Below are 54,467 nucleotides of genomic sequence, written 5' to 3' on the forward strand. Positions count from 1 at the left end.
TATTAGCTCCGGTTTCCCGGAGTTATCCCCAACTATAGGGCAGGTTGCCCACGTGTTACTCACCCGTCCGCCGCTAACCTTTAGGAGCAAGCTCCTTAAGGTCCGCTCGACTTGCATGTATTAGGCACGCCGCCAGCGTTCGTCCTGAGCCAGGATCAAACTCTCCATAAAAGAGAACTTGATAAAGCTCAAATTCTTTGCTGGCATCAATTATGATGTCCAAATTTTGTTTCTCAACTTAATGAGAAACTTTATTTCATTAACGTTTTGTTGTTCAGTTTTCAAAGTTCATTTCGTCGCCCTCTCAGAAGCAACTTTTATATAATATCATTTGTTTATCACTTCGTCAACAACTTTTTAAAATATTTCACTGTTTCGAGCGACAACTTTTAAATCATAACACCCCGACAACATTCTGTCAACAATGTTTTAGTTGATAATTTCAATCGCGTTTTAGCGACGTCTATTAATTTACCACTTTTACTTTATTAAAGCAAGTACTTTTTAGTAAGAGGTTACTTTTTTCATACAAAACATATTAAACACAAGCTATACCTTCTCAATAAATAGCTAAATATAAAAAGAATCGACTATGCAAAATGGCACGTCGACTCCTTTTATTATTCATTCAAGCTTAATCACGATGGCGCATTGTTGGGAACAGTAAGATGTCACGGATTGATTGTGCATTAGTTAATAGCATTACTAAGCGGTCAATACCGATTCCTAGACCACCCGTTGGAGGCATACCGTATTCTAATGCTTCAATGAAGTCGTTATCCATGTCGTGCGCTTCGTCATTGCCTGCCTCTTTTTCAGCAAGTTGCGCTTCGAAACGTTCTCTTTGATCGATTGGATCATTTAATTCTGTAAATGCGTTTGCGTGTTCGCGACGAACGATAAATAATTCAAAGCGATCTGTGAAACGCTCATCTTCTGGATTTTTCTTCGCAAGTGGTGAGATTTCCACTGGGTGACCAAACACAAATGTTGGTTGAACTAGTGTTTCTTCTACCTTTTGCTCGAAGAATTCATTAATGATATGTCCTACTTCATGAGCATCTTTAATTTCAACGCCATGCTCTTTTGCTAATTCTCTTGCTTGCTCTTTTGTCATTGGTTGCCAGAAGTCTACACCTGTTGCTTCTTTAACGGCATCTACCATGTGTACTCGTTTCCAGCCTGGTGCTAGATTAATTTGATCTTCACCATATTGAACTGTTGTTGTGCCAAGTACTTCTTGTGCAACATGAGAAATTAAGTTTTCTGTTAGCTCCATAATGTCACGGTAATCTGCATATGCTTCATATAATTCGATCATCGTAAACTCTGGATTGTGGCGTGTTGAAATTCCTTCATTACGGAATACACGACCAATTTCATATACTTTTTCAAGACCACCGACGATTAATCGTTTTAAATGTAATTCAATCGCGATACGCATATATAATTGCATATCTAATGCGTTGTGATGTGTAATAAACGGACGCGCCGCTGCACCTCCAGCGATTGTGTGTAGCATTGGTGTTTCCACTTCTAAATAGCCATTATTATCTAGATAGTTACGAATGGCACGAATGATTTTAGAACGTGTAATGAATGTCGCTTTACTTTCTGCGTTTGTCATTAGGTCTAAGTAGCGTTGACGGTAACGTTGTTCAACATCTTGTAAACCATGGAACTTTTCAGGCATCGGGCGAAGAGATTTTGTTAGGAACGTGAATTCTTCTGCTTTAACAGACAATTCCCCAACGTTCGTTAAAAATACATTCCCACGAATCCCTACGATGTCTCCTAGATCTGCACGATTAAATAATTCGTATGCTTCATCACCTACATGATCTTTACGAACGTAAACTTGAATTTGGCCACCTAAATCTTGAATGTGCGCAAATCCAGCTTTCCCCTTTCCGCGCTTTGTCATGATACGGCCAGCAATTACAACTTCTTTTGGAGATTCTTCTAATTGTTCTTTTGTGAATTCGCCATATTGTTCACGAACTTCTGTAGATAAGTGCGTGCGTTCGAAGCGGCTACCGAATGGATCAAGACCACTTTCACGAATATCTGTCATCTTTTGGCGTCTCACCAAAAGTTGGTCGTTTAATTCTTCAATGTTTGACACGTGTTTCACTCCTTAATTTATATGTTCCGCTATTTGTGCAGTTCATTTGTCCATAATGTACCTATTGTACACAATTTCTGCCTTCTCTTCATCTCTTTCAATTGAAATTCAATGGTTTTGAAAAAGTTTTATAATTCAGAAATTAGTTTTCACTCCACAATTATTGCCATGTTTGTACTAAAAATATGCTTTCTATCCCATATTGAAGGGTAGGAAGGGGAAGATATATGTATCGTAAAGTAGAGGATTTTATTAACGATTGGAATCACAACTGTGCTGGAACACTATCAATCTTTGAAGCTATTACAGAGGAGAAAAAGTATCAAGCCATTGTAGTGGGACACAGTACTTTAGAGTGGCTAAGTTGGCATTTAACAACTGCTCCAGCTTATTTCTGTGAATTAATCGGGCTATCACTTAACCTTGAACTCGATAAAGCAAGTACCCCTCCATCTATTAAAGAGATCATTGATAACTATCGAATGATGAAAGAAACCGTAACGACGACTGTAAAAGAACAATTTACAGATGATACTCTATCAAACAACATTGATATGCATGGTCAATCAACTGCAGTAGGAGCCGTATTACGGTTAATGGTGGATCATCAAACGCATCACCACGCGCAAATGCAAGTATTACTTCGCCAAGCAGGATTAGCTATTCCTGGTGTCATGGGGTCAACGAAAGAAGCGAGCAGATAGAAACATTACATGAATTTAAAAGGCATCCTCTATCAAAGAAGATAGAAAGATGCCTCTAATTTTTATATCGCTTCAACTTGTGAATGTTCACGATCCTCTAATTGTTCTGTTACATTATTTAGAAGTGCACGTAATTCACTCGCCGTTTCAGCTTGATTAATCGCGTTACGAACTATGCCATTTCCGCGGATGCCTTTTAAGTACCAAGAAGCATGTTTACGCATTTCACGAACGGCCACGCTTTCCCCTTTTAATTGCATTAAACGTTCAAAGTGGAGTAAGCAAACGTCCATTTTTTCACGCACTGAAGGTTCTCGTTTTAATTCGCCTGTTTCTAAATACTGCACTGTACGATAAATCATCCACGGGTTGCCTAAAGCTGCACGTCCAATCATGACCGCATCTACACCTGTTTCTTCGATCATCCGTTTTGCGTCTTGTGGCGTTTCAACATCCCCGTTCCCAATGAATGGGATGCTAATGTTTTTCTTTACTTCTTTTAAAACACCCCAATTTGCTTTTCCTTCGTACATTTGAACGCGTGTACGTCCGTGCATAGCAATAGCAGCTGCTCCTGCACGTTCAGCCGCCTGCGCATTCTCCACTGCAAAAATGTGTTCCTCATCCCAACCAATACGCATTTTTACACTCACCGGTTTATCAACGGCATCCACTACTGCCGAAACCATCTCGTAAATTTTGTTTGGGTCGAGTAACCATTTTGCGCCTGCTTCACATTTAATAATTTTGTTTACAGGGCAACCCATATTAATGTCGATAATATCTGCATTTGTATTTTTGTCTACATATTTTGCTGCTTCGACTAATGTTTCTTTATCTCCACCAAAGATTTGTAGTGAAAGTGGATTTTCGCGCTCGTCGATATATAACAAATCTAATGTTTTTTGATTACGTTGGATTAATCCTTTATCACTAATCATTTCCGCATAGACTAAACCTGCTCCGAATTCCTTTACAGTTAATCGGAAAGCCGAGTTACATACACCTGCCATTGGTGCTAATACAACGCGATTGTCCAAGACGATATCACCTATTTGAAACGGTTGTTCAAAAGTCACTTCATTTCCTCCTTCACACTTGCTCTATTCTATCTAAACCCGTGGGCAAAATTAAAATTCTAAAAACCCTTCAACACTTTTTATATCTTTCCACTTTTTAATACCTTCCCGTTCAAGATCCATTTCTATAAGCTTTTGTTGCGCTTTTAATAAATGGTCTTGTAAAGGTGAGTTAGCAATTTCTAAAAGTGGCACTAAAACGAATGCTCTGTCAAACATTCGAGGGTGAGGAACAATTAAGTTCTCCGTTTCAATATTCTCGTGATTATAGAGCAAAATGTCAAGGTCTATAATTCGTGGACCCCAGCGAAATTCACGAACACGCCCTAATTCATTTTCAATCGATTGACATAGTTCAAGGGTTTTTAAAGGCGACTTTGATGTTTTGATATATAAAGCAATATTTAAAAATGAAGGTTGATTAACAAATCCAACAGGAGCAGTTTCATAGATTGAGGATACTGCCTCCACAACAACATCTTCTTTTGTCTGTAGCATTGTTACAGCTTGTTTTAAATTTTGTTCTCGTTCCCCAATATTTGTACCTAATGATAAATAAACATTATTCATAAAAACGCCCTCTTACTATTTCAACTGCAACTTCTTTATAGTGCCCTGGAATTGGCGGATCGGGTTTAATTACTTCTACGCGGCACCCGAAGACTTGTCCTTCATATAGAGTTGAAATTCGAGTTGCGATTGTTTCTGCAACGGCCTCGATTAGTTTAAAAGGCTTACCTTCTATAATCTCTTTGCAAATATCATAGACCCCTACATAACTAACTGTATCATTTAGGTCATCTGTATTACCTGCTTTTTGAATATCTACAGCTAAAGAAACCGATGCTCGAAATCGTTGCCCAAGCACTGTTTCTTCTTTTAAAACCCCATGATATCCAAAAAACTGCATGTCTCTTAAATGTATATAATCCATTGTTTACTCCTTACCTAATGTCGTGATGGTAGTTCTTCATTTACGATAAATTTCCCCATTAAGGCGTCCATCATTTTCACCGTACGCGCTACTTCTTTTACATCATGTACACGCATAATATGACAGCCTTTCATAGCCCCAAAAGCACATGTGGCTGCTGTTCCTTCCACTCGTTCGTCTAAAGGGACATTTAAAATCGTACCAATCATCCGTTTACGAGATGTAGCAAGTAGTACGGGGTAGCCTATATCCACAAGCTCATCTAAGCGTTGCATTGTTTCGATACTTTGTTGAAGATTTTTTACAAACCCTATTCCTGGATCTAAGATGATATGTTCATCGGGTACGCCCGCATTTTTTACAATGGCGATACTTTCTTGTAAATCCGCCATATAATCCTCGAAGTAGTTTGTGTAAGGCTTCTCCACCCGATTATGCATCAAAATAATTGGCACGTTAAAATCAGCTGCTACTCTCGCTATTTCAGGATCTGCTTTTGCCCCCCATATATCATTAATCATATGGGCCCCTGCTTCAATTGCAGCTTTTGCCACAGCAGATTTATACGTATCAATGGAGATAATCACTTGTACTTCCTCTAAAATCGCTTTAATCACAGGCACAACCCGACTAATTTCTTCCTCGTCGGAAATACGTGTATAACCTGGTCGTGTAGATTCTCCACCAATATCAATGATTTTCGCACCATTTGCCACCATTTCCTTTGCATGACGAACAGCACCTTCAAGGGAATCATACTTTCCACCATCCGAAAAGGAATCGGGCGTTACATTTAAAATCCCCATAATAAATGTCTCTTTTGTATAGTCTAGTTCTATATTATTCATGACTAAAGGTGTCGGATATTTCGTTAGCATAGCTTAGCCTCTTTTCATTGTTTGAATAATCTCCTCTATGTATGCGTGATGAAGACGTTGATACACCGGCCCACTTTCCCCTAGAAATTTTGTTCTTCCTATCTTAGAAATTGGAACAAGTTCTTCAATGGAGTTGGTAACAAAACATTCATACGCGTTTTCTACATCACTTTTAATAAATATATCTTCCACTACCGGAATGCCAAATTGTTGTGCTGCATGAATAACCCATTGCCTTGTAATACCTGGTACAATTCCTGCTACAAGGGACGGTGTATAAAGTATACCATCTCGAACCCAAAATATATTTGATTTCACTCCTTCAGCAACGAGTCCTTTCGATGTAAGGAAAAATCCTTCTGTTGTATCGAGGTTGTCTATTTCAAAGCGAGCAAGTATATTGTTACCGAAGTGGTGGGATTTAAAGCGTGTATGTTGCTCTGGGGTATTTCGTCTCGTTTTTAGCCAAATTGCTTTCTTTTCCGTTCCCCGTTTTCTTAAAGGTAGTGCCTCTTGAAAAAGAATTACATTTGGATTTTTGTATTGTAATGGAAATGAATCCATAGCCGTTCCAGCTGAAACATTTAAACGGAACACACTATCCTTATTAGATCCTCGCTTTAATAATTCAAAAATGGCATTTTCAATACTTTTTATTGTATACGGCATCGAAATTCGATAATGGTTTAATGAACTACAGAGTCGGTTAAAATGTTCTTCCAATAAAATCGCTCGACCTTGATACGTTCGAAATACTTCAAAAAACCCTAAACCATATAAAAACCCATGATCAAAAGGTGAAATGTGGACATCTCTTTCATCAATAACTTTTCCATTAACCCAACAATACATCAACGAAACCCCTCTCTAAAAGAAAATGGATTTTACATGAAGATAGCATAATTATTCGGGCCCAAACAAATGATATTAAAAAATTTCACATAAAAAATCGACACTACCTTCTAAAAGGTAATGCCGATGATGCTTAAAGATTAGTCTTCAAAGTTGTATAGCGCTGTTGATAAATAACGTTCACCGTTTGATGGAACAACTGCTAAAACGTTTGATCCTTTACCAAGACGTTTTGCTGTTTCGATTGCTGCGTGAATTGCTGCACCAGAAGAAATACCTACTAAAATCCCTTCTTCTTGACCAGTTTTACGCGCAACTTCAAATGCCGTTTCGTTTTCAACTTGGAATACTGAGTTGTAGATTTCAGTGTTTAATACACCTGGTACGAAACCTGCACCAATACCTTGGATTTTGTGTGAACCAGGGTTACCACCAGAAAGTACTGGAGAATCTTTTGGTTCTACTGCGATAATTTCGATTTCAGGATATTTTTGACGTAATACTTCACCAGCACCTGTAATTGTACCACCAGTACCAATACCCGCTACAAATGCATCTAATTTAACACCTTCAAATGCTTCAACGATTTCCGGACCTGTTGTTAGACGGTGTACCTCTGCGTTTGCTTGGTTTTCAAATTGTTGTGGTAAGAAGTAGCCATTTTCTTCAGCTAAACTTTTCGCTTTGGCAATAGCACCTTTCATACCCTCTGGACCAGGTGTTAATACTAATTCTGCACCATATGCACGAAGTAATTTACGACGTTCGATACTCATTGTTTCTGGCATTACTAAGATTGCACGGTAGCCTTTCGCAGCAGCGATCATCGCTAAGCCAATACCTGTGTTACCAGAAGTTGGTTCGATGATTGTGCCACCTGCTTGTAGTTTACCTTCTTTTTCTGCAGCTTCGATCATTGCAAGGGCGATACGGTCTTTTACAGAACTACCTGGGTTGAAGAATTCTAACTTCACCCATACTGTGCCTTCGTTTTCTGAAGTTGCATGATTTAATTTTACGATCGGTGTACGGCCTACTAATTCTGTAATTGAATTTGCTAATTTACTCATAATTTCATCCCTCTCCCTTAATTCCCTACTATATTGATAGGTTTTACCTATTTAGTATATTACCAACAATTGCCCGTTGCGTCAATGCGTAGATCTAAATATTAAGAATTTTTAATATTAATGGCTGTTTTGGGATTCACCGTAAAACCAAGTGGCATCAAATTCTTTCCAAAAGGCTTCTGGTGAAATAGAAGCAGGTAATTGTTCCATCGCTAATACCCTTTCAATATGATCCTTTACGTCTTCATATGTAAAGGATTTGCCTTCATTTACTTCCTCTACTTTAAGTATGCCATAACGCCCATCACTCATTACAAAGGGATTACTAATCTCATTTGCTTTTAAGCCTTTCACCGCTTTTTGAATACTTTGGTCAATATTCGCTTGATCTGTTGTAATATACCCTATCGATCCTCCAAGGCTTGCCGATGAGGCATCAAGGGATCGTTCCCTTGCCAGTACGGAGAAATCCGAACCATCGTTTAACTCCTTTTGAACACTTTCTGCTGCTTCTTTCGATTCCGTAATAATTATGCTTGTACGATATGTAGTCGGAATATTAAAGAGTGATTGATTATCCTCGTAATACTGAGCAACTTCTTCAATATCTATTAATATATCTTTTGTTAAAACTTTTTCTAAAATCAATTGGGCAGTCACTTTTTCGCGAAGTTGTTCGTCTGTTAACTGTTGAATTGTCGTATCGGTTGTATCTTGCGCCGATCGGATTAAGGCAATTTCAAGATCAACTTCTTTATCCGATACTTCAATATTATTTTTCTTTGCAGCCTTTTTCATAACCGCTTCATTCACTAATGTTTGCAATGTTTCTTTTCCGTAACGGCTTTCCATCGCTGCCATCCATTGTTGCTTTGTGATTTCCTCTGTATCAACGGTAGCGACAATTTCGCCGCCACCATTGTCTTTATCCCCATCTGGCCAAAGCCAAAGAATAAACCAGAGAATATTACCGGTAAAAAGAATTGCTATTAAAGTTAATACAGGTTTTGTTTTTAATCTTCTTTGAGACAGTGGCGTTTTGTTCGTTGATTGATTTTGATAATTACTGTGCTTGGATTTCATCGATGAAACCTTTTAACTCTTGTTTATCGAAATTGTATTTTTCTAAGCAGAAATGACACTCCGCTTCTGCACCGCCGTCTTCATCGATCATTTCTTGAATTTCTTGCGCTCCTAGACTTACAATTGCTGCACCAAAACGCTCTTTAGAACATTGACACTTAAATTCAATTGGCATTGAGTTTAAGATTTGGACATTCCCTGCCCCAAGTACTGCTTCCAAAATTTCTTCTGGCGTTAAACCTTTTTCAATCATTTTTGATACAGGTTCGATTGTTTTTAAATGTTGCTCAATTTCAGAAATTGTTTCTTCATCACAGCCAGGCATAAGTTGCAGAATAAATCCACCTGAAGCTAACACCGTATTATCTGGATTTACTAATACACCTAAACCAACCGAAGAAGGTACTTGCTCGGAAACAGCAAAGTAATATGTAAAGTCTTCAGCAATTTCCCCGGAAACGATTGGCGTTTGACCAGAGAACATATCACGTAATCCCAAATCCTTAACGATCGTAATAGCGCCTTCTGTTCCAACTGCACGTCGAACATCTAGTTTCCCAGCATTATTTAATTCAAAATGCACTTGAGGATTCGTTACAAAGCCACGCACTTCCCCTTTTGCATTAGAGTCGACAATAATGGGACCAATTGGACCGTTTCCTTCAATTTTTATAGTTAGTTTATCTTCACCTTTTAGCATTGAACCCATAATAACGCCCGCTGTAATAGAACGCCCTAAAGCGGCAGTTGTTGTTGGCCACGTATTATGACGGCGTTGTGCCTCTCCAACCGTTTCAGTAGTTCGCGCTGCAAAAGCACGTACATTCCCATTAAATCCTAAACCTCTTACTAAATAATCACTCATGTTGTATATTTCCTCATTTCATATTGATTTTTATTAGAAAAGCGGAAGGCGTTCGCCAGCTGTAAAAAGCGTAAGACGTTCATTCAACCGACACCTGAAGCTAGCCCACTATTCATTCTTTCTTATTCAATTTATAGATGACATATAGTCCTTTTAATGTAAGAAGTGGATCCACTATATCAATCATCGTTGTTTCACTGGAAATTAAATTTGCTAAATCTCCTGTTGCAATAACGAAAGGATCTTCCTTCATTAATTCTTTCATTCTGCTGACAATCCCTTCAACTTGCCCAACAAATCCATATACTACACCCGATTGCATAGCAGAAATGGTGTTTTTCCCTATAATATTTGTTGGTCGATTGATTTCGATGCGAGGTAATTTTGATGCTTTGGCAAAAAGTGCTTCTGTGGAAATTGCAATCCCAGGCGCAATTGCCCCACCCATGTAATCGCCTTTTTCATTTATATAACAATAGGTAGTCGCAGTACCGAAATCTACAATAACGAGTGGCTTTCCTTTATATTCAGCAAGGGCCGCGACTGCATTCACAATACGATCTGCCCCAACTTCTCTAGGATTTTCATACTTGATGTTTAATCCAGTTTTTACACCTGGCCCAACAATCATCGGTTTTACTTGAAAGTATTTTCGGCACATTTCATCTAATGCATACATAATTGGTGGTACAACGGAGGAGATAATTATTCCCTTCACTTGGTCAAAGGCAATGTCTACGTGTGAAAAGAATCCTTTTAATTGCATTGCATATTCATCTTCTGTTTTATTTGGATTTGTCTCTATTCGAAAGTGATATGCTAATTTGTCATTATTATATATCCCTATAGCAATTTTTGAGTTTGCAACATTAAGTACAAGAATCATTCCTACACATCCATTTCTTAGTAAAGCAGAACCTGATCGAACAGTAAAAACCTATACTATATCTTAAAAAATAATACCATACTAATGGATTTAGAATACAGTAGCAGCTCTTACAATAGCGTGGTCTAAATGGTTGGAATGTTCATTATACTTGTCGCTTATTCCAATCTAGCTAGACACACTTTTTAACAAACATTTCAGAAATAGTTCATTTAAAATCGTTTTTCCCTAAGCTGCTTTTGATCTAAAAATAAAAAACACTGAATGAGTTGTAGTTAGCATACTCATTCAGCGCATTTTCAATCATTATTTATCGCGATCTTCTTGAATCCCGTTACGAGGTTGTGAAGAATCGCTTTCTTTTGGTAAGTCACGAGTCGTCGGATCTTGTGCATTTCCAACGATTTGTTGTTCTAACGTTGTTGAGCCCGAAGTTTCAACCGCTACACTTTGTGATTCCTTTGAATCTTGAGCTGGTTTTGTTTCGATAATCACTTGTTCGTTATCTTCAACTTTTGAATAATCCACACGTTCTGGAAGTTTACCATGATCTCTTAAGTGCTCAATTTGCTGAGCATCTAAAGTTTCGACTTGTAGTAACGTTTCAGCAATTAAAGTTAATAAATTGCGTTTTTCCGTTAAAATTTTCTTAGTACGTTCATATTGATCTACAATAATGGATTGCATCTCTTTATCAATTTCATAAGCAATTGAATCTGAGTAGTTTTGCTCTGAGTTAAAGTCACGGCCTAAGAATACGTTACCGCCTTGGCTTGAACCAAATTGCATTGGTCCTAACTTATCACTCATACCATATTCTGTAACCATCGAACGTGCAATTCCTGTAGCACGTTGGAAGTCATTGTGAGCTCCTGTGGATACTTCTCCAAATATAATATCCTCTGCAACTCGACCACCAAGTAACCCAGCAATCTTATCAAGTAATTCAGGTTTTGTCATAAAGTAACGATCTTCTTTTGGAAGCATTACCGCATAACCACCTGCTTGACCGCGTGGCACGATTGTTACTTTGTGTACCTTTTCAGCTTGGTCTAAAGTTAAACCAACAACTACGTGACCCGCCTCATGGAACGCTACAATTTTCCGCTCTTTTTCTGATATCACACGACTTGTTTTAGCAGGACCCGCAATTACACGGTCTGTTGCTTCATCAATATCCGTCATATCAATTTTTCGTTTATTACGACGTGTTGCAACAAGTGCAGCTTCGTTTAATAAGTTTTCTAAATCAGCACCAGAAAAACCTGGTGTACGGGATGCGATTGCTTTTAAGTCTACATCATCACGTAATGGTTTGTTACGAGCGTGTACCTTTAAGATCGCTTCACGTCCTTTAACATCTGGACGACCAACTGTGATTTGACGGTCAAAACGTCCTGGACGAAGTAATGCTGGGTCAAGAATATCTGGTCGGTTTGTTGCAGCGATAATGATAATACCTTCATTCACACCAAAACCGTCCATTTCAACTAGTAATTGGTTTAATGTTTGTTCACGCTCATCGTGACCGCCACCAAGACCAGCACCACGTTGACGACCAACTGCATCAATTTCATCAATAAAGATAATACATGGAGCATTTTTCTTCGCATTTTCGAATAAGTCACGCACACGACTCGCACCGACACCGACGAACATTTCTACGAAGTCAGATCCCGAAATCGAGAAGAATGGTACGCCTGCCTCACCGGCTACTGCACGTGCAAGTAAAGTTTTACCTGTCCCCGGAGGACCTACAAGTAAGATCCCCTTTGGAATACGAGCACCCATATCTGAAAATTTACGATGATCTTTTAGGAAATCTACTACTTCAACGAGCTCTTGTTTCTCTTCGTCTGCACCAGCAACATCATTAAAGCGAACTTTTTTCTTTTCTTGATCGTATAACTTCGCTTTACTTTTACCGAAGTTCATCACTTTATTACCTCCACCTTGAGATTGACTCAATAGGAAGAAGAATAAAATGATAATAATGATAAATGGAATGATCCCCGTGAAGAATTGAACCCAACCACTCGTTTCAGGTGCCCTTAAAATTCTAATTTCAGGGTTAGTTTTAGCGGCATCTGTCAATTTAGCCATTAATGCTTGATTGTTGTCTAGAAGGTTTACAGTAAAAGTTTTACCTTCTTCATAGCCCTTCAATGCACCTTCTACTACTAGTACATTTGCATCAGGTTGAATAGTTGCATATTCAATTTCACCTGTATCTAATGCATTTAAAAACTGATTATAGGTTAACTCTTCTGAAGGTGTATTACCCCCATTAAAAGTACCGAAAATACCGATAATCACGAGAAAAATTAATAAATAAAATATGGTGTATCGAAATATTCGATTCATCCCCAGCCTCCTCACAACGTAACAGAAAAACTATAAGTAAAATCTTAACATATCCTGATTTTAAGATACAACGAAAAGCACCGGTAAAATTTGTAGATTCCCCATTTTGTTAAAATGCCTACAAATATTCAAAATTAGAAGGAATAAACTTCTCTTTTTAGGATGCCGATGTACGGTAAGTTACGATATTTTTCTGCGTAATCTAATCCGTAACCGACTACAAAGCCATCTGGCACTTCAAACCCAACGATATCCGCTTTTAAGTCTACTTTTCGACCAGATGGTTTATCTAAAAGCGTTACGATTTTAATCGATTTTGCCTTACGATATTTAAATAAATCTACTAAATAGCTCAATGTTAAGCCGCTGTCGATAATATCTTCAATGATGATAACATCGCGACCTTCAACACTAGTATTTAAATCTTTTAAAATCTTGACTTCACCTGAAGAAACAGTCGCGTTCCCATAGCTAGAAACGTCCATAAAGTCAATTTCAATATATGATTCAAAACGTTTCATTAAATCAGTCATAAATGGCATCGCACCTTTTAAGACCCCTACTGCAAGCGGAAATTGATTTTTATATTCTTCTGTTAATTTTGCACCTAGCTCTGCAATTCTTTCCTGGATTTGTTCTTCTGAGATCATAATTTTTTCAATATCATTTTGAATCATAAGTTGTTCCTCCTTGGTTGTTACCAACACAATTCTTTCTTTATATATTTCTTTTTACCTTAATAAAATTTGTTCATCTCTTCAAATGTTTAATCGTTTTTTAGTTCATTTTTAAGAAAAAATTTTAACCTTACTAGCATTCCTTATCAATAATCATGACCAAGTCGTCAGTTAGCCTTTTAATTTTAGAAAAATCTTTATTAACTCTTATACCAATTAGAGCTAGGATTTCTTCTTTTGCATCAACTAATACAGGCCACGTGTCACGTTCATGAATTGGAATTTTTTCATCGATGAAAATCCGTGATAATCTTTTTTGGGCATCCATCCCTTTTAATGAAATTCGATCACCATCTTTACGGGCTCTAATACGAAGTGGTGGCGTAAAATTTTGTGAATTAAAATAAAACAGATTTGAAGAGGATTGATTTTCAAGAGCTAAATTATTTGAGGCTTCTCCTATGTATAATCGAGCGCCTTGCAGCTTGGTCCATTTATTTATAGGAACTTCAGCTTCTAACAATGCTTCTGAATTGGTTTCGTACTTTTCGAACACCACTTCATGATACTGTTGCTTTGCAATAAAACCATTTGGTAAATGAATTACCGCACTTCCTTCATCATTTTTACACAAATTGAGGAGAGAGGAAGTTAGAGTCCAACTATGGACATTATTAGAATTATTGTAAATATAGTTTAATAGTATTAAAATGATTCTTCTTTGTAAAGCGGCTGCTTCATTTTGGAACAAAGGAATTTTTAGTACGAAAGAGTTATTATTATTTTTCGATACTATATGAGGAAAACGTTCTTCTGCAATAGTATTTAATACGTCATCATCCTGTTGCAGATTTTTGGCAAATACTACTGCATGAGCTGAAACATTATTATTTTCTTTTTTTAAATGGGGAACAATATGGTGTCTAAAACGATTACGTGTATAATCGTCTTTTTGATTACTGGCATCTTCTCGATAAGAACCACCCATTTCAACTAAGTATTCCTTAATCTCTTCTTTTGTTACCATCAAAAATGGGCGAATTAATGTACCATTTGCAAAATTCCGCTTCGCATACATCCCCTTCATTCCATTTATCGAACCCGACTTCGTTAACGCCATGATTATCGATTCTAATTGATCATCGGCATGGTGAGCGGTTACTAATTTGTTAATCTGATTTTTCTCCATGATTTCACTAAAAAAAGCATAGCGTTCTCTTCTACAAATTGCTTGGGAGTTTCCGCCTTCTTTTTGGATCAAATTAGGTATAGGAATGGACGTGCTAAAAACGGGGACATTATTTTTCTCACAGAAGCTCTCTACGAAATGACGGTCCTCTTCAGATATTCTCCCTCTAAGCATATGGTCGACATGGGTCACAAATAATTGAATTTTAAAATTATATTGAAATTTTATAAAAAAGTGTAATAATGCCATCGAGTCCATACCACCAGAACAAGCTATAAGAAGACGGTCTCCTGGTTCCACTAGTTTTTCATCTAAAATAAATTGTTGTACGTTTGCTTCAAATGAAACCATCTTCTCACCTCTAATCAATACGAACATTTAAGATACTTCTTGTTTTAATGGACTAAAAACTGCCCATTTTGGTACAACATGAGCTACGTTAAGTAAAATCACTGTGCAATCGTCTTCAACCGCATAAATACTACTAAATTGCTCCATGACATCATATAAAATGACTTCAATTGGCATTTCATCTTGTATTCTTGATTTTAACAAACTAACAAAGTATCGCTCTTGCTCTTCCCAGTCATATTCCCCAGAAAATACTCCATCTGATACCATTACTACGTAGTCATCAGCTAATAGATTAACTTTTTCTGTCTCAATTGAAAATACTGGCATAAAACCGACTGGAGCAGCAGTACCATCAACTTTGATCATCCGTTCACCGCGCAGAATATACGTAGACATACTTCCCGCTTTCCATGACCATAGTGCACCTTTTTGTAAATCCACTAAGGCAAAATCTATTGTAGCATACATATCCACTTCTCTATTCAGCGACATCACATAATGCAACGTATGCATTGCTGTTTCTGGATTCATATTGTATGTTAAACATTCTCTCATTAAACGTATTAATCGTCTACTTTCCCTTTGAGCTTCTCGGCTTTGTCCCATACCATCTGATAACATAACCGCTACAAGACCAGGATGAATATGAAAGACTGCATGCGAATCTCCGGAAACCCACCCCGTATTTTTCGCCCTACTATAAATATCATACTCTACCTCATATCGAACGGCTGAACGGAAACGCACTTGTACATGGGAGAAAGGTGTTTTTTGCTCTGAAATTTTCTCCACTTGAAACGGTTCAGCAAAAACATCATATAAAATGGGTAAAATAATTCTTTCACATAACAAGTATTGATCATCATACGTCTTATTTTTATTTGCTAACGAACAAATTATCACTCGTTCACCCATTGTGTTATTAATCACATCAATTTGAAAACATTGCACAGAAGCTCGTTTAAATTCCTGTTCTAGTTCCTCCTCAATTGTTTTAAATGATAATGTTTCATTCTTCATATCTTCCATCAATCGATTTAGATGGTTACTTAAATCTCTTAATTGAAGCGCAATCATTTTCTTTCCATGATAGAATTGACCGTTCATTTTATCGTTATACAGTTGATAATCTAATTCTTCTAACAACTTTGTTGATTTTATACATTTTAATTTTATATTTTTCTCAACTCGTACCTGATCCGACTCTCTCATAGATGATTTTGCAATATACCAATCTTCAATATGATCTTCCATCCCATTGTTTCTTTCTCCCCAACAATGGTCATAACGGAAACAACTCATACATGTCGCAGTAGGTTCAATTTGCTTAACCTCATTAACCGATTCCGTTGAAGTAAAACGATCGAATACTAACTCTTTCATAAACAACACAAAGTTTTGGAAGGTTTCAAGTTTTTCATTTGTATGATTGGTTAACCATTGTTGCCTTTGCAATAATACTTCATCTCTCTTTGGATGGATAACATCATGCAAAAATTGAATCATGTTTTGAGGTAAAGCGAAAAATACAATACCAGCAACTAGAACAGATACAAAGTAAACTGTATCAATTGGTAAGGTAGCATCATAAAAGAAAAAGAAAATACTAGGGACAAAGCTGCCTAGAACAACACCCGTCCTTCCTAATCTACTAAATAGCCCTGCAACTACACCCGTCATTGCATAAACAGAAATCATACCAGTGAAGGACAGTTTAGCAATACCCACAAGCGCTCCAACGATTGTGGCCACCATTGCCGCTATCGGAACGCCACCTGTAATTGCTGCTATACAAATTGCTAAATGAAGCATAAATGGGAATAATGCAAAATATGATACAGCAACAGACTGAACTCCTGTTAACATCATTGCTAAAATAACAAGTCCAGCCCCCACCCTCTCATAACTCCACCCCGATGCCCAAAATCGGTGTGGTTGAACAAAGAATAGCTGGACAAAGATTGTCATAAAGAAAGCTAACAATACTTCATAGTAAATATAAAGTTGGACAATTAAGGGTGGAATCCCCAAATGAGCAATTCCCTGCCACATAAATTGACCTAAAAAGATAGCCATTCCTACAGCAATTGCAGTGGGAAATTTCCAAAAGCGGAACCTGGTGATCAGTTCATATAAAACAATTTGCAATACTAGTATTAAAGCTTGTCCTATACTTAAGGTTAGCGCGCCGACCAATCCACCGACCAAAACAGACCATTTTTTATTTTCGTATCGCTTTTTCACAATCGCCCAAAGAGGGAGTAAAAACGGAACAGCCGCTTCGAACATTACAGCCCTCGATAGAAACAAAGCTAGCAGTAGAAAGAACAAATGGATAAAGAAGCTCATTTTTTTGATAGATAACCGCGCTGTAACCCCTTGCAGAGGCGTTTTTTCATCTATCATTTCGATATTTGCCATTTACATCATCCCCTTTACTAATTGCGTTTAGCGCTAATTATATAAAAGGTTTTCTGTAAAATTTGTCTAGTAGTGCCATGATAGACAAAAAATCGTTCGACGTAATAATTGATAAGGTTACATTAGGACAATTGCTGTCGGGTTATCTCAAAAAGCACCCAGAACAATACTTCCTTTAGTTCTTATTAATAGATAAACTATATAAGTATTGAAACTTGTTTAGGACTCGGAGGATTTTTATGGTAAACAATTTATCAGGACTTGCATTACTGTGTTCAACTGGCTCGATTTTAGTCGTTTTAGGGATCATATTAAAAATTCCACCGATATTTCAAATAATTTTATTAATTATCGGATTAGCACTTTGTATTATCGGCATTTTCAGCTTAGCCAAAATGCTATTGGGTGAAAAAAGTAAATAAACATAAAATGTAGTAGAATTTTGATGTTTCAATTGATTTAAAAAGTAAAAATTCTACATATTTTTAAGCCTAATTGTAAGGTCACAAATATATTTACTTATGCTAGCCACTGTTCAAAATCTAATAATTTGTTAAAGAAAAAAAGGCTGTTTGTGTTTTTCAATACACAAACAGCCTTTTATCTATATCACACTTTTTCTACGATTAAAACAGACAGCAAACTACCCTCTTCTAGCTCCACGGCCACCGCGTTTTGATTCAGTTGCACGTTTTAAAGTTGCAAGACGTTCGTCACTATCTTTTAAGAATCGTGCCATCTTTTGCTCAAAGTTTTCTTTTGCTGGACCATTGCGATCATTAGAACGGTTATTATCGCGACGTGGACGATGAGGACGTTCAGGTCTTTCAGGTCTTTCTACTTGAGGCTTTGCTTTTCGGATTGATAAACCAATTTTACCATCCGCTTCAACATTCATCACTTTTACCTCAACAACATCTCCAACTTTTAGATGTTCGTTGATATCTTTCACATAGTTATCAGCGACTTCACTAATGTGAACTAGACCCGTTTTGCCATCTGGCAGCTCAACGAATGCTCCAAAATTTGTGATTCCTGTTACTTTACCTTGTACTTTGCTGCCTACTTCAATTGACATAAAAAAAATGCTCCTCCTTAAATTTTAAGCGGCTATTAGCCAATTATATTTATAAAAATATTAGTGAACGCACAATGCACGTTATTCTTTTATTATAGCCAACAAAAAAAGAGTGTCAACAAGACAACTCTTTTTCTATCGGATACCTGATTACTTACAGCGTAATTTTATTATGAATAATTCAGTATATTCATGTTTCTTTAGTTGTTGTCTTCTTCATCTTTAGGAATTGTAAAAATGATTTCTCCATCATCAGATAAAAAATATTCTTTACGTGCCAATTTTGCAATATATTCATCATCTTCAAGTTTTGAAATTTGTAAATTGAGCAGCTCTTGTTGTTCTTTTACAGCTTCTAGTTCACCAAGTATTTGTTCTTTTTGACGTTCTTTTTCTGCTAGTCGTTTATTCTGAGCCATGTTTGCACTTATTAAAAAGGCTAGCACAACTACAGCTACTATAGTAAATGCAACCATTCTTCGACGAAAACGAATTTTCTGCTGCTTCAAATACTTCGCCTTTTTATCTGATGATCGGACATAGTCATTTTCTAGCGTTCGAACATTATTTGATTGTTGGTCATTTTGTTTTCGACGCTTTGCCATATCCGTCACCTCCGATTAAACTGCATCTTCTATTATACTTACAATTCAACGTTTTTTAAAGATAGTCCTTCTAAGTTTGGAATATATTTTAATTAGATACTTCTTTTTAATTATAATATAAATCTTGTAAAAAGGGATAAGTATTATCGTAATAATACGAAGAATCAACCTAATTACACTCGTTATTAGGAAAATAATGAATTTAATAATAGCAACAATAGGCCTAATAATTAAAATAATAAATACTCGTCCAACGAAACGGAAAACTGGTTGAAAGATAGATTCATACAAAAAAATACCAAGTATTTGCGCTAACGGGTCAACTAAACGCCATTCTCCACCCTTTACTAAAAATAAAATATAAAAAGTTAGGGCACCAAGTAGTACCCACACAACGAGCTCTATTCCATAGCCCATTTTTCTTAAAAACGATCCTGGGCTTAAGGTGCTTAGTAGATAGCGCGTACCATCTACCGTTGCACCTATAAGTAAGCCGCTAACCGTCATAATTAGTATGCTAACAACCTGTTCATTAATGGTCATCCAAATAATTTATGGAGGAAGCCTTTTTGTAACCCATTGTCTTCATCGTCGTACTGAAGAGCCTTAACATTTCCTTCTAAAGTTAGTAACCCTTTATCGACATCTAAATGGACGATACGTAACTCCTCTCCGCGAATAAGCAGATGACCTTGAGCAGTTCTTACATAAAATTCTTCTTGGTCAAAACGCTCGATTTCCTTAACAGAAGTCATGTCCATTCTTTTTCGATTTCGCACTGTCACAAGATGATCCCCAGATGTAATTGTGTAACGATTACTTTCCTGATGTAGTGTCATATCGTTCCTCCTTAAATTGTTATTGTGTTTGTTCTGTTCACTTTATGCTCGAAATAAAAGAAGCATGACAATAAATTTTGTCATGCCGTAAGTATTTACTATTTTTCCTTCTCACATTGAACTTTACATGTAAGAGAACTATCTATTCTTCATCATCAATAAATTGAGGTTCGATTTTATCAAGTTTTTCTTCTTTAAGAATTGTAAACATCTTCAACGCATCCTCTTTACGAACAGTTTCTTTTAACTCTTCCACACGCGCTGTTACTACTTTTTGTCCAAAACGGATGGCCAATTCATCGCCTACTTTTACGACACTTCCTGCTTTTGCTACTTTGCCGTTAATGGTAATTCTCCCTTGAACGGCAACTTCTTTTGCTAATGTTCGTCTTTTAATTAATCTTGATACTTTTAAAAATTTATCTAATCGCATAGACTAATTCTCCTTTTTCTCTAAAGCTTTTGCTTCATTCCAAAATGAATCTAGCTGTTCTAACGTAAATTCATTAAAGGATTTCCCACTCATTTTCACCTGTTCTTCTACAAACTTAAATCTACGAGCAAATTTCTCATTCGCATGAATCATTGCTTCCTCAGGTGATATTTTATAAAAGCGCGCGATATTTACCAGTGTAAATAATACATCGCCAAACTCATCTAAACGTGCCTTAGCTGTACCCTTCGTCACTTCGTCTCTAAACTCCTGCCATTCTTCGGCAAACTTATCCCATGCTCCATCAGCATTTGGCCAATCAAACCCTACAGAGGCCGCCTTTTTTTGATAGTTATAAGAAGTTTGTAGAGAAGAACTTGCGCGATACTCACCTTTTAACATCGAACCCGATTGTTCCCCTTTTTCTGCTCGTTTAATTTCTTCCCAATTGGCCACGACTTCTTCGGCATCTTCTACATTTACATCCCCAAACACATGAGGATGACGGCGTATCATTTTTTCACTAATCGAAGCGAGTACTTCTTCTAAATTAAAATAGCCTGCATCTTCACCAATTTGAGCATGTAAGAACACTTGCAATAAAACATCGCCTAATTCATCTACCATTGCAAAGTCATCTTCTTCATCAATTGCTGCTAAAAATTCGTGCGCCTCTTCAATTAAATATTTCTTTAAGCTTTCATGGGTTTGTTTTTGATCCCAAGGGCAACCGTTTGGACCTCGTAATGTCGCAATAATCTTCCTAAATGTAGTCCAATCACGAAGCGCATCCAAATCATTTTCAACAGGTGGCACATAGATTGTTGTTAAATTATTAATTTCAACAGCTTGATCCAATTCATATAAAGGAACCGTTGTAAGCTTTTCAGTTGAGGAACCTGCAGCCGTTACAATTGTTACAGGATAATCATCACGGTATTTTTCCATTAAGGTTAACTTCACTTCTGATGCACTAAAGGAATCATACACTTGAGCAATTAAAACATGACCGCGCATATTTACATCATGAATTGAAAAATTCGTCCCGTCTAACAATTGAAAACCATCAATTGGATCAATTTTTAGCGCACCAAAAATTGGGTCTAAAAAGCTTTGACCACCTTCAATTTTTACATCTATTTTCCCTTCCAACATAGCCGCAATCAGTAATTGAACAGTTTGCTCTGCCACTAAAGGATGGCCCGGTACCGCATACATAATAGGCTCCATTTGTGCCATTTCTATTAGCTTTTGACTAATTTCCTCATATACCGGTTGAAAGGTTTCATGCTTTTCGTATACTGCATCAAAACTTTCGAACACAACACCCTCTTGTTGTAATTCTTTCACAACAGGATGATCCATAGTACGAACATATATTTTACTTGCCGATTTTAACTTTTTATAAACACCCATTTGCAATTGGTCTAAATCACCAGCACCTAGACCGATAACCGTTAATTGATGCATTTCCTTCACCTACTTCTTTTTATTTAAAAACAGCTGATAAATGGCCATTTTTCGTCCAAAGGGCAACATAAACCATTCTTTTTCTGCTAAAATTTTTGTTTTTGCGACAATCGTTAAAAAGATAAAAGCCCCTATGAAAATCAAACTTCCACCAACAACAACTGCCTCTAGTCTACCTGTAATAAAGTGATTTAATGTTTGTAATAGTTTATCCATAATGAATACCGATACAGTCATACCTATACTTGCAAAGATTAACTTTATGTAAAATGCCTGTTTTGCTAATTGAATACCCATTAATCTTTTCAAATAAATGATTAGTAAACTTGCACTTAAAAATAGTCCGATATCACTTGTAACCGCTGCTCCTAAGACGCCAAATTGCGGAATGAATAAATGATTGCCAATATATTTTACTAGGATTGCCACTATTAAAATCACAGCAGGAATTTTCAACTTATCCATCCCTTGTAGCATCGCTGTGAAAGTTAAAATGATGGAAAGGGGAACAATTTGCAAAACATACACGATTAACACATTGGATAATACGCTTGTTTCAAATAACATTTCGTTCACATAAGGCATGACAATCACTAACCCTAGCGATGCTGCCACCGCAAGTAAAACCGAAGCACGGAATGTCAATTGAATAAAAGGAACAGGACCTCTGCCACTCTTTTGCTTAGAATGATAAGCAATTAATGGGACAATGGCTAGTGATAAGGATGAAGCAATTGTCACTCCTAACTGAACAAGTGGTTGTCCACGATCATAGATTCCTTTTGTCTCCATTGCATTCATTTTTTCCATCCCATTTTCTACTAATAGAGAAAATACCGTAAAGGAGTCAATTAGTTGAAAGCAAAGCAAAAGTAAACTACTCATACTTACACTTAAGCTTAAAACAGTTACTTCTTTAAGAATCGGCCATTTCGGTTGTTGTATAATTTTTTGAGGTTTTACTAGCAGACTTGATTTCTTTGAAAAGTATAGTAATAATACTACTCCCGCTACTTCCCCTATAATTGTTCCGAAGACAGCCATATTTCCTGCAGCATATAGGGATTTGGATGTTTGCATGATCATAAATGCACCCACTAAAATAATACAAACACGAACAAATTGCTCAAAAACTTGCGCATAAGCAACTGGGGCCATATCACCTTTCGATTGAAACGCACCTTTTAATAATGCGAGCATTGGCATAAATAACGTTACAAATGCCCCTGTTTTTAATAACGGGGCTAATTGAATATCACCCATCATGTGAGCTAGTTGAGTAGCTCCAAAAAATAAAAGACTAAAAAATACGATGGATAAGGTTGTTAAGTACAGAAAGATTGTACGAGTAATCATGCTTTTTTGTTCAATAGACATGGCATTTGATTCGGCATCAGCTAACATTTTAGAAATAGCCACGGCAAAACCACCCGATGTCCAAACAACAAATATTGAAATAAACGGATACACTTGTTGATATATGTAAAAACCTTGATCACCAACTAAGTTTTGAAAAGGGACACGGTAAATGGCACTCAATATCTTCACGAGCAATGCGGCAATTGTTAATAACAAAGCCCCCTTCATATACCCCTTCATCCCGAACTTATTTGCCATTATAATTCCTCTTTCTTCCTAAAACTAAAAATAGTATATCAGAGAAAAGCGTAAGGCGCTCGCCCAGCTCTTGATGGTACTGGAGGTAAAGTCAATTTCTTAGGAAGCGCAGCCTACCACTGTAAGCTGCGTACTAAGTCCAGAAAATGTTAGAAGCAAACTTAAAATATGAGCGGACCTTACACTAAGCACAATTTAAAAAGGATATAAAAAACTCCCCATATAAAAACGCCTCCTGTTACAGAGACGTATTTTATGTTATTTAGTTTTCCATTTGTTTTGCTAAGAAATTTGCGGCCGTTTCAGCTGCTTTTTGCTCAACTTCCGTAATGGCATGCACTTTTGAAATGAGGTATACTGCCCCAATTGCATCACCATTTGTAATAATCGGCGCTACACAGTAAGATTTTACTTGCTCAAACTGTCCTGGAATCAGCTCAATTGTTGTTTCTGTTTTTTCACTGATTACAGAACGTTGCTTCATAAAGTCCTCAGCAAATACTGAAAGACGACGATTTGTATATTCCTTTTTTGATAACCCAGCTACCGCAATCATTTCATCTCGATCGCTAATTAGTGCTGGTGTACCAACTGTTTCGTAAAGGGAATCCACATATTCTTTAGCAAACTCGCTTAAGTCATTTATAGGAGAATATTTTTTTAAGATAACTTCTCCTTCTCTATCAGTGTAAATTTCTAATGGATCACCTTCACGAATTCGCATTGTTCTGCGAATTTCTTTAGGAATAACTACTCGGCCTAAATCATCAATACGACGGACAATTCCTGTTGCTTTCATCTAGTTGCCTCTCTTTCGAAATCAATTTTTGATTCACATTGATAGTATGGATAATATTTGGCCAATGTATGCAAAAAGTGTATGAAGAGGATGAAATTCTAAGTATTTTACTACATAAAAACCGTTATTGATTGAATAATTTACTTTCTGTCAGGTATAAATGCTATGCCGAGACCATGATTATTGCTCTTTTTTAGCCTTTGCCACGATTTCTACCATTTGTTCTAACACATCGAAGGAATCATATTTTCCACATTTCTTCTCATCAATAGTAAGCGTTAACTTTGCACCATCCATTTCAAATCCTACTGCTCGGTCAAACTTCATCGAATCTGCGACAATGACACTTCCATCGACTTTTGCCGTTCCTTCTTCTGATAAATAAATTGAAATAATTTTTTGCTTTTCTTTAATCGCCGTTATTCCCGCTTCCAACGCCCATACTTTTATACGAGCAATGCGTAATAACTTTTCTGTTTCATCTGGTAAATCACCAAAACGGTCATGAAGTTCATCGATAATCTCGTTATAGTCATCAATACGGTCCATCGATTTAATTCGTTTATACATTTGGATTTTTTGATATCCATCTGGAATATATTTGTCCGGTATATAGGCGTCCGTGTGTAGGATAATTTCAACATCTGGAATATCTTCCTTTTTCACACCCGTTTGTCGTTCAACTATAGCTTCCTCTAACATTTGCGAGTATAAATCATACCCCACAGAATCAATAAATCCATGTTGTTGTGCCCCTAATAAGTTCCCGGCACCTCGAATGGATAAATCTCGCATCGCTATTTTAAATCCTGATCCTAGTTCTGTGAATTCTTTTATGGCTTGAAGTCTTTGCTCGGCTACATCTGTTAGCACCTTATCACGTTGATACATAAAATATGCATACGCAATACGGTTAGATCGCCCTACTCGTCCGCGCAATTGATACAACTGGGATAAGCCCATCCGATCTGCATCATGAACAATCAGTGTATTCACATTCGGAATATCTACGCCCGTTTCGATAATAGTCGTTGTAACAAGTACATCATATTCTCCATCAAGGAAATTTAAAATAACCGATTCTAATTGTGTTTCGGTCATTTTCCCATGCGCATAACCAACTCGCGCTTCAGGCACAAGCATTTGGATTTCTTCTACTTTTCTTGTCATATCTTCTACTCGATTATATAAGTAAAACGTTTGTCCGCCCCTTGCCATTTCCCTTTCAATCGCTTCACGAATCAGTGCTCCGTTATACTCCATCACATACGTTTGAACAGGGAAACGATTTTGTGGCGGTGTTTCAATAACAGACAAATCTCTTACCCCAACCATTGACATATGTAATGTTCTTGGAATTGGAGTTGCTGTTAAAGTTAACACGTCGACATTCGTTTTTAATTGTTTAATTTTTTCTTTATGAGTAACACCAAATCGCTGCTCTTCATCAACAATTAATAAACCTAAATCATGGAAGACAAGATCCTTCGATAAAATACGATGGGTTCCAATGACCATATCAACGGTTCCTTCTTTTAGGCCCTTAATTGTCTCCGTTTGTTGTTTTTTCGTTCTAAAACGACTAAGTAGCCCTACATTAATAGCGTACTCCTGGAATCGCTCTTGAATGGATTCATAATGTTGTTGGGCTAAAATCGTTGTTGGTACAAGAAATGCTACTTGTTTACCATCCATAATCGCTTTAAACGCAGCACGAATCGCTACCTCTGTTTTTCCGTAACCCACGTCTCCACATACTAGTCGATCCATTGGGCGTTCTCGTTCCATATCTCTCTTCACTTCAATAATCGAACGTAATTGGTCCTCTGTTTCTTCATATGGGAAAGAAGCTTCAAAATTCCGTTGTTCATCTGTGTCCGGTGCAAAAGCATATCCTTTTTCAGCCTCTCGTTTTGCATAAAGCTTGATTAAATCGTCCGCAATATCATTAACAGCTGATGAAACTTTTGCTTTTGTCTTTTTCCACTCAGCGCCACCAAGTTTATGAAGCTTTGGCTCTTTCCCTTCAGAGGCAACGTATTTTTGGATTAAGTCAATTTGATCGACGGGAACGTACAATTTATCATCGGCACGATAGCGAATATGAAGATAGTCTTTATGTGTCCCATTTACTTCTAACGTTTCAATACCAATATATTTCCCAATCCCATGGTGAACATGTACAACATAGTCACCCGGTTTAATCTCGGTATAACTTTTTATCCGTTCAGCATTTGACATTTTTTGCTGACGACGTGGTTTTCTTTTGGCTTGCTGCTTAAATAATTCATCATCTGTCACAATAGCAATTCGCTGTAAAGGAAGCTCAAACCCAGTTTGCAAAGAACCATCAACTAAATAAATACCAGCTTCTTTTGGCGTACCTAGTAAACTATGGATATCATATTCTTCAAGTAAACTTTGCATTTTCTTTATGCGCTCTTTACCTTCTGCAACAAAGAGAACCGTAAAACTCTCTTGACTCCAACGTTCAACCTCATTTTTTAGCAGTTCTATTTGTCCGTGGAACTGTTGCATTGGCTTACAAGAAAAGTTCGTTGTCTTTTTAAATGTCACCCCAGCAAAGGTCCTTGCAAAAAGGGCAAAGTAAAGCTTTTGCTGCTCAATCATCGAAACGACTTCTTTAAATGCAAAGGATGGATTCACATCATGAACGATTTTTCCTTCTTCAATTAATGACATAAACCAATCTTCTTCTTCTTTCTCCCAAGCGTCCATTACTTCTTGTATACGGCCTAATTCGTCAAAAAGAACTATTCCATCTTTTGCAAAGTAATCACCTAAAAAGGAAATTTCATCATATAACAGCGAACCGTATTTTGTTACATGATTCGGAATGTTTCCTTGCTTTAACATTTCGATATCGTATTCAATATTTTGATAAAGCGCTTCTTGTACTTCCTGTTTCTTCACTTTTTTCAAGCTTCGACCAAGCGCAATTTCGAGTCTTTCTGCTAATTCAAATCTTTGTTCGGTTGTTAAAAGCAATTCAGTTGCAGGCAAAATTTGAATGGATTCTAACCTGTCAATTGAGCGTTGGTCATCTGCTGAAAATGTGCGAATGGAATCAATTTCCACATCAAAAAGCTCAATACGAATAGGTGACTCTGCATAAGGTGGGTAAACATCTAATATTCCCCCACGTAATGCAAACTCACCTGGCGTTGTTACCATTTGTCCTCTTGTATACCCCATTTTGACTAACTGCAGTAACCATTCCTCAATGTCAATTTCCTTGCCAATGGATGCTTCTAAAAATGCGCTTTTCCATTGTGCTACAGGTGTCATCATTTTCCGCATTCCTGCAATTGGAATTACATAGATCCCTAAGTCATTCTTCACTAAATGGTCGAGTGTTGCGATACGGTTGGCTCTTAATTCGGGTGAAGCAATTGTTAAATCCGCAGCAATAAACTCATCTGCTGGATAATAGTATACATAGTCTTCCCCAACTAAAGAGGATAAATCATCCACTAGTTTTTGCGCCTGTAAAAGGTTAGGCGATAAAATATAAATCGACCTTTTTAATTGTTTAAAAATGCTATGAATTAATACAGGTCTAGCACTTCCCGTTAACCCTGTAATAAGTTGCGAATCATAAGCTTGTTCGCCAATTTGCTGAATAAACGAATTTATATGTCTATCTTGAGAGAATAATTGATGTAAAACGTCCATTCCTAAACCCCCTTCTATTAAAAAGAGTAATATTATGTATATACATATGATGATTATTAAGAAATTCAAATGATGTATAAATTTACATAAATTGAATAGCGGCTAGCTTTTCTTTAAAAAGTGGAAGAAGCCTTGGTTTCACTTTTGAACCAAAGCATCTTCCTATAACCCGTTATTTTATTCGATCTCCACTTATTGAAGCCAATTTTTCAATGCATAATAATCAGGGAATTGTCTTAAAGAGTCCTCACAGTGTTCACAAATACAATGCACTGTAGTATCACCGTGCTCATCTTTTTCAATATAATCGTCAATTTCTCCAATTTCGAATAAATGCATTTTTTTAATCGTTTCATCTGCATCAAATGGTAAAGTTCCAATTTCAGTTTCGCAATGGCGGCAACGATAACGAACAGGCATTAGAATCGTCCTCCTTTAAGTATGTAGCTTAACAAACGCTGACCTACTCAAAGTATGGACCTATTTTTTCTAAATTATGCACACATCATCTCGTCCTTAGAACGACGAATATTCGCTTAACTAGCTTGATGAATCCACTATCCAATTGCGTTAAATTCGCTCATGACATCTAAAAACTTTTTCGTTAAAGAAGTTTCAACCGCTGCTACAGTTTTTTCGATAGCATCTTTTATAATTGGGTCGTCCTCTTTTGAAAACTTTGATAAAACGTAATCTGGAACTTTCATCCCTGCTGGTGGTCGACTAATGCCCACACGGATTCGATTAAATTCCTGTGTCCCTAGATGCTGTATCAATGATTTAATGCCGTTATGACCACCTGCACTACCTTTTTGACGTAATCGAAGCTTTCCTGTTTCTAAATCTAAATCATCATAAATAACGATAATATCTTCTATATCTATATCAAAATAATCCATTAATGGACGAACAGATTCTCCAGATAAGTTCATATATGTTAAAGGTTTTAATAATATAACCTTTCCTTCTGGACGATGTACGGTTGCAAACATTCCATTAAATTTCATTTGATTCAACGGTGCATCCCATTTTTTTGAAAGGGCATCAATACATTCAAATCCTATATTATGACGTGTATATTCATATTGTTTTCCTGGATTCCCTAATCCAATAATCAATTTCATGATTTCTCATCCTTTATTCACTAATCGTAGCCTATTTTACCATATGACTGTTTAAAAAACTAAAACTAATCCTTTATAATTTTTCGCTCGTATGTATTAATATTACCTTCTCATTCCCATTATCCTTCTTTTTCATAAAATAAAAATGTATGAGCAAATAACCCATACATTTTATTAAATCATTAGTTTTCAGATTCAGGTGCTCCCGATGCTTTTATATCCTGGTTCTCTGTATCACCTTGTCCTGCCGTATCATCATTAATAACAACAGGAGGCGTAACCGTTGCTAAAACATCCTCATCAGCATTAACAACCGTATATGCAATTGACCCTCGAATATCTAAAATAGACAGTGACTCATTCATCGCTAAATTTGAAACATCTACTTCTATCGATTCAGGTATATCTGATGGTTTTACTTTAATCGTAATCTCACGGATAGGTTGAGTTAAAACGCCACCCTCACGTACACCTACTGCTTCCCCAATAATCGAAACTGGTACTGCCACTTCCAATTCCTCGGCCATGTTGATCGATAAGAAGTCTACATGTTTCACTAAACCTTTCATAGCACATCTTTGTACTTCGTTTAAAACGGCATTCACTTGTTTACCTTCAATATCAATTTTAAACACACTTGTACGACCAAACTTTTGTACAGCTTTAGCCGTTTCTTTATAGTCTAGGTATACAGGCACTGCCTCCACGTTATAACCATAAATGACTGCAGGCAGCTGACCCTCTTTTCGAAGTTTTGTTAAAGTTGAACGAGCACCTTTCGTTCGTCTCTTCGCTTGTAATACAATATCCATAGTTTTACCCCTTTTCTGCAAATAGTAACATTTTCTAGTATGTCTATATTTGTGTGTTACTAAACAGAAGGGGTATAAAAATCATAATTTAGTATGGATTATTTTTGTTCTGAGAATAAGCATATTTATTGTGCTGGAAGTTGGATATGAAAAATCGTCCCTACCCCAATAAGGCTCTGTACAGAAATATCGTCACCATGATCGTAAATCGTTGTATAGACTTGAGTAAGACCTAGCCCTGTTCTGTTATTTTTGGTAGTGAAAAATGGTGTTCCTAGCATCTTTAATTTTTCTTCTGAGATTCCCACACCAGTATCACTCATTTTTATATGAATCCATCCATTTTTGTAAAAATTCTCAATTCGAGTTACCCCTTTTTCTGGAATAGCTTCAATGGCGTTTTTGAACAGGTTAAAAAATGTTTTAAGCAATAAATTCCTTTTACCCACTACGTTTCGATCTGCATCACTAAATTTCATTTCAGCTTTCACATTATACAGTTTATCTTGGAATAAAAATAAGAGAGACTCTAGTTCCATACATAAGTTAATAGGTGCTTAAGGCTCGTCTAATAAATCAGGTTTAGAGACTTGCAGCAAGTTTTGAAGGGTGTCTAGCGCTTTATCTAGTTCCGATTCCATTGTATCTAAATATGCGTGATCTTGATTCTCTTTTAATAATTATAAAAAAGTGCATAAAAACACCTATGGAGATGCTTTTTGCACTTTTGGAAACTTTATTTAATTGCAAAAATTAATATTGAGAACTTACTTTCTGGAAATGATTAATGATCATATCTAACTCTTGACTATATTTAATAGTTTCTGGATGGGTTAAACCCTTTAAAATACCAACATCTATCATACGTGCTTGTAATTTAAAAAATTCATCTTCTAACTCTATGTCGGTTAAACAGTGTCCCTCCATTACGTTGCCCCCTAATTAATATAGCAGAAATTTCACCTATTATATAATAAAATTAGGAATAATGGAATATTATGTTATTGAGAATTTTAAATTATTTTATTAAAAGTTTAAATAGATATTTAGGGTCTTATCCATTACATATGTACATTATCATATTGTGATTTTCCGAAGTTATCGACAAAGAGAGCATATGATTCCGAGCAACACTTTTTTATTAATTCTTGAAAAGTATTTGTTGAGTTTAGCTCTTCAACTACTGCTTTTGTAAATCTTGCTTGGTCTTTTAAATAACTATCCATATCAATTATTGCACTATTATGTGACTCGTAGTTTACCCATGTTTTATTTCGATCAATGATATCCATTAAATGATATTTCTCTAATACACTTACTGCCCAAGTTCCTATAACTATTGCAATTTTTAAAGATAAAAGGAAATTTAACTCTTCATTGCCACTAGAACGTCTCTTTAAACTTTGTATAGCTTTGTCCCGCTTTACCGCTTCGAAAATCAAAAGATTCGGACTATAATAGATAGACTTCTCTACTGACTGAATGATTCGAGACTCATCCGGTAATAAAATTAACCAGGCGTTAAACACCATACTCCATGCATCAGCTTCTGAAGTGTTTTTACGATTTCCAATAATGTACCAAAATCTCCTCATTCTCTCTGCAATCGAACAAAACTTATCAATTTGATATTGTTGTACATACATTAAACTTCTATCAATAGTAATTTTACTATTCATCTCCAACCCACCTATTAACGTTCATTAAATATATTAAAATAATATGTGATATCGATGAGGTTAAATTTATAAAGGCTAATTCTTATTTTTATAAGAGACCACAGTAAGTCCCATTGTATAATACATTCACTAAATTATTATATATAATAACTTATTTTCTTACACCATTCTATAGATATTTTAAAAATTCTTACTTTCAACTATCAATTATTTACTCAAACTTCCCTTCTATTTATCGTCAATCTTTTAATTTATTCAATAAAAAAACAAAGCCGAATAAATCGACTTTGTTTTTAAAGTATATTAATCAAATAATGTACTAACTGATTTGTTTTCGTATACGCGAGAAATTGCTTCAGCCATTAAGTTTGCCACAGAAAGTTGTTTAACTTTTGGTGATAATTTTTCTTCTGATAATTGAATTGTGTTTGTAACCACTAATTCTTTAATTGAAGAGTTTTCAATACGCTCAATTGCAGGTCCAGATAATACTGGATGTGAACAACAAGCATAAACTTCTTTTGCACCTGCTTCTACAAGAGCATTTGCACCGATTGTAATTGTTCCAGCCGTATCAATAATGTCATCAATTAAGATACACACTTTCCCTTCAACATTCCCTACGATATTCATAACTTCTGCCACATTCGGCTTTGGTCGACGTTTATCAATGATAGCAATTGGTGCTTTTAAACGTTCTGCCATTTTGCGTGCACGTGTTACGCCACCATGGTCTGGTGATACAACACAAATATCTTCTGGATTAATATCTTTTGATTTGAAGTAATCAGAAAGAATTGGTACAGCTTGTAGATGGTCAATTAAAACATCGAAGAAACCTTGGATTTGCGGCGCATGTAAATCTAATACAATAACACGTGTTGCTCCAGCTGTTTCAAGAAGGTTAGCAACTAATTTGGCAGTAATTGGCTCACGAGCTTTCGCTTTACGATCTTGGCGAGCATAACCATAGTATGGCATTACAACATTGATTGTACGAGCAGAAGCACGTTTCAATGCATCAATCATAATTAAAAGTTCCATTAAGTGTTCGTTAACTGGAGCAGATGTTGATTGTACAACAAACACGTCACAACCACGAATACTTTCTTCAATACTAATTTGGATTTCTCCATCGCTGAAATGTTTTACAGAAGATTTACCAAGTTCAACACCCATTAATTCTGCGATTTCTTGTGCTAATGGATAGTTAGAGTTTAATGAAAAGATTTTTAATTTTGAATCAGCGTAATGATACGGCATGATGGCCTCCTAAAAGTTTATACAAATTATTTTTATTTAAGTTTTTTTGCGTAATCAAGTTTATTCTCTTGTCTAGCACGTGCAATCGCAAGCGCATCTTCTGGTACTTCTTTTGTAATTGTTGAACCTGCAGCGATAAATGAACCAGCACCAATTTTTACTGGTGCAACTAAATTTGAGTTACACCCAACAAATACATTGTCTTCAATTACAGTTTTGAACTTATTTTTACCATCGTAATTGACTGTTATTGAACCACAACCGATGTTTACATTACTTCCGACTTCAGCATCACCAATATAGCTTAAGTGAGATACTTTTGAATGGTCGGCTAATGAGCTTTTCTTTACTTCTACGAAATTACCAATTTTCACATGGTTTCCTAATTTCGCATCAGGACGTAAATGTGCAAAAGGTCCGACTGTAGTATCTTCTCCTACTATACTATTAGTGGCTACTGAATGTTGAACTGTGGAACGGTCACCAATACGACTAGCGATAATATGGCTATTCGGTCCAATTATACAGTCTTCTCCGATAATAGTATTACCTTCAATTATCGTACCCGGTTGAATAACCGTATCTCTACCAATGACTGTATCTGCACTAATATGAGTTGTCATTGGACTAACAATCGTTACCCCGTTGCGCATATGCATTTCATTAATACGCGTTTGCATAATACTTTCCGCTTGTGCTAATGCAACACGATCATTTACACCTAATGTTTCATCAAAATTATTACACTGATAAGCAGAAACAATTTCACCTTGTTTTTGTAATATTTCAATGACATCTGGTAAGTAATATTCACCTTGTGCATTTTCATTTTTTACTAGCTTCAATGCTTCAAATAATGCTTTATTATCGAAGCAATACGTCCCAGTATTAATTTCTGTAACTAATTGTTGTTCAGGTGTAGCATCTTTTTGTTCAACGATTTGTGAAACCTGACCGTTCGCATCTCTTATGATACGACCATATCCAGTTGGGTTATCAGACACAGCAGTTAGTATCGTAGCTTTTGCATGTTGCGCTTGATGATGCTCAAACAATGACTTGAATGTTTCTGGTCGAATGAGCGGTGTATCGCCACAAACAACTAAAGTTGTTCCTTCCAAATCATTTAAAATTGTTTCAGCTTGCTTTACTGCATGTGCTGTTCCTAGTTGTTCTGCTTGTAGAACATACTCAGACTTTTCCCCAAGTTGTTCCTTCACTTTTTCAGCTCCGTGACCAACAATCGTTACGATGCGTTCAACATTCAACGTATGAATGTTATCAACAACATGTTCCACCATTGGCTTTCCACAGACTGGATGGAGCACTTTATATAATTTGGACTTCATGCGAGTTCCCTGACCTGCAGCCAAGATGACTGCAAAAATGTTAGTCATTTCAAGTCCTCCATTTTTACTCATATTCACTTATGACTATATAGTAAAATCACCGGTTTTTCAAGGTATTCAGACTTGACAAATCAATGACATCACCCTTTGGAAATTTTTAACTTCAATCCATATTATTAAACAAATTTCATATTATGAGGCGATCTGGGAAATTTCCGATTGGTCAAGCAGTATGAAGTTACTAGTAAATCTTTTTTCTGTAAAAATAAAAAGAGTCGCACTTTAAAAGCACGACTCTTTTTTGATATTAAGCATTTGCTTCTTCAAGTTGTAATGCTTCTTCTTCACTTGAAGCGTGATAAGCTGCAAGTACTACTTCTTGAAGTTTATTTCTTGTATCAGAATTAATTGGATGCGCAATGTCACGGAATTCGCCATCTGGTGTACGTTTACTTGGCATTGCTACAAATAAACCATTATTTCCATCAATCACACGAATGTCATGTACAACAAACTCATCATCTAGTGTGATGGAAGCAATAGCACGCATACGTCCATCAGTTTGGACACGTCGTAGTCTAACGTCAGTAACTTCCATTCTCTCACTCCTCTCTTCTAGGATGCCTTTTAAAATATAATTCTACGAAAAATTATATTTCCCTTCTTATTTTATAAAAATTTTCAAAAAAATTGGAAAAGTTTTTTTTATAAGAAAAGTGGAAGGCGTTCGCCCAGCCCCGAAAGAAACTGGCGGACTATCGTACACCTACAACTAAATTTCGTAGACACAATAATATTTTTATATAAAAAAACGGACTCTAATAGAATCCGTCTGCATAAATTTTATTCAACTACTGCGATGACTTCAATTTCTACTTTAACATCTTTTGGTAATCTAGCGACTTCCACTGCTGAACGAGCAGGTTTGTGCTCGCCAAAATGACTAGCGTAAGCTTCATTCATTGCTGCAAAATCATTCATGTCGCCTAAAAATACTGTTGTTTTCACAACTTTGTCTAATGAGCTACCAGCCGCTTCTAAAACTGCTTTTAAATTTTCAAATACTTGATTTGTTTGAGTAACAATGTCACCTTCTACAAGTTCACCAGCTGCAGTTAGTGGAATCTGACCAGAGCTATAAAACATTCCGTTTACTACAATTCCTTGTGCATATGGTCCGATTGCTGCTGGTGCGTTTGTTGTTGAAACTGTTTTCATATTAAGTTCTCTCCCTTTGAAAAATAATTCCCTTCGCTTAAAGCAATAGTACGATCTTTTTCGTTCACAGCATGGAGTTTTACTAACGAGATATAATCGTCTACAAGTGTTTCATCTGCATGCTCGGCTTCAACAAGAACGGCAATGCCTGCAAGCTCACAATCAAATTCTTCTAGAAGATTTTTCATTCCATTCATAGTACCTCCGACTTTCATAAAATCATCAGTTATGAGGACACGTTGTCCACTTTTCATACTGCGTTTTGAAAGCACCATTGTCTGAATACGACGGGATGAACCAGAAACATAGTTAATACTAACGGTTGAACCTTCCGTCACTTTACTATCGCGACGAACGACGACTACTGGGACATTTAAATGTCTAGCAATCGAATGGGCAATTGAAATCCCTTTTGTTGCAACGGTCATAATAACATCGATTTGTTGGTCAGCAAAAATACCTGCAAATACTTTCCCAACTCTATTCATAAGTTCTGGATTTCCAAGTAAGTCTGTCATAAATAAATATCCACCTGGTAATAAACGATCTGATTGGGTAAGTTCAGAAATTAAAATTTGTATAATTTCACGCACTTCTTTTTCAGACATTTTTGGGATATATTTCACTCCACCTGCTGCCCCAGGTACTGTCATCAACAACCCAATTCCTTTTTCTTCAAATGTTTCTTTAACAATTGTTAAATCTTCACTAATGGACGATTTTGCAGATTGATAAACTTCGGAAAAAAAGGTGAGCGGTATTAACTGATGCGGATGCTCAAGTAAATAATACGTCATATCAACAAGACGTTCACTCCGCTTCCATTTCATGTGACCCTCTCCTAAACAAATAATAATTTCACCTGATAGTTTTGTCTATTCCTTTTAAACTAACATACAGGGAATATGTAAACACGAATAATTTATAGAAAAAGTAACACAAATGTACGCATTTAAGCAAGTGGATTCCGTTCACCTAACAAACGAACTGCAAAAACTTCATCACAGAAACCTCTTAATCCATTGTAAATTCTACTAAGTCTAGACTCGTGATCTACCAGCCCAAAAACGGTTGGTCCACTTCCACTCATTAATACAGCATCTGCCCCAAATCGCTTCATTTGTTCCTTAATCATGACCACTTCTGGATGTAATTTAAATGTTACAGATTCAAGAACATTCCCTAAAGAAGCACACATTAAGTCATAATCATTTGTATCAATTGCAGCTAACATTTGTTTTGTGTTTGGATGTTCGACTTCTTCAATTTTCAGCCCGCCATATACTTGCGCTGTTGATACACCGATTTTAGGCTTAGCTAAAACAACCCAACATGTTGGCGGTGCAGGTAGCTTCTGAATAATCTCACCACGTCCCGTTGCTAATGCCGTACCACCATAAACACAAAAGGAAACATCAGAACCAATTTTCGCACCAAGTTCCGCTAATGTATCATTCGATAAGTTTAAATTCCACAGTTCATTTAATCCCTTCAACGTAGCTGCAGCATCACTACTTCCACCAGCAAGCCCAGCTGCAATCGGAATCTCCTTATCAATTGTAATGGTCACGCCTTCTTGTATCCCATATGTATCTTTTATAAGCTGTGCTGCTTGATAAGCAAGATTTCGATTATCACTTGGAATGAAACCATTTGAAGAATTAATATGAATTAATCCATCCTTTCTAACTTCTAAACCAATCCGATCAGCTAAATCAACAGTTGTCATAATCATTTCAACTTCATGATAATTATCAGGTCTTTTATATAAAACATCTAAGGTTAAATTTATTTTTGCTGGTGCTTTTACGTAAAGCATTCCGTCGCCCTCCTCACGTGGCTTCTTTCTGTATTTAAAAAATAAAGGATATTTAAAGTTATTTTACCCTATTCATACAAAATTTAAATATATTCCAACAAATAGGGAATAAAAGCGAAAGGCGCTCGCCCAGCTCTGAAAGAAACTGGTCGCCAAAAACGCCACATCGTGTGGCATTGTCGGCACTCGTACATCCGTGTACTTCGGAGACTTATTTTCTATACTTTAATAAATAAATTTCACTTCAAAATATTTTACCATAAAACAAAAGCCAATAGACTCCCGTAAAACCGGAGCTATTGGCAAAATGTCAACGACTACTTATTTGAATTGTTTTGGTTTGCTTGCTGTGCTAGACCTTCTTGGGCCATTTCAATTGCGCGCTTTACCATGTTCCCTGCATCACGTGACTTAATTCCACCCCAGCCTTCACGTTCGACTACATCGTAAAATCCGAGTTCTTTGGCAATCTCTTCTTTCAGACGACTCGACATGATTCCTTTTCTTCTGGCCATGCAGTGTTTTCCTCCTTAAAATAAGTAGGTTGACACCCGTAGTATGTGCAAAGATAAAAAAAACACTCTTATTGTGAGTGCTTTTTTTAAAATATAAAAATAATTACTAAAGACTATTTGACAAATGCAATCTGTGCATCATCTAAGAAAGTAATCTCAACTGCTTCAGTTAAAATATCTGTGTAGCTATAAGAAACACGTTTACAAGAATTATCTTCTTGATCAAGCTCCACAACGAATACTGCGTGATATGTTTCACTTAATACACCGTCACACTCAACCGTTTTCTTGCGACCTCCGTTTGCTTTTAATCGCAAACGTTTACCCAAATGACAATCTAGAGACTTTTTAATGTCAGCTAACGTTTTTGGCATTTCGCATACACCTCACTATATCCAAGTATAGCTTAAAACGGTTTAATTGTCAACAAATTATAATATTTTATCACCAGACAAATATCTTCGTCAACTTATTTTTAATAAAAAAATAATCAATATTACGAGTAATTTCGACATCTTTCAAATTATTGACCATTGCCAAAGTGAGGATAAAGTGCATCCGCTAATTTTCCAAACTCTTCAATGGACAACGTTTCCCCGCGGCGTGTAGGGTCTATACCATTACTTTCTAGTGCTTCTATAATTAATTGTTTCTTTTCCTTACCCGAAGGAAGTCCTGACTGTAAATTATTTAATATTGTTTTTCTACGTTGCGCAAAAGATGCACGAGTTACTTCAAAAAGGAAATCTTCACTTATTACATTGACTGGTGGTGCATCATGTCGAATTAAACGGATTACTGCAGAATCGACATTAGGTTGAGGCATAAACACCGTTTTTGGTACTACCATCGCCACTTCAGCTGTTACATAATATTGGATTGCGATAGAGAGTGAACCATATTCCTTCGTTCCAGGTTTAGCTGTAATACGGTCTGCCACTTCTTTTTGCATCATGACAACATAGCCACGTATTGGGAGACGATCATTAAGCAATTTCATTAAAATTGGTGTCGTTACATAGTAAGGGAGGTTCGCAACGACCATAATATCTTCTATTCCCGCCATTTCTTCATCAATAACTTTTTTTACGTCGGCTTTTAAGATGTCTGAATGGACAATTTTCACATTATCATATGGGCTTAATGTATCTTCTAGTACAGGTAATAAGCGTTGGTCAATTTCAAATGACACTACCTTTTTTGCAGCTCGAGCTAAATGTTCTGTCAAGGCTCCAATCCCTGGTCCAACTTCAATTGCTCCACTGTCTTTTGTTAAATTTGCATGACTTACTATATTACGTAAAATATTCGGGTCAATTAAAAAATTTTGCCCTAAGCTTTTTTTAAATGAAAAACCATATTTATTTAATATTTCTTTTGTACGAATAGGCGTTGCGATATCTTTATTCATTGTGCTCCTCCTGATTAATTAAAGCGACTGCTTTACCGAATTGTTCTACAGTAATTTGGAACATTGCAAGCCTTTTATGCAATTGTTTACCATTCGTCATACCAATATTCAAAATTTCCCCTAATTGTTTCCGACGATTTTTTGACTGCGGATGTCCAATCAGTCTAGCCATAATTAAATCATCCATTGTAATTTCTGATTCACTTTTAAAATGTACGTTTGGTGTATAGACATTCTTTAGTGCCTCTCGAATATCCTCATCCCGCGCATGTTCAATCCCAAGCCCTTTTCCATTTTTAGCAATGGTTTTTTCCTTCGCTAAAAAGGCATGTTTAACACCAGGTACGTGTTCCTCAATTATAGCGCGAATCCGTCTACCTGGATAATCAGGGTCTGTAAATACAATGACCCCTCTTTTTTCTTGCGCATGGGCAATTCTTTGTAATGTCTCAGTTGAAATAGCAGAACCATTCGTTTCAATTGTATCTGCATTGACTGCACGTTTAATTGCAGTTGTATCATCTTTTCCTTCAACAACGATAATTTCTTGTATATCCAAAAATATACCTCTCCTCTTAAGAAAAGCGCTAGCATCCTCACGTAAGCCAAAAAAGCATCGGAGACTCCGACAAGAAGGTGCTAGGAACAGGCCGCGCTCGTGGGGCTGGTCGCTAACGCTAGCCACTGTTTAAAAAAATTTATGTTTATACAGTAAAACAATCTTTGAACATTTTAACATAGAAAAGCGGATACTGCTCGCCCGTAGCTAGACACCCGTTCTACTCTAAATTTATCTTTACTAAAACTCAAAACTAAAAAGAGCTCTCCTGTTTAGTCTACAGGAAAGCTCTCGAAAAACATTTTGGATATTCTTTTATTCTAGCGATAACTTCATAGATTAATCTAAAATTTTAATGCGGACTTTTTTGCGTCCCCAATTTCTTGCTTGCTGATCTGAGTGTACTAATACGTCAATTTTATTTCCTTTAATCGAACCGCCAGTATCTCCAGCAATTGCATTACCATAACCCTCAACCCATACTTTTGTTCCTAGTGGGATGACACTTGGATCAACAGCGATAACCTTTAAATCTGTATTATTTCTAAGGTTAATTCCTGATGCAGATGTTCCAGAGCACCCATTACAGTATGGTGTATACGCAGTAGCCGTTACATAAAACTCTTTTCCACCTGAACTTGAGCTTGTATCGTTACTACGTGATACGTTCGCAGTCACAACTTTAGTTCCTACTGCTACAACTTTTGTTTTTGGTTGTTGTATAACTTCTTCTGATTGGAGTACCTTCTCCACAACTACTCCATTTTCCTTAATTACTTCATACGTTCGAGAGACTTTTCCTTTCTCTCCTTGAGTAACTACTTTTTCTTTTCCTTTTAGCAATGAAGAGTCTGATTTCGTTTCAACTGCGAAATCTAAAGATTCTTCCACTACATCGGTAACCTTTTCTACACGAACTATTGTGACTTTATCATCTGGAATGATTTTTGCATCCAAATCCTTTTCAACACGATCAAATTCATTAAGCTGAATTTCCTGTTGTTTTAAAAAGTTAGCGACCGTAGTCGAAGTGGACCAAACTTGTCTAGTTGTCGTACCATCGACAAGCGTTAACTGAAACGCCTTTTGAATATCGATTTTGTTAGTATCGCCTATTTCAGCATCTAGAGCTTTTGATATTAAATCGTGCTCTGCTACTTTGATATTTGCTTCTTCCAAAATGTTCTTCACTTTATTTTCAGTTGTCCATACCTTTGACTCATTTCCATCAACTGAAATTGTAACTTCTCTTGCCTGTTCCCATTCTATCGTCATTCCACTGTTTAGTTTTGTTTCCAGCGCGGGTGAAACTTTATCGTATTCTGAAAAATTCACTTCTTTTTCTTCTAAAAGTTCTTCAACTGTTTCTGCGTGGGTAAATATTTTTTCTTCTTCACCATTTGTATTTATAACAACTGGAGTTTTAGTCCCTTGGTAAAGAACAAATGACAGTGCAGATCCAAACACGACCACTGATAAACTGGTGACCAGTGTTTGCTTACGCCTCAATGACTTTGAGAACCAGTTTTTCACAGGATTTCCTGACATGAAAAAACGCCTCCTTGACACTCGTTGGATTATACGGGCTACTTTATTGATTTGTCAATCGGTTTAACTTTTTACAAAATTATCTAATTGCCTTAAACCCTTCCTTTACGCAGTTTCGGAGACGATTGGTAATTAATTCTTAATTTAATTGAGTTTGAAGAATTTAATCGCATTGGAAGTTGTAGCCTTAGCAACTTCTTCAACTGTTAATTCTTTTTGGCGAGCGATTTCTTCTGCTACTAATGGCACGTATGAAGGTTCATTACGTTTCCCTCGATATGGATGTGGTGCTAGGTAAGGCGCATCTGTTTCAATCATTAAGTACTCAAGTGGGATTTCCTTTGCAACTTCCTTTGGCATCCGTGCATTTTTAAATGTAACGGGTCCACCCAAGCTAATCATGAAATTCATATCAATACATTCACGAGCAGTTTCAACACTACCCCCGAAGCAATGCATCACGCCACCAACACTTGCTGCATTTTCTTCACGTAAAATTTTAACCACATCTCCTGTTGCATCACGATTGTGTATAACAATTGGAAGCTGTAATTTTTGAGCTAAATGAATCTGTTTACGAAACAGCTCTTGTTGAATATCTTTTGGCGACTTGTCCCAATAGTAATCCAATCCAGTTTCGCCAATTGCGACAACTTTTGGATGAATCGCAAGTTGTTCAATCCATTGTAAGTCTTCTTCCGTACAATCAATTGCATCAACCGGGTGCCAGCCAATAACTGCATAAATAAATTCATAAGCATCTGCCAATTCCATAGCTTTTTCAATTGTTTTGCGATCAAAACCAACAACGACCATCTTTTCTACTTTCGCCGCGAGTGCTCTCTCGATAACTTGTTGTAAATCTTCTTCGTATTGATCTGCGTTTAAATGGACATGTGTATCTATAAACATTGTTTTCAATCTCCTATCGTCTATTCTATTGAAAAGTGATATTGCGTAGTTAACATCTACATTACAGAAATGTTACAAGAACTACTTTTTCATGACATTGTTCTTATCTAATTTTGTCGTTTTTAGTATATTATACCTACGACAAAATTTTCTTGCCTTGATTTTACTATAATAGGATAGCTATTTTAGGCTTAAATTAAGCGTGAAAAACCTGTTGAACAAGAAATTGCTCAACAGGTATACACTGACTTCTTATTTTACTTTTGCTCCATTTGCAAGGTTAGGATCCACTGTTGCCAATTTTAATACACCATCATGACTTCCTGCTAAAATCATTCCTTGAGAAAGCTCTCCACGAAGTTTAACAGGTTTTAAATTCGCTACTACAATCACCTTTTGACCAATTAGTTCATCTGGTTTGTAATATTCTGCAATCCCTGAAACAACTTGACGCTTTTCATATCCTAGATCAACCTGTAACTTCAATAACTTATTTGCCTTAGGTACCGGTTCACATTCGATAACTGTTGCAACTCGTAAATCTACCTTCATAAAATCATCAATTGTAACCTCCTCAGAGTCAGGTTTTTCAACTTCAGTAGTTGTTGTTTCCTTTTCTTCTTGAGGTGTCTTTACAGAAACACGCATTTGTTCCCGTATATAATCTATTTCCACTTCTGCATCTAATCTAGGGAAGATAGGTATTCCTTTTTCTACCACTTTATTATTTTCAGGAATAGTATTTCCGAATGTTTCAATTGTTTCCCAAGCTAAATATTTTTCATCTAAACCTAGCTGATCAATAATTTGCTTTGGTGAAGTTGTCATAAATGGTTGTAACATTACCGCAATATGACGTAAACTTTCTGCTAAATTCGCCATAACGGATGCAAGTTTGGCATTATCTTCTACATTTTTCGCAAGTACCCATGGCTGTGTTTCATCTATATACTTATTTGTACGTGAAACAAGTGACCATACATCAGCTAATACAACGCTAAACTGCATTTTTTCAATATTTTTCTCATATGCAAGGCGTGTTTCTTTTGCATGGTTTTTTAATGCTTCATCAAATTCTGTCTCTTCTAAATTTTGAGTCGGAATAATCCCATCAAAATACTTATTCATCATAGAAACTGTACGATTTAATAAATTTCCTAAGTCATTGGCTAAATCAAAGTTCGTTCTTTCAACAAAAGACTCAGGCGAAAATACACCATCAGAACCAAATGGTAATTCTCGAAGAAGGAAGTAACGTGTCGCATCTAGACCGTAACGTTCAATTAACATTTCTGGATAAACAACATTGCCTTTAGACTTCGACATTTTGCCATCTTTCATCATAATGAAGCCATGAGCGAATACTTTCTTCGGTAATGGTAAATCTAATGCCATTAAGAATATTGGCCAATAAATTGTGTGGAAACGGACAATATCTTTTCCAACGACGTGTACATCAGCTGGCCAATATTTATTGAATAATTCTTCATTATCTGAACCATAACCTAAAGAAGTAATATAGTTTGTTAATGCATCCACCCACACATAAATAACATGCTTCGGATCATTCGGAACTCGGATTCCCCAATCAAAAGAAGTTCTTGATACAGATAAATCTTCTAATCCTGGTTTGATGAAATTGTTAATCATTTCATTTTTACGTGATTCTGGCTCGATAAACTCTAAATTCTCTTCATAATACTGAAGTAGGCGATCTGCGTATTTCTTCATATTAAAGAAATACGACTCTTCTTTTACTTTATGAACGTCACGACCACAATCAGGGCAATTGCCATTGTCTAACTGTGTTTCCGTATAAAAAGATTCACAAGGAGTACAGTACCAACCTTCATATTCACCTTTGTAAATATCCTGGTTATCTAAGAATTTCTGGAATATCTTCTCAACACTTTTTTTATGACGTTCTTGTGTTGTTTGGATAAAATCATCATAAGAAATATCCATTAATGCCCAAAGCTTTTTAGCTGCCTCTGCAATTTCATTTACATAGTCTTGTGGATTTTTCCCAGCTTCTTGTGCTTTTTCTTGTATTTTTTGACCATGCTCGTCCATCCCAGTTAAAAAACGGACATCATATCCTCTTAAACGTTTGTAGCGTGCCATCGTATCGGATGCCACGGTCGTATAAGCAGTACCGATATGGAATTTCCCACTCGGATAATAAATAGGGGTTGTTATATAAAACGTTTTCTGTTTAGTCACTCAAAATTGCCTCCAATTGTCAAACGGTATAGTTTTTATTTTATCGAAGTAAGAAATTTGTTTCAATGAAAGAATATTATTACAGCACTTTGTCGAAAAATAAAGATATAGAAAAAGGTGTAAATTTGTTGGAACTTTCTACTTAAAAAAAACGTTTTATATTAAGAATCTCTATTTTTTTCGAATTTTATAATAAGTTTTTCAAATTATTGCATAAAAATTAGCATACAATTTTAAACCATTAATGCTAAATAATTGACGTTTATGGCATTACTTGGTATGATTCTATTCAGACAAGGAATCGATGTCGAATTTTGACGAATATATATTAAAAATTAACAGGAGGAAATATTGTCATGAAATCAACAGGTATCGTTCGTAAAGTCGATGAATTAGGTCGTGTAGTTATTCCTATCGAACTTCGTCGTACACTAGGTATTGCAGAAAAAGATGCATTAGAAATTTACGTTGATGACGATAAAATCATTCTAAAAAAATATATGCCAAACATGACTTGTGCCGTGACTGGAGAAGTTTCGGATGAAAACTTCCGTCTAGCTGGAGGTAAATTAATTTTAAGTCCTGAAGGTGCAGAAATTTTAATGCGTGAAATTCAACAACACGTGAAAAAATAAAATTGTGCAAAGGGGACGTCCCAAAATGACTTTTCGGACGTCCCCTTTTTATTGTTATGATTCATGATGATATTGTTGATACACATCTCGCTTTGCTAATCCACGTACTTTTGCTACTTCTTTTATGGCTTCCTTTGAATTCAGATCTCGTTCTTGCATTAAATAGTCTATATGCTCTATAACAGAGTATTTTGTCCAATACGCTTCTTCCTCTGCTTCTTCCTCCCCATTTGGATTCCCTTCAATGACAATACAAAATTCCCCGCGTATTTCATTTTCCGCTACCCATGTATTCGCCTCTTCAATCGTTCCACGTAAAAATTCCTCAAACTTCTTTGTCAGTTCTCGTGCTAAGGTAATTTTGCGATTTCCTAGTATAAGCTCTAAATCCTTTAATGTCTCTTTTAAACGATGTGGCGCTTCGTAAAAAATGATTGTTTCTTCGCGTTTCGCTAATTTCTCTAATTGTTGTCTACGTTCTTTTTTATTACGATTCAAAAAACCAAAGAAGTAAAACGGCTGTGGCGTAATACCTGATGCAATTAAAGCAGTAAGGGCTGCATTTGCCCCTGGGATCGGAACTACAGCAAATTCCTCTTCTAATGCTTTGTCGACGATATCTGCTCCTGGATCTGATATACAAGGGAGACCCGCATCACTGACTAAGGCTATAGATTTTCCCTCACGTAAGAAGTGCAGAATTTTTTCCCCACCCTGTTCTAAATTGTGTTCATGGTAACTAACTAAGGGTGTTTGGATGTCAAAATAATTACAAAGTTTTTTTGTATTCCGTGTATCTTCTGCTGCGATAAAATCCACTTCTTTTAATATACGAAGTGCTCGAACTGTCATATCTTCTAGATTACCGATTGGTGTCGCAACTAAGTAGAGGCAACTACCTACTTCATGCTGACTGCTTTTTTGTGATTTCATTGATGTCCTCCTATGTACTTCAATTTTTCACTTCGCTTTAATTGTTTAAACGCATATTCTGCGCGCATTGCTTCTTGCTTGGTCGCATAGGTTTCGTAATAAATACACTTAACAGGACGATGTGACTTTGTATATTTCGCACCTTTGCCTGCATTATGTGTAGCTACACGTTTTTCCAAGTTATTTGTGTAGCCTGCATATAGGGATTGATCCGCGCATTCTAAAACATAAAAGATATGGCTATTGCTTTTCTCCATACAGTATTTCACTCACTTCTTTTGTATATTGATTGTGATCATCATATACATACAATGGGGGCAATATTTTTAAATCAGGTTTGCCATCTTTTATTCCTTCTATTAATAGCGTATTCGCCTCTTTACCGAATTTAGGGTAAACGAAGCGAATTCGTTTCGGCTCAAGACGATATTTCCTCATGGACGTCACAATATCTAACAGGCGCCCAGGACGGTGAACAAAAGCTGCTTTACCACCTTGTTTTAATAAGCGACTAGCTGACTCGATGGCTTCATCTAATGTTAGGTAGATCTCATGACGTGCGATGGCATAATGCTCACTTACATTTTTATCACTTAATTCATGAGCTAAAAAATATGGTGGGTTACACGTGACAACATCATACTGCTCAACACCCAGTTGAGATGGGATTTCCTTTACATCCCCTTGAATCATCTGAATTTGCTCTCCTAGTTTATTATAACGTACACTGCGCATCGCCATGTCATAAAGCCGTTCTTGTAATTCTACGCCGGTAATATCCGCCTTTGTACGTGCACTTAAAAATAATGGGATAACGCCATTACCTGAACATAAATCAACAATTTTCCCTTTGTTTTTTGGGACACTGACAAATCTCGATAAAAGTACCGCATCTAAAGAAAATGAAAAAACAGAAGGACTTTGGATAATACGTAAATCTTCTGCTAATAGGTAATCCAAGCGTTCATCATCTTTTAACCATTCCATTACTAAATACCGCTCCATTTCATAAAAAGTAAGTACAACTCGTGAAAACCTTCGAAACAACTAGCGATGTTTAACAGCTTGTACTAAGCATAATTCTTTTCCATAAACAAAAGACTGAAAACCACACGCTGTGGCATCAGTCTTTAATCTAGTATACTTCATTAACCATTCTGTTTATTTAAAAACGAAAGACAAAACAAGCAATCTTCCCCTTTTCGGGAACTTCCAAAGTGTACATGACATACATGGAAGCCTTCTTGATAAAGACGAGCTAGATTATCATATCCTTCACCGATATCTAACATGCTAACTTTTTCTTTATTAGACGTCTCATCTTGGGGCACATCTGTGTCGATCAGTTCCTCTAAACGTCTACGTAGGTGAAGGTTTTCCGTCTGAATTGCTTGATGCTCTTCCACCATATGTGCAACATACTTTTTTAAGTCGTTATATTGTTGCTGTAGCGATTCGAGTTGTTGTTCGAACGCCATAACAGTATCTAAGAAATTACGGTCCTTCACGAAAAAGCCCACCCCACCTTTGCGTTTTTATCTATATCAAATTTTTCTCACATTCCAGAATCTCATCTAATGTATATTCAACTGTGCGTTCTTGCTCTTGTAAATATACTTGAATTAAACGTTCTAATACATTAATCCCGACAACATTTCCTACTCCATCAGGTGTCATCGTTGTATCCCCGATATCTGGCATTCCTTCTTTTGCTGTTTCATAATCGTCGTTTTCATATTTTAAACAACACATTAAGCGACCACAAAGCCCAGAAATTTTTGTTGGATTTAAAGATAAATTTTGATCCTTCGCCATTTTTATAGAAACTGGATCAAAATCCCCTAAAAACGTTGAACAACATAACATTCGACCACACGGACCGATTCCACCGAGAAGTTTTGCTTCATCACGTACACCAATTTGACGTAACTCAATACGTGTGCGGAAAATGGAAGCTAAATCTTTTACTAGTTCGCGAAAATCGACACGACCTTCTGCGGTAAAGTAAAAGATGATTTTATTTCGATCAAATGTATATTCAACATCAACAAGCTTCATATCTAAGTTATGCTCACTAATTTTCGTGTTTGCTAACTCATAAGCTCGTTGTGATTCTTGCGCATTTTCTTCTACTTGGATACGATCACGTTCATCAGCAGGGCGTAATACTTGTTTTAATGGTAAAACAACATCATTTTCTCCTACTTGCTTCATCGGAACGACAATCTTTCCATATTCGACCCCTCTTGCGGTTTCTACTATGACATACTGCCCCTTTTCAAGTAGAAAATCACTGGGATCGAAGTAATATATTTTACCCGCCTTTTTAAAGCGGACTCCGACTACATTATACAAATGTATACCCCTCCTGCAGGTTAAGCATTAACTGCTCCATCATAAGCGTACGATTCATGTTACGTTGCAAATTCTGTCTTGCTTGTAAAATTGCCTGCATCTGTTGCGACAAACGTTCAAAAGTCGTGTTTAATGCGAGCTCCTTCCAACTTTGTAACATGTCTGGATATGTAAAATTGGCTTTTTGATCTGCCTTTATTGCTACAATATCTCGATATGCAAAAAGCAATAAATCTAACGCTTGTTCTATTTCATTCTTTTCTTTGAATGAAGTTAGCCAGTCTTCATACACTACTAATAATGCTTCGTGTACATTTTTCTTAACTGTCTCTACTAATTTTAACACTGTTTTTCTTGCATGTGCAAACTGCTCATCATTTGCTAATGAAATTGCTGTATCAAGACTATATGTTAACATGCTGACGGTAGAGGCCATTGAGTATGTTACACCTTGTTCTTGTAATTGTTTTAATAAGATGTCCCTCGGTATATTTGCAAATTTTATATGCTGGCAACGCGACTGAATTGTAGGCAATATTGCTTGATAGCTTTCTGTAAGCAAAATTGCTGTAACATCTCCATCTGGCTCTTCTAGAAATTTTAGTAATGTGTTTGCAGAAGAGGTATTTAGACGATCTGCATGGTGAAGGACATAAACTTTTCGCCCTTCTTCAATACTTGTTTTTGTCATACCAGATATAAGGTCTCGAATTTGGTCAATTTTAATAAATTGTCCATCTGGTTCAAGTTGCTTTACATTCGGATGGTTCCCAGAATCAACGCGTTTACAATTTCGACATGTTTCACATGGAACATTTTTCGACGGGTTTAGACACAGAAGCAGTTTTATGAAGAACATTGCAACTTCTTGTTTTCCAGTCCCTTTTGCACCATCAAAAATGTAAGCATGAGCAGTTCGGTTTTTTTCAAAGATTGTTTGAAGTTGTTTCATCACTACAGGTTGGATTGCCTTAAGTTCTTCCACATGTCCTTCCATTTCCTTCACCTTTTTTCTTATACATATCCATTATATTAGCGTAATTGCCTCCGAATACATTTTGAAGCTTTCCCTACATAATGCAGTCAATTGTTTAGCAGCTGTTGCACGGATGCGAATATTAGGGATAGGTTCTTTCTATAGAAGTTATCATTTCCTTTTAACATCTTTAGAAAAAACCCCGTGTCTAGTACACGCACACTAAGACACGGGTTTTACATATATAAGTTAATTAACAAACCTTTAATTTCGCCAATTCGGTCAAGTAAATCGATGGTGTCTTTCTCTTCACTTAATATTTCTTGAGCAAGTTCGACTAAATGTTCATCAATTGTTTCGACTATTTTCAAGCGTCTGCCTTCTCCAAAGCGATTCCACGTGTGAGACTGTTTCATATCTAGACCATATTCGACAGCTTCCTGTAAAAAGCGCTTAACGAGCATTTTAAATCGAGTTAGTTCACGTAAATTACGAGATCTAGCTACTCGATCACCTGCAGCAGATATATCGCCGAGTAATCTTGAAAGTTGTTCGGTTTGTAACTTTGAACCTTGTTTTACAAGTATTTCACCAAAGCGGTTGCCCGATTGGTTTGTATGCTTTAACTCGTTATGGTTTGTATTTAAACCTACGCGTAAATCTTGATTTATTTTCAATTACCTTTCGCCTCCACTAAAAATGGTGGAACTGTTCAATTGGTAATACAAAAACAGTAGCTCCTCCAACTTCAACTTCTATAGGGTATGGGATATAAGAGTCAGCGTTTCCTCCTAATGGTGATACAGGTGATACCATTTGTTCGCGGGAACGACAATTATCTCGAATAATATCAAGTAGCTGAGGAATTTTTGAATCTTCCGTACCAACTAGAAATGTCGTATTTCCGGAACGTAGAAAACCGCCCGTACTAGCTAATTTTGTTGCACGAAAGTTGTGTTTCGTTAATGCACTGGACAAACGATTACTATCCTGGTCTTGAACGACGGCAACAACTAATTTCATCGGCAATCACTCCCTATATATTTTATATCTTCAAGTGGACTGTTTAAAAATACAGATCTAAAAATTCTACTAAAGATATCTATACGAAGCAAATTATTCCATGCATTAAAGCAGGCTCAAGTTGGTGTTTATATTATAGCATACAATACTAGTTCACTTCATTCACTTTTCTAGTAGCTCACTTAAAATAGCCCAAGCATCTTCTACCACTTTTTCCATTGGCTGATCTGCATTAATAATTTGAATACGATCTGGATATCGTTTAATTACTTCATAATACCCTTTTCTAACATGTTCATGAAATAATAAGCTTTCGTTATCAAGTCTATTCACTTCTCGTTCATTGTGTGCATGAATTCGAGCTAATCCAACTGCGGGTTCAAGATCAAAATAAAATGTTTTATCCGGCATTCGTTTTCCTATGGCAAATTCATTAATTGCCAGTACTTCATCAATCCCAATTCCGCGAGCATAACCTTGATAAGCTAAGGATGAATCAATAAAACGGTCACATAAAACGAGTTTTCCCATATTTAATGCAGGTTCTACCTTTTCAAAAAAGTGCTGACTTCTTGCTGCTGCATACAATAGTGCTTCTGTCCGCTCATCCATTGCCGTATGGGCAGGATTTAGTATCACTTCACGAATTTTTTCAGCAATTTCAATGCCACCCGGTTCTCTCGTTCCTAAAACATCTACATTTTGTTGCTTAAGACGTTCGATTATAATATTTAATACCGTTGTTTTACCTGCCCCTTCTGGACCTTCAAACGTGATAAATAAATTACTTTTCATTTTTATATTCCTCCGACTGCTACTTTATAACATAAATGAGCTTTTCCGTTAAGCGGTGGTTCCCTTGAAATTCAGCACCTACTGCAAGTAACTCCTCTAACTGACTAAGTTTGGCTACTGTAATTTTCTCCCCTGATACAAATAGTGGAATACCCGGTGGATATGGGATGATCATACTTGCAGCAATTCGCCCAATTGCACGCATATATGGGATCCACTCCTTTTCAAGTTGGGTCATTTCATCATATGAATATTCAGGTATGGAAACAGTAGGCCACTCATTTGGTGATACAATACTTGAACTAGCATTTCCTTGTTCTTTTTTTAATCTAGCTACTGCCTCTTTTATTCGAATTCGCAAGTCTGCAAATGGGTAAACATGTCCTTGTTTAATTAATGGTAAGATGACTAGTACTTGATATGGGTCAGCTAATTCAACAAATAACCCTTGTTGTTCGAATGCTGCTTTCAGTTCAAACCCAGAATAGCCAGGAAGTCTTAAAAGTATTTTAAGTGGATCGTCTACCTCGATTACGTCAAGTGGGTGGAGAGAATGTAAAGCTTCTATCCATTGATTTCGTTTATCTAGTAAATAGACCGCATCCATTTCTAAATAACTGCCTATATAATCTCTTGCATCATCTAATGAAGCAAGTAAAAGATAAGATGGGCTGCTTGATTGTAACATTCTTAAGTAATGATTTACGGATTCTGCGTTCACAAGTTCGGACTTTACGTGTAAAAAGGAAGCCATCGTCATAGCAGGTAAGGTTTTATGGGCTGATTGCACGGCAATATCCGCACCTAACTCAATTGCACAGGATGGAAACTTTCCACTTGCTATAAAATGGGCGCCATGTGCTTCATCCACTAACACCGGTATATTCTGTTTATGACATAACTCAATTTGTTGTTGCAGCTCTTTTGATGATACTCCATAGTAAGTTGGGTTCGTCAATATCACAGCTTTTGCTTCAGGGTATAGTTTGAGTGCTTCTTGAACGGATTTTGTCGTGATCGCCCCTGCTGTTTTTGTTCGCTCATCCCATTCAGGTGTAATAAAAACTGCTTTTGCTCCTACCAACTCTAACGCATGAAATATGGATTTGTGTGCATTTCGTTGAACGATGACGATTTCATTCCGTTTACAAACAGCATAGATCATGGCTAGATTTCCAACTGTAGATCCATTGATTAAGAAAAAACTCCGATTAGCACCGTATGTTTTCGCTAACAAAGTTTCTGCCTGTAAAATCGCCTCTTCTGGATGATGAAGATCATCTAATCCAGTAAGCTCGGTTAAATCATATGTAAGGGCTGCCTTAATTTCTTCTGGCAACATTGATAGCAATCCATGTTTATGTCCCGGTACATGCATAGATTGGGGTTGTTTTTCTACAAAATTTTGTAGTGCGTCAACTAAAGGTCTCTCCCTTTTCATCGTCTCACTCCGATCATTTTATTCCTTTCTATTATAACTTTGCATGGAAAGAAATCCTATGCAGAAAGTCGAGATCGGTGGATGAACAAAACAATAAAAAAGGGGGCGTTCGAAAAGTGATTTTCGAACGTCCCCTTTGCGACGAGGATAGTGACAATTTATTGTTACTACCGCAGGAGCACAGATTTTCAACAAAATTATATCATTAGAAGCATAACTTCTGGACAGCCCCAGGAAATGAATTAGCTTATTATCGTTAAAATATCCTTTGGTTCACTAGCAATATAATCTGGTTGTTCTCTCTGTACTACTTCAAATGCATCGTATCCCCACTCAACCCAAACAACTTTAATACCGACTTTTTTACAAGCGACAATATCTCGCTCTTCATCCCCAACATAGATTACATCGTCAGGGCCTAACTGCTTTTCCTTTAAAAACTTCTTCATAATTTTATCTTTCCCAAAGATACGACTAGAGCAAAGTATGGTAGATATGTTCTGAACTCCACGATCTTTCATAAAGCCTTCGATGTTTTCCTTAGAATTTGATGATATGATTGCGATTTTATAACCATTGTGATTCAATTCGTCTAATAACTCTTTCATCCCCTCAATAAGCGTTACTTCCTTAATTGACTTATTATATGTTTGATAAAAGAGCGGCATAATTATCGGCAATTTATATAATGGGAAATCATAACGCAAACTTCTTTCTTTTATTGAGATTTTTCTTAATTCTTCAATCTCTTCAATTTTTACTTTCTTAAAGTTATGTTTATCTGCAATCGTATTCCAAGCAGTTAACAGGGCAGACTTTGAATCTACAAGCGTTCCATCGAAATCAAAAATAACATACTTCATTGGCAATCCCCTTAAAAAATAGTTAATAAAAACAAGTTTAAATTAATTTTCCTAATTTCTCCTTAAATACAATCCTTAAAATCTGAACTGAATCTTAAAACCAATTAATCTGCTTTCACTAAAGCGATCATTAGTTCAATATAATCTCCATTTTTCTGCTCTTTGTTGTCATCCCAATTGATCTGTAAAACTCAATGGCGGAAGTATTTTTCTCGGATACTCCTAATTCAATACTATCAACTCTAAGACTTCTCCCAAATTCAAAAACATATTTAGTAAGCCTTTTTCCGATCCCCCTGTTTTTATGCGTTTCAGCAACGCATAAACTGTTTATAACTAATACTTTTCTTGCTTTAACAAAAGAATTGTCAGTTATTTCTTCCTCTTTCATCACAACAACTCCGACTATATCATTGCCTATGGTAGCTACAAAAATATGTTGTGTAACGTCATTCAACTGACTTTCAAAATACTCTTTCTCAACTGGCGTAGAGTTCTCTTTATATAAATCAGGTCTTACAAAAACGTGGAATTCATGAACCTGTCTAAATAAGGGTAACAATGACTCATAATCTTTTTGCTCAGCATTTCGAATAATTATATCCATATGCCCCTCCTAATTAGTTTGCCACTTTTTACCCTTATTGAAATACTATATTAAACTATTCGTTTGTTGAATAAAAAATTTATATATCATAAAAAAACACCACTGAAACTCAGCGGTGTTTGATTGCCTAGCAACGTCCTACTCTCACAGGGGGAAGCCCCCAACTACCATCGGCGCTAAAGAGCTTAACTTCCGTGTTCGGTATGGGAACGGGTGTGACCTCTTTGCCATCATCACTAGACTATTTAGTTGAGAGTTCGTTCTCTCAAAACTGGATAAAGACATTGATTGCATTTCAAGATTTGGTTAAGTCCTCGATCGATTAGTATTCGTCAGCTCCATGTGTCACCACACTTCCACCTCGAACCTATCTACCTCATCGTCTTTGA

Annotated in this window: 57 protein-coding genes and 3 rRNA genes; 3 read left to right on the top strand and 57 right to left on the bottom strand. The window is 36.4% G+C overall.

Going from position 1 to position 54,467, the window contains the following annotated elements:
- Together EK386_RS15645 and lysS are read right to left on the bottom strand one after the other, a co-directional pair.
- Positions 1 to 171 (bottom strand): 16S ribosomal RNA (locus tag EK386_RS15645); the annotation flags it as partial.
- Positions 172 to 634: 463 nt separating this feature from the next.
- Positions 635 to 2,134, bottom strand: a complete 1,500-nt coding sequence (gene lysS / locus EK386_RS15650; RefSeq protein WP_179966050.1) for a lysine--tRNA ligase — start codon at positions 2,132 to 2,134, stop codon at positions 635 to 637.
- Positions 2,135 to 2,352: 218 nt separating this feature from the next.
- Between lysS and EK386_RS15655 the strand changes: the two genes are divergently transcribed.
- Complete coding sequence (locus EK386_RS15655; protein WP_126660121.1) at positions 2,353 to 2,829, top strand: DinB family protein; 477 nt, start codon at positions 2,353 to 2,355, stop codon at positions 2,827 to 2,829.
- Positions 2,830 to 2,891: 62 nt separating this feature from the next.
- Here EK386_RS15655 and dusB read toward each other — a convergent pair whose 3' ends face one another.
- The 13 genes from dusB to EK386_RS15720 form a co-directional block, all read right to left on the bottom strand.
- Complete coding sequence (dusB, locus tag EK386_RS15660; RefSeq protein ID WP_126660122.1) at positions 2,892 to 3,908, bottom strand: tRNA dihydrouridine synthase DusB; 1,017 nt, start codon at positions 3,906 to 3,908, stop codon at positions 2,892 to 2,894.
- Between the two features lie 51 nt (positions 3,909 to 3,959).
- Positions 3,960 to 4,478, bottom strand: coding sequence for a 2-amino-4-hydroxy-6-hydroxymethyldihydropteridine diphosphokinase (gene folK, locus EK386_RS15665; protein ID WP_126660123.1), 519 nt, complete (start codon positions 4,476 to 4,478; stop codon positions 3,960 to 3,962).
- On the bottom strand, positions 4,471 to 4,842 hold the full coding sequence (gene folB, locus EK386_RS15670; RefSeq protein WP_126660124.1) for a dihydroneopterin aldolase: 372 nt from the start codon (positions 4,840 to 4,842) through the stop codon (positions 4,471 to 4,473). Before folB ends, folK begins: the two co-directional genes overlap by 8 nt.
- A 14-nt stretch (positions 4,843 to 4,856) precedes the next feature.
- Complete coding sequence (folP, locus tag EK386_RS15675) at positions 4,857 to 5,720, bottom strand: dihydropteroate synthase (protein WP_126660125.1); 864 nt, start codon at positions 5,718 to 5,720, stop codon at positions 4,857 to 4,859.
- A gap of 3 nt (positions 5,721 to 5,723) precedes the next feature.
- Positions 5,724 to 6,572 carry an aminotransferase class IV gene (locus EK386_RS15680; RefSeq protein WP_126660126.1) on the bottom strand — a complete coding sequence of 283 codons (849 nt, stop codon included), beginning with the start codon at positions 6,570 to 6,572 and terminating at the stop codon, positions 5,724 to 5,726.
- A gap of 140 nt (positions 6,573 to 6,712) precedes the next feature.
- Positions 6,713 to 7,642, bottom strand: coding sequence for a cysteine synthase A (gene cysK, locus EK386_RS15685; protein ID WP_126660127.1), 930 nt, complete (start codon positions 7,640 to 7,642; stop codon positions 6,713 to 6,715).
- Between the two features lie 117 nt (positions 7,643 to 7,759).
- The gene (locus EK386_RS15690) at positions 7,760 to 8,725 is read right to left on the bottom strand and encodes a peptidyl-prolyl cis-trans isomerase (protein ID WP_126660128.1); all 966 of its coding nucleotides are present in this window, start codon (positions 8,723 to 8,725) and stop codon (positions 7,760 to 7,762) included.
- Positions 8,706 to 9,590: an Hsp33 family molecular chaperone HslO gene (gene hslO / locus EK386_RS15695; RefSeq protein ID WP_126660129.1), complete on the bottom strand. Its 885-nt coding sequence runs from the start codon at positions 9,588 to 9,590 to the stop codon at positions 8,706 to 8,708. Before hslO ends, EK386_RS15690 begins: the two co-directional genes overlap by 20 nt.
- Positions 9,591 to 9,702: 112 nt before the next feature.
- Positions 9,703 to 10,476, bottom strand: coding sequence for a type III pantothenate kinase (locus tag EK386_RS15700; protein WP_126660130.1), 774 nt, complete (start codon positions 10,474 to 10,476; stop codon positions 9,703 to 9,705).
- 306 nt (positions 10,477 to 10,782) lie between these two features.
- Positions 10,783 to 12,840, bottom strand: a complete 2,058-nt coding sequence (gene ftsH, locus EK386_RS15705; protein ID WP_126660131.1) for an ATP-dependent zinc metalloprotease FtsH — start codon at positions 12,838 to 12,840, stop codon at positions 10,783 to 10,785.
- Between the two features lie 134 nt (positions 12,841 to 12,974).
- A complete protein-coding gene (gene hpt, locus EK386_RS15710; protein WP_126660132.1) occupies positions 12,975 to 13,517 on the bottom strand; it encodes a hypoxanthine phosphoribosyltransferase in 543 nt (180 codons plus the stop codon).
- A gap of 133 nt (positions 13,518 to 13,650) precedes the next feature.
- Positions 13,651 to 15,057, bottom strand: a complete 1,407-nt coding sequence (gene tilS / locus EK386_RS15715) for a tRNA lysidine(34) synthetase TilS (RefSeq protein ID WP_126660133.1) — start codon at positions 15,055 to 15,057, stop codon at positions 13,651 to 13,653.
- 27 nt (positions 15,058 to 15,084) lie between these two features.
- Positions 15,085 to 17,481: a SpoIIE family protein phosphatase gene (locus EK386_RS15720; RefSeq protein WP_126660134.1), complete on the bottom strand. Its 2,397-nt coding sequence runs from the start codon at positions 17,479 to 17,481 to the stop codon at positions 15,085 to 15,087.
- Between the two features lie 239 nt (positions 17,482 to 17,720).
- Here EK386_RS15720 and EK386_RS15725 point away from each other — a divergent pair, with 239 nt between their 5' ends.
- A complete protein-coding gene (locus EK386_RS15725; protein ID WP_126660135.1) occupies positions 17,721 to 17,903 on the top strand; it encodes a hypothetical protein in 183 nt (60 codons plus the stop codon).
- A gap of 221 nt (positions 17,904 to 18,124) precedes the next feature.
- Here the strand turns inward: EK386_RS15725 and EK386_RS15730 are convergent, their stop codons facing one another.
- The 28 genes from EK386_RS15730 to metG all read right to left on the bottom strand — a co-directional run bounded on the left by EK386_RS15730 (position 18,125) and on the right by metG (position 44,450).
- On the bottom strand, positions 18,125 to 18,559 hold the full coding sequence (locus EK386_RS15730; protein WP_126660136.1) for a S1 domain-containing RNA-binding protein: 435 nt from the start codon (positions 18,557 to 18,559) through the stop codon (positions 18,125 to 18,127).
- 200 nt (positions 18,560 to 18,759) lie between these two features.
- A complete protein-coding gene (locus EK386_RS15735; protein ID WP_126660137.1) occupies positions 18,760 to 19,164 on the bottom strand; it encodes an FtsB family cell division protein in 405 nt (134 codons plus the stop codon).
- A gap of 45 nt (positions 19,165 to 19,209) precedes the next feature.
- On the bottom strand, positions 19,210 to 19,707 hold the full coding sequence (yabQ, locus tag EK386_RS20655; protein WP_369333525.1) for a spore cortex biosynthesis protein YabQ: 498 nt from the start codon (positions 19,705 to 19,707) through the stop codon (positions 19,210 to 19,212).
- The gene (yabP, locus tag EK386_RS15740; RefSeq protein ID WP_126660138.1) at positions 19,704 to 20,003 is read right to left on the bottom strand and encodes a sporulation protein YabP; all 300 of its coding nucleotides are present in this window, start codon (positions 20,001 to 20,003) and stop codon (positions 19,704 to 19,706) included. Before yabP ends, yabQ begins: the two co-directional genes overlap by 4 nt.
- A gap of 142 nt (positions 20,004 to 20,145) precedes the next feature.
- On the bottom strand, positions 20,146 to 20,436 hold the full coding sequence (locus EK386_RS15745) for an RNA-binding S4 domain-containing protein (protein WP_126660139.1): 291 nt from the start codon (positions 20,434 to 20,436) through the stop codon (positions 20,146 to 20,148).
- Positions 20,437 to 20,439: 3 nt separating this feature from the next.
- On the bottom strand, positions 20,440 to 21,906 hold the full coding sequence (gene yabN / locus EK386_RS15750) for a bifunctional methyltransferase/pyrophosphohydrolase YabN (protein WP_126660140.1): 1,467 nt from the start codon (positions 21,904 to 21,906) through the stop codon (positions 20,440 to 20,442).
- Between the two features lie 9 nt (positions 21,907 to 21,915).
- On the bottom strand, positions 21,916 to 23,523 hold the full coding sequence (locus tag EK386_RS15755) for a putative polysaccharide biosynthesis protein (protein WP_126660141.1): 1,608 nt from the start codon (positions 23,521 to 23,523) through the stop codon (positions 21,916 to 21,918).
- Between the two features lie 262 nt (positions 23,524 to 23,785).
- Positions 23,786 to 24,322 carry a stage V sporulation protein T gene (gene spoVT / locus EK386_RS15760; RefSeq protein WP_126660142.1) on the bottom strand — a complete coding sequence of 179 codons (537 nt, stop codon included), beginning with the start codon at positions 24,320 to 24,322 and terminating at the stop codon, positions 23,786 to 23,788.
- Between the two features lie 180 nt (positions 24,323 to 24,502).
- Positions 24,503 to 28,018: a transcription-repair coupling factor gene (gene mfd / locus EK386_RS15765; RefSeq protein ID WP_126660143.1), complete on the bottom strand. Its 3,516-nt coding sequence runs from the start codon at positions 28,016 to 28,018 to the stop codon at positions 24,503 to 24,505.
- Between the two features lie 192 nt (positions 28,019 to 28,210).
- The gene (locus EK386_RS15770; RefSeq protein WP_126660144.1) at positions 28,211 to 28,438 is read right to left on the bottom strand and encodes an anti-sigma-F factor Fin; all 228 of its coding nucleotides are present in this window, start codon (positions 28,436 to 28,438) and stop codon (positions 28,211 to 28,213) included.
- Between the two features lie 137 nt (positions 28,439 to 28,575).
- The gene (gene pth, locus EK386_RS15775; protein ID WP_126660145.1) at positions 28,576 to 29,142 is read right to left on the bottom strand and encodes an aminoacyl-tRNA hydrolase; all 567 of its coding nucleotides are present in this window, start codon (positions 29,140 to 29,142) and stop codon (positions 28,576 to 28,578) included.
- Positions 29,143 to 29,324: 182 nt separating this feature from the next.
- Complete coding sequence (locus EK386_RS15780) at positions 29,325 to 29,954, bottom strand: 50S ribosomal protein L25/general stress protein Ctc (protein ID WP_126660146.1); 630 nt, start codon at positions 29,952 to 29,954, stop codon at positions 29,325 to 29,327.
- Positions 29,955 to 30,079: 125 nt separating this feature from the next.
- The gene (locus tag EK386_RS15785; protein WP_158674448.1) at positions 30,080 to 30,433 is read right to left on the bottom strand and encodes an ATP-binding protein; all 354 of its coding nucleotides are present in this window, start codon (positions 30,431 to 30,433) and stop codon (positions 30,080 to 30,082) included.
- A 274-nt stretch (positions 30,434 to 30,707) separates the two neighbouring features.
- Positions 30,708 to 30,881 (bottom strand): aspartyl-phosphate phosphatase Spo0E family protein, encoded by a 174-nt coding sequence (locus EK386_RS15790; protein WP_126660148.1) that lies wholly within the window; start codon positions 30,879 to 30,881, stop codon positions 30,708 to 30,710.
- Between the two features lie 134 nt (positions 30,882 to 31,015).
- Positions 31,016 to 31,633, bottom strand: coding sequence for a hypothetical protein (locus EK386_RS15795; protein WP_126660149.1), 618 nt, complete (start codon positions 31,631 to 31,633; stop codon positions 31,016 to 31,018).
- A 303-nt stretch (positions 31,634 to 31,936) separates the two neighbouring features.
- The gene (locus EK386_RS15800) at positions 31,937 to 32,896 is read right to left on the bottom strand and encodes a ribose-phosphate diphosphokinase (RefSeq protein WP_126660150.1); all 960 of its coding nucleotides are present in this window, start codon (positions 32,894 to 32,896) and stop codon (positions 31,937 to 31,939) included.
- Between the two features lie 32 nt (positions 32,897 to 32,928).
- Entirely contained in the window at positions 32,929 to 34,293 is a 1,365-nt protein-coding gene (glmU, locus tag EK386_RS15805; protein WP_126660151.1) for a bifunctional UDP-N-acetylglucosamine diphosphorylase/glucosamine-1-phosphate N-acetyltransferase GlmU, read from the bottom strand.
- A 259-nt stretch (positions 34,294 to 34,552) separates the two neighbouring features.
- Positions 34,553 to 34,843 carry a septation regulator SpoVG gene (gene spoVG, locus EK386_RS15810; protein ID WP_126660152.1) on the bottom strand — a complete coding sequence of 97 codons (291 nt, stop codon included), beginning with the start codon at positions 34,841 to 34,843 and terminating at the stop codon, positions 34,553 to 34,555.
- 245 nt (positions 34,844 to 35,088) lie between these two features.
- The gene (locus EK386_RS15815) at positions 35,089 to 35,463 is read right to left on the bottom strand and encodes a RidA family protein (protein WP_126660153.1); all 375 of its coding nucleotides are present in this window, start codon (positions 35,461 to 35,463) and stop codon (positions 35,089 to 35,091) included.
- Entirely contained in the window at positions 35,460 to 36,293 is an 834-nt protein-coding gene (gene purR, locus EK386_RS15820) for a pur operon repressor (protein WP_126660154.1), read from the bottom strand. Before purR ends, EK386_RS15815 begins: the two co-directional genes overlap by 4 nt.
- Before the next feature lie 122 nt (positions 36,294 to 36,415).
- Positions 36,416 to 37,282, bottom strand: a complete 867-nt coding sequence (ispE, locus tag EK386_RS15825) for a 4-(cytidine 5'-diphospho)-2-C-methyl-D-erythritol kinase (RefSeq protein WP_126660155.1) — start codon at positions 37,280 to 37,282, stop codon at positions 36,416 to 36,418.
- 317 nt (positions 37,283 to 37,599) lie between these two features.
- Complete coding sequence (locus EK386_RS15830) at positions 37,600 to 37,797, bottom strand: small, acid-soluble spore protein, alpha/beta type (protein ID WP_126660156.1); 198 nt, start codon at positions 37,795 to 37,797, stop codon at positions 37,600 to 37,602.
- A gap of 113 nt (positions 37,798 to 37,910) precedes the next feature.
- Positions 37,911 to 38,171: a biofilm formation stimulator Veg gene (veg, locus tag EK386_RS15835; protein WP_126660157.1), complete on the bottom strand. Its 261-nt coding sequence runs from the start codon at positions 38,169 to 38,171 to the stop codon at positions 37,911 to 37,913.
- 149 nt (positions 38,172 to 38,320) lie between these two features.
- A complete protein-coding gene (rsmA, locus tag EK386_RS15840) occupies positions 38,321 to 39,208 on the bottom strand; it encodes a 16S rRNA (adenine(1518)-N(6)/adenine(1519)-N(6))-dimethyltransferase RsmA (protein ID WP_126660158.1) in 888 nt (295 codons plus the stop codon).
- Entirely contained in the window at positions 39,201 to 39,767 is a 567-nt protein-coding gene (gene rnmV, locus EK386_RS15845; RefSeq protein WP_126660159.1) for a ribonuclease M5, read from the bottom strand. The genes rsmA and rnmV overlap by 8 nt, the downstream gene beginning before the upstream one ends.
- A gap of 339 nt (positions 39,768 to 40,106) precedes the next feature.
- Positions 40,107 to 41,315, bottom strand: coding sequence for a resuscitation-promoting factor (locus EK386_RS15850; protein ID WP_126660160.1), 1,209 nt, complete (start codon positions 41,313 to 41,315; stop codon positions 40,107 to 40,109).
- Between the two features lie 144 nt (positions 41,316 to 41,459).
- Positions 41,460 to 42,227 (bottom strand): TatD family hydrolase, encoded by a 768-nt coding sequence (locus EK386_RS15855; protein ID WP_126660161.1) that lies wholly within the window; start codon positions 42,225 to 42,227, stop codon positions 41,460 to 41,462.
- A gap of 252 nt (positions 42,228 to 42,479) precedes the next feature.
- Positions 42,480 to 44,450: a methionine--tRNA ligase gene (gene metG / locus EK386_RS15860; RefSeq protein WP_126660162.1), complete on the bottom strand. Its 1,971-nt coding sequence runs from the start codon at positions 44,448 to 44,450 to the stop codon at positions 42,480 to 42,482.
- Between the two features lie 356 nt (positions 44,451 to 44,806).
- Here metG and abrB point away from each other — a divergent pair, with 356 nt between their 5' ends.
- The gene (gene abrB, locus EK386_RS15865) at positions 44,807 to 45,085 is read left to right on the top strand and encodes a transition state genes transcriptional regulator AbrB (protein WP_126660163.1); all 279 of its coding nucleotides are present in this window, start codon (positions 44,807 to 44,809) and stop codon (positions 45,083 to 45,085) included.
- 54 nt (positions 45,086 to 45,139) lie between these two features.
- Here the strand turns inward: abrB and rsmI are convergent, their stop codons facing one another.
- The 14 genes from rsmI to EK386_RS15935 form a co-directional block, all read right to left on the bottom strand.
- Positions 45,140 to 46,018 (bottom strand): 16S rRNA (cytidine(1402)-2'-O)-methyltransferase, encoded by an 879-nt coding sequence (rsmI, locus tag EK386_RS15870; RefSeq protein ID WP_126660164.1) that lies wholly within the window; start codon positions 46,016 to 46,018, stop codon positions 45,140 to 45,142.
- Complete coding sequence (locus tag EK386_RS15875; RefSeq protein ID WP_126660165.1) at positions 46,015 to 46,275, bottom strand: GIY-YIG nuclease family protein; 261 nt, start codon at positions 46,273 to 46,275, stop codon at positions 46,015 to 46,017. Before EK386_RS15875 ends, rsmI begins: the two co-directional genes overlap by 4 nt.
- A complete protein-coding gene (locus EK386_RS15880; protein WP_126660166.1) occupies positions 46,259 to 47,005 on the bottom strand; it encodes a tRNA1(Val) (adenine(37)-N6)-methyltransferase in 747 nt (248 codons plus the stop codon). Before EK386_RS15880 ends, EK386_RS15875 begins: the two co-directional genes overlap by 17 nt.
- 161 nt (positions 47,006 to 47,166) lie before the next feature.
- Positions 47,167 to 47,526 carry a DNA replication initiation control protein YabA gene (gene yabA / locus EK386_RS15885; protein WP_126660167.1) on the bottom strand — a complete coding sequence of 120 codons (360 nt, stop codon included), beginning with the start codon at positions 47,524 to 47,526 and terminating at the stop codon, positions 47,167 to 47,169.
- Positions 47,527 to 47,557: 31 nt separating this feature from the next.
- Positions 47,558 to 48,373 carry a PSP1 domain-containing protein gene (locus tag EK386_RS15890; RefSeq protein ID WP_126660168.1) on the bottom strand — a complete coding sequence of 272 codons (816 nt, stop codon included), beginning with the start codon at positions 48,371 to 48,373 and terminating at the stop codon, positions 47,558 to 47,560.
- Positions 48,366 to 49,370: a DNA polymerase III subunit delta' gene (holB, locus tag EK386_RS15895; RefSeq protein ID WP_126660169.1), complete on the bottom strand. Its 1,005-nt coding sequence runs from the start codon at positions 49,368 to 49,370 to the stop codon at positions 48,366 to 48,368. Before holB ends, EK386_RS15890 begins: the two co-directional genes overlap by 8 nt.
- Before the next feature lie 215 nt (positions 49,371 to 49,585).
- Complete coding sequence (locus EK386_RS15900) at positions 49,586 to 50,026, bottom strand: YaaR family protein (protein WP_126660170.1); 441 nt, start codon at positions 50,024 to 50,026, stop codon at positions 49,586 to 49,588.
- A gap of 16 nt (positions 50,027 to 50,042) precedes the next feature.
- Entirely contained in the window at positions 50,043 to 50,372 is a 330-nt protein-coding gene (gene darA / locus EK386_RS15905; RefSeq protein WP_126660171.1) for a cyclic di-AMP receptor DarA, read from the bottom strand.
- 162 nt (positions 50,373 to 50,534) lie between these two features.
- The gene (gene tmk, locus EK386_RS15910; RefSeq protein WP_126660172.1) at positions 50,535 to 51,167 is read right to left on the bottom strand and encodes a dTMP kinase; all 633 of its coding nucleotides are present in this window, start codon (positions 51,165 to 51,167) and stop codon (positions 50,535 to 50,537) included.
- Between the two features lie 19 nt (positions 51,168 to 51,186).
- Complete coding sequence (locus EK386_RS15915; RefSeq protein WP_126660173.1) at positions 51,187 to 52,608, bottom strand: aminotransferase class I/II-fold pyridoxal phosphate-dependent enzyme; 1,422 nt, start codon at positions 52,606 to 52,608, stop codon at positions 51,187 to 51,189.
- A 242-nt stretch (positions 52,609 to 52,850) separates the two neighbouring features.
- Positions 52,851 to 53,471 carry an HAD-IIIA family hydrolase gene (locus EK386_RS15920; RefSeq protein WP_126660174.1) on the bottom strand — a complete coding sequence of 207 codons (621 nt, stop codon included), beginning with the start codon at positions 53,469 to 53,471 and terminating at the stop codon, positions 52,851 to 52,853.
- 130 nt (positions 53,472 to 53,601) lie between these two features.
- Complete coding sequence (locus EK386_RS15925) at positions 53,602 to 54,078, bottom strand: GNAT family N-acetyltransferase (protein WP_126660175.1); 477 nt, start codon at positions 54,076 to 54,078, stop codon at positions 53,602 to 53,604.
- Positions 54,079 to 54,203: 125 nt separating this feature from the next.
- Positions 54,204 to 54,319 (bottom strand): 5S ribosomal RNA (gene rrf, locus EK386_RS15930).
- A 61-nt stretch (positions 54,320 to 54,380) separates the two neighbouring features.
- Positions 54,381 to 54,467: ribosomal RNA gene (locus EK386_RS15935) — 23S ribosomal RNA — on the bottom strand; the annotation flags it as partial.

The sequence above is a fragment of the Lysinibacillus antri genome (assembly GCF_003977595.1).
Taxonomy (GTDB): domain Bacteria; phylum Bacillota; class Bacilli; order Bacillales_A; family Planococcaceae; genus Ureibacillus; species Ureibacillus antri.

What these genes read in the sequence shown, in the direction of transcription:
- EK386_RS15655 (WP_126660121.1), top strand. Translation starts at nt 2,353, where the DNA reads ATGTATCGTAAAGTAGAGGATTTTATTAACGATTGGAATCACAACTGT.
- folK (WP_126660123.1), bottom strand. Translation starts at nt 4,478, where the DNA reads ATGAATAATGTTTATTTATCATTAGGTACAAATATTGGGGAACGAGAA.
- folB (WP_126660124.1), bottom strand. Translation starts at nt 4,842, where the DNA reads ATGGATTATATACATTTAAGAGACATGCAGTTTTTTGGATATCATGGG.
- folP (WP_126660125.1), bottom strand. Translation starts at nt 5,720, where the DNA reads ATGCTAACGAAATATCCGACACCTTTAGTCATGAATAATATAGAACTA.
- EK386_RS15680 (WP_126660126.1), bottom strand. Translation starts at nt 6,572, where the DNA reads ATGTATTGTTGGGTTAATGGAAAAGTTATTGATGAAAGAGATGTCCAC.
- cysK (WP_126660127.1), bottom strand. Translation starts at nt 7,642, where the DNA reads ATGAGTAAATTAGCAAATTCAATTACAGAATTAGTAGGCCGTACACCG.
- EK386_RS15690 (WP_126660128.1), bottom strand. Translation starts at nt 8,725, where the DNA reads ATGAAATCCAAGCACAGTAATTATCAAAATCAATCAACGAACAAAACG.
- hslO (WP_126660129.1), bottom strand. Translation starts at nt 9,590, where the DNA reads ATGAGTGATTATTTAGTAAGAGGTTTAGGATTTAATGGGAATGTACGT.
- EK386_RS15700 (WP_126660130.1), bottom strand. Translation starts at nt 10,476, where the DNA reads ATGATTCTTGTACTTAATGTTGCAAACTCAAAAATTGCTATAGGGATA.
- ftsH (WP_126660131.1), bottom strand. Translation starts at nt 12,840, where the DNA reads ATGAATCGAATATTTCGATACACCATATTTTATTTATTAATTTTTCTC.
- hpt (WP_126660132.1), bottom strand. Translation starts at nt 13,517, where the DNA reads ATGATTCAAAATGATATTGAAAAAATTATGATCTCAGAAGAACAAATC.
- tilS (WP_126660133.1), bottom strand. Translation starts at nt 15,057, where the DNA reads ATGGTTTCATTTGAAGCAAACGTACAACAATTTATTTTAGATGAAAAA.
- EK386_RS15720 (WP_126660134.1), bottom strand. Translation starts at nt 17,481, where the DNA reads ATGGCAAATATCGAAATGATAGATGAAAAAACGCCTCTGCAAGGGGTT.
- EK386_RS15725 (WP_126660135.1), top strand. Translation starts at nt 17,721, where the DNA reads ATGGTAAACAATTTATCAGGACTTGCATTACTGTGTTCAACTGGCTCG.
- EK386_RS15730 (WP_126660136.1), bottom strand. Translation starts at nt 18,559, where the DNA reads ATGTCAATTGAAGTAGGCAGCAAAGTACAAGGTAAAGTAACAGGAATC.
- EK386_RS15735 (WP_126660137.1), bottom strand. Translation starts at nt 19,164, where the DNA reads ATGGCAAAGCGTCGAAAACAAAATGACCAACAATCAAATAATGTTCGA.
- yabQ (WP_369333525.1), bottom strand. Translation starts at nt 19,707, where the DNA reads ATGACCATTAATGAACAGGTTGTTAGCATACTAATTATGACGGTTAGC.
- yabP (WP_126660138.1), bottom strand. Translation starts at nt 20,003, where the DNA reads ATGACACTACATCAGGAAAGTAATCGTTACACAATTACATCTGGGGAT.
- EK386_RS15745 (WP_126660139.1), bottom strand. Translation starts at nt 20,436, where the DNA reads ATGCGATTAGATAAATTTTTAAAAGTATCAAGATTAATTAAAAGACGA.
- yabN (WP_126660140.1), bottom strand. Translation starts at nt 21,906, where the DNA reads ATGCATCAATTAACGGTTATCGGTCTAGGTGCTGGTGATTTAGACCAA.
- EK386_RS15755 (WP_126660141.1), bottom strand. Translation starts at nt 23,523, where the DNA reads ATGGCAAATAAGTTCGGGATGAAGGGGTATATGAAGGGGGCTTTGTTA.
- spoVT (WP_126660142.1), bottom strand. Translation starts at nt 24,322, where the DNA reads ATGAAAGCAACAGGAATTGTCCGTCGTATTGATGATTTAGGCCGAGTA.
- mfd (WP_126660143.1), bottom strand. Translation starts at nt 28,018, where the DNA reads ATGGACGTTTTACATCAATTATTCTCTCAAGATAGACATATAAATTCG.
- EK386_RS15770 (WP_126660144.1), bottom strand. Translation starts at nt 28,438, where the DNA reads ATGCCTGTTCGTTATCGTTGCCGCCATTGCGAAACTGAAATTGGAACT.
- pth (WP_126660145.1), bottom strand. Translation starts at nt 29,142, where the DNA reads ATGAAATTGATTATTGGATTAGGGAATCCAGGAAAACAATATGAATAT.
- EK386_RS15780 (WP_126660146.1), bottom strand. Translation starts at nt 29,954, where the DNA reads ATGGATATTGTATTACAAGCGAAGAGACGAACGAAAGGTGCTCGTTCA.
- EK386_RS15785 (WP_158674448.1), bottom strand. Translation starts at nt 30,433, where the DNA reads ATGAAATTTAGTGATGCAGATCGAAACGTAGTGGGTAAAAGGAATTTA.
- EK386_RS15790 (WP_126660148.1), bottom strand. Translation starts at nt 30,881, where the DNA reads ATGGAGGGACACTGTTTAACCGACATAGAGTTAGAAGATGAATTTTTT.
- EK386_RS15795 (WP_126660149.1), bottom strand. Translation starts at nt 31,633, where the DNA reads ATGAATAGTAAAATTACTATTGATAGAAGTTTAATGTATGTACAACAA.
- EK386_RS15800 (WP_126660150.1), bottom strand. Translation starts at nt 32,896, where the DNA reads ATGCCGTATCATTACGCTGATTCAAAATTAAAAATCTTTTCATTAAAC.
- glmU (WP_126660151.1), bottom strand. Translation starts at nt 34,293, where the DNA reads ATGACTAACATTTTTGCAGTCATCTTGGCTGCAGGTCAGGGAACTCGC.
- spoVG (WP_126660152.1), bottom strand. Translation starts at nt 34,843, where the DNA reads ATGGAAGTTACTGACGTTAGACTACGACGTGTCCAAACTGATGGACGT.
- EK386_RS15815 (WP_126660153.1), bottom strand. Translation starts at nt 35,463, where the DNA reads ATGAAAACAGTTTCAACAACAAACGCACCAGCAGCAATCGGACCATAT.
- purR (WP_126660154.1), bottom strand. Translation starts at nt 36,293, where the DNA reads ATGAAATGGAAGCGGAGTGAACGTCTTGTTGATATGACGTATTATTTA.
- ispE (WP_126660155.1), bottom strand. Translation starts at nt 37,282, where the DNA reads ATGCTTTACGTAAAAGCACCAGCAAAAATAAATTTAACCTTAGATGTT.
- EK386_RS15830 (WP_126660156.1), bottom strand. Translation starts at nt 37,797, where the DNA reads ATGGCCAGAAGAAAAGGAATCATGTCGAGTCGTCTGAAAGAAGAGATT.
- veg (WP_126660157.1), bottom strand. Translation starts at nt 38,171, where the DNA reads ATGCCAAAAACGTTAGCTGACATTAAAAAGTCTCTAGATTGTCATTTG.
- rsmA (WP_126660158.1), bottom strand. Translation starts at nt 39,208, where the DNA reads ATGAATAAAGATATCGCAACGCCTATTCGTACAAAAGAAATATTAAAT.
- EK386_RS15850 (WP_126660160.1), bottom strand. Translation starts at nt 41,315, where the DNA reads ATGTCAGGAAATCCTGTGAAAAACTGGTTCTCAAAGTCATTGAGGCGT.
- EK386_RS15855 (WP_126660161.1), bottom strand. Translation starts at nt 42,227, where the DNA reads ATGTTTATAGATACACATGTCCATTTAAACGCAGATCAATACGAAGAA.
- abrB (WP_126660163.1), top strand. Translation starts at nt 44,807, where the DNA reads ATGAAATCAACAGGTATCGTTCGTAAAGTCGATGAATTAGGTCGTGTA.
- rsmI (WP_126660164.1), bottom strand. Translation starts at nt 46,018, where the DNA reads ATGAAATCACAAAAAAGCAGTCAGCATGAAGTAGGTAGTTGCCTCTAC.
- EK386_RS15875 (WP_126660165.1), bottom strand. Translation starts at nt 46,275, where the DNA reads ATGGAGAAAAGCAATAGCCATATCTTTTATGTTTTAGAATGCGCGGAT.
- EK386_RS15880 (WP_126660166.1), bottom strand. Translation starts at nt 47,005, where the DNA reads ATGGAATGGTTAAAAGATGATGAACGCTTGGATTACCTATTAGCAGAA.
- holB (WP_126660169.1), bottom strand. Translation starts at nt 49,370, where the DNA reads ATGGAAGGACATGTGGAAGAACTTAAGGCAATCCAACCTGTAGTGATG.
- darA (WP_126660171.1), bottom strand. Translation starts at nt 50,372, where the DNA reads ATGAAATTAGTTGTTGCCGTCGTTCAAGACCAGGATAGTAATCGTTTG.
- tmk (WP_126660172.1), bottom strand. Translation starts at nt 51,167, where the DNA reads ATGAAAAGTAATTTATTTATCACGTTTGAAGGTCCAGAAGGGGCAGGT.
- EK386_RS15915 (WP_126660173.1), bottom strand. Translation starts at nt 52,608, where the DNA reads ATGAAAAGGGAGAGACCTTTAGTTGACGCACTACAAAATTTTGTAGAA.
- EK386_RS15920 (WP_126660174.1), bottom strand. Translation starts at nt 53,471, where the DNA reads ATGAAGTATGTTATTTTTGATTTCGATGGAACGCTTGTAGATTCAAAG.
- EK386_RS15925 (WP_126660175.1), bottom strand. Translation starts at nt 54,078, where the DNA reads ATGGATATAATTATTCGAAATGCTGAGCAAAAAGATTATGAGTCATTG.